Annotated in this window: 46 protein-coding genes (1 of these 46 running past the window's edge); 6 read left to right on the top strand and 40 right to left on the bottom strand. The window is 46.4% G+C overall.

Annotation, left to right across the window (positions count from 1 at the left end; translation table 11 throughout):
- Positions 1 to 163: 163 nt before the first annotated feature.
- The 21 genes from recO to MHH63_RS04310 form a co-directional block, all read right to left on the bottom strand.
- Positions 164 to 919, bottom strand: coding sequence for a DNA repair protein RecO (gene recO / locus MHH63_RS04410; protein ID WP_076304280.1), 756 nt, complete (start codon positions 917 to 919; stop codon positions 164 to 166).
- A gap of 36 nt (positions 920 to 955) precedes the next feature.
- Positions 956 to 1,099, bottom strand: a complete 144-nt coding sequence (locus MHH63_RS04405; RefSeq protein WP_076098533.1) for a YqzL family protein — start codon at positions 1,097 to 1,099, stop codon at positions 956 to 958.
- A 113-nt stretch (positions 1,100 to 1,212) separates the two neighbouring features.
- Positions 1,213 to 2,106, bottom strand: coding sequence for a GTPase Era (gene era, locus MHH63_RS04400; RefSeq protein ID WP_036683823.1), 894 nt, complete (start codon positions 2,104 to 2,106; stop codon positions 1,213 to 1,215).
- Between the two features lie 668 nt (positions 2,107 to 2,774).
- A complete protein-coding gene (locus MHH63_RS04395) occupies positions 2,775 to 3,194 on the bottom strand; it encodes a cytidine deaminase (protein ID WP_076129005.1) in 420 nt (139 codons plus the stop codon).
- A gap of 241 nt (positions 3,195 to 3,435) precedes the next feature.
- Positions 3,436 to 3,831 carry a diacylglycerol kinase family protein gene (locus tag MHH63_RS04390; protein WP_076185260.1) on the bottom strand — a complete coding sequence of 132 codons (396 nt, stop codon included), beginning with the start codon at positions 3,829 to 3,831 and terminating at the stop codon, positions 3,436 to 3,438.
- Positions 3,831 to 4,328 (bottom strand): rRNA maturation RNase YbeY, encoded by a 498-nt coding sequence (ybeY, locus tag MHH63_RS04385; protein ID WP_076185261.1) that lies wholly within the window; start codon positions 4,326 to 4,328, stop codon positions 3,831 to 3,833. The genes MHH63_RS04390 and ybeY overlap by 1 nt, the downstream gene beginning before the upstream one ends.
- A complete protein-coding gene (locus tag MHH63_RS04380; protein WP_036683831.1) occupies positions 4,325 to 6,580 on the bottom strand; it encodes an HD family phosphohydrolase in 2,256 nt (751 codons plus the stop codon). The genes ybeY and MHH63_RS04380 overlap by 4 nt, the downstream gene beginning before the upstream one ends.
- Before the next feature lie 14 nt (positions 6,581 to 6,594).
- On the bottom strand, positions 6,595 to 7,566 hold the full coding sequence (locus tag MHH63_RS04375) for a PhoH family protein (RefSeq protein WP_036683834.1): 972 nt from the start codon (positions 7,564 to 7,566) through the stop codon (positions 6,595 to 6,597).
- A 15-nt stretch (positions 7,567 to 7,581) separates the two neighbouring features.
- The gene (gene yqfD / locus MHH63_RS04370) at positions 7,582 to 8,763 is read right to left on the bottom strand and encodes a sporulation protein YqfD (protein WP_341171251.1); all 1,182 of its coding nucleotides are present in this window, start codon (positions 8,761 to 8,763) and stop codon (positions 7,582 to 7,584) included.
- Entirely contained in the window at positions 8,760 to 9,053 is a 294-nt protein-coding gene (yqfC, locus tag MHH63_RS04365; RefSeq protein WP_341171250.1) for a sporulation protein YqfC, read from the bottom strand. Before yqfC ends, yqfD begins: the two co-directional genes overlap by 4 nt.
- A gap of 172 nt (positions 9,054 to 9,225) precedes the next feature.
- Positions 9,226 to 9,804 carry a hypothetical protein gene (locus MHH63_RS04360; RefSeq protein ID WP_076304276.1) on the bottom strand — a complete coding sequence of 193 codons (579 nt, stop codon included), beginning with the start codon at positions 9,802 to 9,804 and terminating at the stop codon, positions 9,226 to 9,228.
- Positions 9,805 to 9,822: 18 nt separating this feature from the next.
- A complete protein-coding gene (gene floA, locus MHH63_RS04355; protein ID WP_036683849.1) occupies positions 9,823 to 10,827 on the bottom strand; it encodes a flotillin-like protein FloA in 1,005 nt (334 codons plus the stop codon).
- Positions 10,828 to 10,882: 55 nt separating this feature from the next.
- Positions 10,883 to 12,268 carry an NfeD family protein gene (locus MHH63_RS04350; RefSeq protein WP_341171249.1) on the bottom strand — a complete coding sequence of 462 codons (1,386 nt, stop codon included), beginning with the start codon at positions 12,266 to 12,268 and terminating at the stop codon, positions 10,883 to 10,885.
- Between the two features lie 118 nt (positions 12,269 to 12,386).
- Positions 12,387 to 12,830, bottom strand: coding sequence for a GatB/YqeY domain-containing protein (locus MHH63_RS04345; RefSeq protein ID WP_036683862.1), 444 nt, complete (start codon positions 12,828 to 12,830; stop codon positions 12,387 to 12,389).
- A 15-nt stretch (positions 12,831 to 12,845) separates the two neighbouring features.
- The gene (gene rpsU / locus MHH63_RS04340; protein ID WP_036657994.1) at positions 12,846 to 13,019 is read right to left on the bottom strand and encodes a 30S ribosomal protein S21; all 174 of its coding nucleotides are present in this window, start codon (positions 13,017 to 13,019) and stop codon (positions 12,846 to 12,848) included.
- A 139-nt stretch (positions 13,020 to 13,158) separates the two neighbouring features.
- Entirely contained in the window at positions 13,159 to 13,518 is a 360-nt protein-coding gene (locus MHH63_RS04335) for a histidine triad nucleotide-binding protein (protein WP_036683863.1), read from the bottom strand.
- 354 nt (positions 13,519 to 13,872) lie between these two features.
- The gene (locus MHH63_RS04330; RefSeq protein ID WP_341171248.1) at positions 13,873 to 17,289 is read right to left on the bottom strand and encodes an AAA family ATPase; all 3,417 of its coding nucleotides are present in this window, start codon (positions 17,287 to 17,289) and stop codon (positions 13,873 to 13,875) included.
- Between the two features lies 1 nt (position 17,290).
- Positions 17,291 to 18,472: an exonuclease SbcCD subunit D gene (locus MHH63_RS04325; RefSeq protein WP_076218330.1), complete on the bottom strand. Its 1,182-nt coding sequence runs from the start codon at positions 18,470 to 18,472 to the stop codon at positions 17,291 to 17,293.
- A 40-nt stretch (positions 18,473 to 18,512) separates the two neighbouring features.
- On the bottom strand, positions 18,513 to 22,556 hold the full coding sequence (gene addA, locus MHH63_RS04320; protein WP_341171992.1) for a helicase-exonuclease AddAB subunit AddA: 4,044 nt from the start codon (positions 22,554 to 22,556) through the stop codon (positions 18,513 to 18,515).
- Between the two features lie 2 nt (positions 22,557 to 22,558).
- Positions 22,559 to 26,071: a helicase-exonuclease AddAB subunit AddB gene (gene addB / locus MHH63_RS04315; protein WP_341171247.1), complete on the bottom strand. Its 3,513-nt coding sequence runs from the start codon at positions 26,069 to 26,071 to the stop codon at positions 22,559 to 22,561.
- 787 nt (positions 26,072 to 26,858) lie between these two features.
- Positions 26,859 to 28,283: a class I SAM-dependent rRNA methyltransferase gene (locus MHH63_RS04310; protein ID WP_076281218.1), complete on the bottom strand. Its 1,425-nt coding sequence runs from the start codon at positions 28,281 to 28,283 to the stop codon at positions 26,859 to 26,861.
- Between the two features lie 99 nt (positions 28,284 to 28,382).
- On the opposite strand from MHH63_RS04310, the gene MHH63_RS04305 reads away from it, so the two are divergent.
- Entirely contained in the window at positions 28,383 to 29,369 is a 987-nt protein-coding gene (locus MHH63_RS04305) for a Na/Pi cotransporter family protein (RefSeq protein WP_076218327.1), read from the top strand.
- A 54-nt stretch (positions 29,370 to 29,423) separates the two neighbouring features.
- On the opposite strand, the gene MHH63_RS04300 is transcribed toward MHH63_RS04305, so the two are convergent.
- The 4 genes from MHH63_RS04300 to MHH63_RS04285 all read right to left on the bottom strand — a co-directional run bounded on the left by MHH63_RS04300 (position 29,424) and on the right by MHH63_RS04285 (position 34,958).
- Entirely contained in the window at positions 29,424 to 30,254 is an 831-nt protein-coding gene (locus MHH63_RS04300) for an energy-coupling factor transporter transmembrane component T family protein (protein ID WP_076128979.1), read from the bottom strand.
- Positions 30,251 to 31,957, bottom strand: a complete 1,707-nt coding sequence (locus tag MHH63_RS04295) for an ABC transporter ATP-binding protein (protein ID WP_076278795.1) — start codon at positions 31,955 to 31,957, stop codon at positions 30,251 to 30,253. The genes MHH63_RS04300 and MHH63_RS04295 overlap by 4 nt, the downstream gene beginning before the upstream one ends.
- Positions 31,958 to 32,038: 81 nt before the next feature.
- On the bottom strand, positions 32,039 to 32,599 hold the full coding sequence (locus MHH63_RS04290) for an ECF-type riboflavin transporter substrate-binding protein (protein WP_076128974.1): 561 nt from the start codon (positions 32,597 to 32,599) through the stop codon (positions 32,039 to 32,041).
- Positions 32,600 to 32,750: 151 nt separating this feature from the next.
- Positions 32,751 to 34,958 carry an Ig-like domain-containing protein gene (locus tag MHH63_RS04285; protein WP_341171246.1) on the bottom strand — a complete coding sequence of 736 codons (2,208 nt, stop codon included), beginning with the start codon at positions 34,956 to 34,958 and terminating at the stop codon, positions 32,751 to 32,753.
- A gap of 227 nt (positions 34,959 to 35,185) precedes the next feature.
- On the opposite strand from MHH63_RS04285, the gene MHH63_RS04280 reads away from it, so the two are divergent.
- Both MHH63_RS04280 and MHH63_RS04275 read left to right on the top strand, forming a co-directional pair.
- A complete protein-coding gene (locus MHH63_RS04280; RefSeq protein ID WP_036683898.1) occupies positions 35,186 to 35,920 on the top strand; it encodes an AzlC family ABC transporter permease in 735 nt (244 codons plus the stop codon).
- Positions 35,911 to 36,237 carry an AzlD domain-containing protein gene (locus tag MHH63_RS04275; protein ID WP_341171245.1) on the top strand — a complete coding sequence of 109 codons (327 nt, stop codon included), beginning with the start codon at positions 35,911 to 35,913 and terminating at the stop codon, positions 36,235 to 36,237. Before MHH63_RS04280 ends, MHH63_RS04275 begins: the two co-directional genes overlap by 10 nt.
- A gap of 325 nt (positions 36,238 to 36,562) precedes the next feature.
- Here the strand turns inward: MHH63_RS04275 and mtaB are convergent, their stop codons facing one another.
- The 7 genes from mtaB to MHH63_RS04240 form a co-directional block, all read right to left on the bottom strand.
- A complete protein-coding gene (gene mtaB, locus MHH63_RS04270; protein WP_341171244.1) occupies positions 36,563 to 37,906 on the bottom strand; it encodes a tRNA (N(6)-L-threonylcarbamoyladenosine(37)-C(2))-methylthiotransferase MtaB in 1,344 nt (447 codons plus the stop codon).
- 3 nt (positions 37,907 to 37,909) lie between these two features.
- On the bottom strand, positions 37,910 to 38,674 hold the full coding sequence (locus MHH63_RS04265; RefSeq protein WP_341171243.1) for an RsmE family RNA methyltransferase: 765 nt from the start codon (positions 38,672 to 38,674) through the stop codon (positions 37,910 to 37,912).
- A gap of 179 nt (positions 38,675 to 38,853) precedes the next feature.
- A complete protein-coding gene (locus MHH63_RS04260; protein ID WP_076128966.1) occupies positions 38,854 to 39,537 on the bottom strand; it encodes a site-2 protease family protein in 684 nt (227 codons plus the stop codon).
- Between the two features lie 2 nt (positions 39,538 to 39,539).
- Entirely contained in the window at positions 39,540 to 40,592 is a 1,053-nt protein-coding gene (gene prmA / locus MHH63_RS04255; protein ID WP_341171242.1) for a 50S ribosomal protein L11 methyltransferase, read from the bottom strand.
- Positions 40,593 to 40,801: 209 nt separating this feature from the next.
- Positions 40,802 to 41,380, bottom strand: coding sequence for a DNA-3-methyladenine glycosylase I (locus tag MHH63_RS04250; RefSeq protein ID WP_341171241.1), 579 nt, complete (start codon positions 41,378 to 41,380; stop codon positions 40,802 to 40,804).
- A gap of 104 nt (positions 41,381 to 41,484) precedes the next feature.
- Positions 41,485 to 43,161: a DUF4179 domain-containing protein gene (locus MHH63_RS04245; RefSeq protein WP_341171240.1), complete on the bottom strand. Its 1,677-nt coding sequence runs from the start codon at positions 43,159 to 43,161 to the stop codon at positions 41,485 to 41,487.
- The gene (locus MHH63_RS04240) at positions 43,121 to 43,681 is read right to left on the bottom strand and encodes an RNA polymerase sigma factor (RefSeq protein ID WP_076128962.1); all 561 of its coding nucleotides are present in this window, start codon (positions 43,679 to 43,681) and stop codon (positions 43,121 to 43,123) included. The genes MHH63_RS04245 and MHH63_RS04240 overlap by 41 nt, the downstream gene beginning before the upstream one ends.
- A 154-nt stretch (positions 43,682 to 43,835) precedes the next feature.
- Here MHH63_RS04240 and MHH63_RS04235 point away from each other — a divergent pair, with 154 nt between their 5' ends.
- Positions 43,836 to 44,090, top strand: a complete 255-nt coding sequence (locus MHH63_RS04235) for a hypothetical protein (protein ID WP_340033529.1) — start codon at positions 43,836 to 43,838, stop codon at positions 44,088 to 44,090.
- A 98-nt stretch (positions 44,091 to 44,188) separates the two neighbouring features.
- A complete protein-coding gene (locus tag MHH63_RS04230) occupies positions 44,189 to 44,344 on the top strand; it encodes a hypothetical protein (protein ID WP_341171239.1) in 156 nt (51 codons plus the stop codon).
- 87 nt (positions 44,345 to 44,431) lie between these two features.
- Here the strand turns inward: MHH63_RS04230 and MHH63_RS04225 are convergent, their stop codons facing one another.
- The 4 genes from MHH63_RS04225 to MHH63_RS04210 all read right to left on the bottom strand — a co-directional run bounded on the left by MHH63_RS04225 (position 44,432) and on the right by MHH63_RS04210 (position 47,083).
- Positions 44,432 to 45,343, bottom strand: coding sequence for a methyl-accepting chemotaxis protein (locus MHH63_RS04225; protein WP_312151002.1), 912 nt, complete (start codon positions 45,341 to 45,343; stop codon positions 44,432 to 44,434).
- Positions 45,344 to 46,035: 692 nt separating this feature from the next.
- Positions 46,036 to 46,410: a hypothetical protein gene (locus tag MHH63_RS04220; RefSeq protein WP_341143443.1), complete on the bottom strand. Its 375-nt coding sequence runs from the start codon at positions 46,408 to 46,410 to the stop codon at positions 46,036 to 46,038.
- 97 nt (positions 46,411 to 46,507) lie between these two features.
- On the bottom strand, positions 46,508 to 46,687 hold the full coding sequence (locus MHH63_RS04215; protein ID WP_036683923.1) for a YfhD family protein: 180 nt from the start codon (positions 46,685 to 46,687) through the stop codon (positions 46,508 to 46,510).
- A 36-nt stretch (positions 46,688 to 46,723) separates the two neighbouring features.
- Positions 46,724 to 47,083 carry a hypothetical protein gene (locus MHH63_RS04210; protein WP_036683926.1) on the bottom strand — a complete coding sequence of 120 codons (360 nt, stop codon included), beginning with the start codon at positions 47,081 to 47,083 and terminating at the stop codon, positions 46,724 to 46,726.
- A gap of 284 nt (positions 47,084 to 47,367) precedes the next feature.
- On the opposite strand from MHH63_RS04210, the gene MHH63_RS04205 reads away from it, so the two are divergent.
- The gene (locus MHH63_RS04205; protein WP_341171238.1) at positions 47,368 to 51,942 is read left to right on the top strand and encodes a S8 family serine peptidase; all 4,575 of its coding nucleotides are present in this window, start codon (positions 47,368 to 47,370) and stop codon (positions 51,940 to 51,942) included.
- A gap of 1,630 nt (positions 51,943 to 53,572) precedes the next feature.
- Here the strand turns inward: MHH63_RS04205 and dnaJ are convergent.
- The 4 genes from dnaJ to hrcA all read right to left on the bottom strand — a co-directional run.
- Complete coding sequence (gene dnaJ / locus MHH63_RS04200) at positions 53,573 to 54,697, bottom strand: molecular chaperone DnaJ (RefSeq protein WP_036677487.1); 1,125 nt, start codon at positions 54,695 to 54,697, stop codon at positions 53,573 to 53,575.
- A gap of 253 nt (positions 54,698 to 54,950) precedes the next feature.
- Positions 54,951 to 56,798, bottom strand: a complete 1,848-nt coding sequence (dnaK, locus tag MHH63_RS04195; protein WP_036677488.1) for a molecular chaperone DnaK — start codon at positions 56,796 to 56,798, stop codon at positions 54,951 to 54,953.
- 175 nt (positions 56,799 to 56,973) lie between these two features.
- Positions 56,974 to 57,555: a nucleotide exchange factor GrpE gene (grpE, locus tag MHH63_RS04190; protein ID WP_036677491.1), complete on the bottom strand. Its 582-nt coding sequence runs from the start codon at positions 57,553 to 57,555 to the stop codon at positions 56,974 to 56,976.
- Between the two features lie 48 nt (positions 57,556 to 57,603).
- Positions 57,604 to 57,671, bottom strand: partial view of a heat-inducible transcriptional repressor HrcA gene (gene hrcA / locus MHH63_RS04185; RefSeq protein WP_036677493.1) — the 3' end only. The gene runs 964 nt beyond the window's last position; 68 of the gene's 1,032 nt are visible here — the last part of the coding sequence; the start codon falls outside the window, past its right edge; its stop codon occupies positions 57,604 to 57,606.

Genomic DNA, 57,671 nt, shown 5'->3' with positions numbered 1-57,671 from the left:
TGTTCATGAACGTTGTCCCGCTAGGCTTCCACTGCCCCCAGCTCGCTGAATAACGACAATACAGTCCACTACTTTCCCGATCAATGCACGCCTCTCCCCATTTGGAGCATAACGACGATCATATAATAAACTGATCCTATAGTAACGGAAAAATCAGCTTTCGTCAAATCTTGTACTTGTCGAGCTGGTCTAGGAAACTTTGTGACTTCAGCTTTAATCCGAGTTGCACATCCATAAAGGCGCGCATAATTTTTTTCAGCTCATCCCGGCTGCTTTCCTTTACATCCACATTGCCTAGTCTAGTTAGGTCAAGTCTGGCGAATAATCGCAGCAGCTTCAACGCACGAGCAGAGACCTCCATGGCTGGAGGGTCATTATGTTTACAACTGCGGCACAGTGCTCCACCAAGGCGCGGGCTGATCAGCAGTTGATCATCCGGCTTCTCGGCACCACAAATTACACAAGAATCGAATTCAGGACCATAACCGGCTGCCTGTAAGATTTTCATTTCAAAGACATTTATGATAACGCCAGGTTCCTTGTCCTCTTCAAGTGCATTAAGACAGGCCGTAAGCTGGCGAAACCAAAAGCTTCCCGTTTCCTCATCATGCAGAACACGATCAAGCAGTTCACACGCATAAGACGCATAAGCAGCTTTGATCAAATCCTCACGCAGCGGATGGTGCGACTTCGTAATTTCGCCAGAATTCAGTGTCCCAAGTCCTCCATTATTTCTAAAAAAAACAAATTCCCCAACGGTGAACAGTTGGATCAATGCAGCATGGCGGCTTTTGACCTTCTTTGCGCCACGCACCAGAACCCCTACTTTTCCCGCGTTCTCGGTGCAAAGCGTAATAATTGCGTTCCCCTCGCCGTAGTCCATGCTGCGGATGACGATCCCTTCCACCCTGTGTAGCATGCCTCTTCCCCCAACCATTCGGCAAGCAACCAGTCCTTATTGCGCTTCTTCATCACAGGCCTTCTCTTCCTCCACTAGCTGTAATCCACTATCTTCAAGCGGATGGCCAGCTTCCTTATACAGCAGGTAAGCATCGACGTCTCCTGTCATTGCAAAATACTTCCACGAAAAGTTTCGCATTCGTATTCATCCTTTCTTGGGAAAGACGATGTCTCTTATCAAGAATTAGGATGGTGCGATGGAGCAGGTTCTATCCTTGCAATTCCTACCAAACGAGGAATAACGGAATTAACTTAAAGGTCTTTATGGAAGCCCAAATCCCGCAGAACGCGGTCCTGATTGCGCCAATCTTTTTTCACTTTTACCCATAGCTCCAGAAAAATCTTCGAACCCAGCAGGTTCTCAATATCTGTCCGAGCCCGTCTGCCGACCTCTTTCAGCATTGCCCCTTGCTTGCCGATAATAATTCCCTTTTGCGAATCACGCTCAACAAAAATAACAGCTGAAACATGCACCACTCCATTAGGCTCAACCTTCATATCTTCGATGGCTACAGCAATAGAGTGCGGCACTTCTTCACGAGTCAAATGCAGAATTTTCTCCCGGATTAATTCCGCGCAGACAAATTGCTCGGGGTGATCCGTGATTTGATCTTCCGGATAATACTGAGGGCCTTCCGGCAAGTACTTGGCAACCTGCTCTAACAGCGTGTTAACATTGCTGCCCATCTTCGCAGAAATCGGAATAATTTCGGCAAAATCATGCAGCTTGTTATATTGAGCCATAAGCGGGAGCAGAGCTTCCGGCTCTATTTTATCGATCTTGTTGAGCACTAGAATCACCGGTGTCTTCAGACCATTTAATTGCTCGGCAATGTAACGGTCTCCACCGCCCAAGCCCTCTGACGCATCCACAAGGAATAACACAGCTTCTACTTCACCCAGTGTACTCATTGCAGTCTGGTTCATGTAGTCGCCTAGCTTGGACTGTCTTTTATGAATCCCCGGTGTATCCAGGAATACGATTTGTGAAGTGTTTGTTGTGTAAACACCATGGATTTTGTTTCTGGTTGTCTGTGGCTTATCCGACATAATGGCAATCTTCTGGCCAATGACCTGGTTCATGAGTGTTGATTTACCTACGTTTGGTCTGCCGATAATTGCGACAAAGCCTGATTTGAATTTCATATTATCTTCCTTCCATACTTACCTTCTAAATTTGCGTTTGAAAATCTTTTAAGATCTTTTTCGATCCCCCTAAATCCCCCTTAGCCAAGGGGGACCCCAAGGGCCCCGGCCCTCTGGACACCCGGAAATGGGCGTAACTGCAACGTTAGGCTGGATTAGAGGGACTATGGTGCATGAGCGCTTTCCTCCCCTATCGGGGACACGCTTCACTGTCGCTTATTCACACGGTTCGCATTGCCCTCACCATGAATAAAGATTACTGAGATGATTGGCTTTAGGCTGTGTTACAAGTAACCTTACGTAATTAGAATCGCTGACGGCTTTTGCCGTGGCGCTTACCTCGTAATGTTACTCTAAAAACACATAGTTTGCACCAGTTTAGCCTAACTTGGTAGAACTAGAACACTTTTAATTGTACTTTGTACAACTAATTTTAGGTTGAGTTTATGTTTTTGGTGTTTTAGTTGTATTTTGTGCAATTAAATCCTGTCTTAAGAGCCAAATATGGGCTTTATCATAAATTTAATTGTACTATCTGCAACTAAATTCATTTTTGTCGCGAAAGAGTAGCAATTTAACTGTACATTGTGCAATTAAAGTAGCAACCTTCGTCTAACTATGCCTGATTTGCCCTTAAACAGGCACAGGCATTAAATCAAATCCTCATTTTATTCTGGAGCTTGTCCTTGCTTCAGATCTACGGGACCAAAAGCGCCTGGAAGCAATTCTCCCACCGTAGTCTCAACGATATCACCCTTCATGTTCCCAAGAATAACCTTCATATCCGGCGAACACAACTCAATCATTACTTGCCGGCACACACCGCAAGGTGAAACGGGGCCGTCAGAGTCAGCTACTACGGCAATTGCTTTAAAAGAACCAACAGCGTGTCCATCCGCAATCGCACGGAATAGTGCTGTCCGTTCCGCACAGTTGGTTGGTCCAAAAGCAGCATTTTCCACATTACAGCCGTGGTGAATATGACCATCCTGATCAAGAAGGGCAGCTCCCACTCCGAATCGGGAATATGGAATGTAAGCTTTTGCTCGTGCTTTAATCGCCTCTTGCATAAGAAGAGTAGAATCCATATTTTGTCCTCCTAAAGTTTTGTGAGTATTGACTTCATTGATTTTTCTTCGCACAAAACTCACTTCGTAAACATCTAATTAGTTTCGTTTATCGTTATTTTCTCAGCGTGCACTAAATTTTATCAGCGTACTTCATGAGATATATTCGGGTACATAACTCACTTCAAATTATTCAGTAACGAAAGAGGCGGAATCGCAAAACGCGGGTCCGCCTCTCCCCTGAATTGATTTTGTATCCTGATTATGACATAAGTCCGCTAATCCAGTCCATCACAGGGTGATAAAAAACATAGATCCCGACTAAGACAGCAAACACCGCCGTGAGAAGCACAGCTCCTGCGGCGGTATCTTTTGCTCTCTTAGCCAGTGGATGAATCTCTGGCGAGATCAGATCAACCGTCGCTTCAATTGCCGTATTGAGCAGTTCGGCAGTTAGGACAAGCGTGATCGAGAACAGCAGCAACATCCAACTGGCCAGCGGAAGTCTGAACACGGCAGCGGCTACTAGCACAACCACCGCTAAACAGCAATGCACCTTCATGTTAAGCTCGGATTTGAATGCCGACACTAAGCCTTGCGATGCAAACCGAAAAGAGTGCCAGAACTTCTTGTGCCCTACCGCCGTGTTCTTCACCATTAGCGCGTCAACCCAACCTGAGATAGTACTTGTTCTTGCTTGGACATCATCTCTGCTTCTGAGGCTTCATCCTGATGATCATATCCTAACAAATGCAGAAATCCGTGAACGAAAAGAAAACCAAGCTCTCGTTCCAGTGAATGGCCATATTCCAGCGCCTGCTCCTGCGCACGAGTTACGGAAATGATTATATCCCCAAGTACGTCTGGAACATCTTCCAGCGCCTCGCCTTCCTCTATCTCGTATATAATGTCCAGCTCGTCCTCTCCGCTTTCATTCATAGCAAAAGAAAGCACGTCCGTCGGACGGTCAATTCCCCGATATTCCAAATTCAACTCATGTATACGAACGTTATCGACAAAAGTAAGAGCTACCTCGCCCCGATCGATCCCTTCCGCTTCACCTGCTTTTTGCAAAATGCTCTCCAGCAGCGTAATGAGATCGTCCTTTATCTCGTATTCTTCCTGCTCGTTATCCCAAACGATCTCCAAACTCATGGGTTAGGTGCCCCTTCCTCTTTTTTCGGCTTACGCACATCTTCTGGGTATTCGATCCGTGAATGGAAAATTCCCATAACCGTCTCCTTCAGAGTCCGTGCAATAATATCCAATTCTTTAATCGTCAAATCACATTCGTCAAACTGATGATCATCCAGTCGACTTTTAATAATCTTCTCAATCATCGTTTCCACCTGCAGAACAGTTGGCTTACGCAATGATCTCACTGCAGCCTCGACACTGTCGGCAATTCCCACAACGGCTGCTTCCTTCGACTGGGCTTTCGGTCCAGGATAACGGAAATCTTCCTCGGTAAAATCAGCCTCGACACCTTTTTCTTCCGCCAGCTTCAGTGCCTTATGGTAAAAATAATGCAGGAACGTTGTTCCATGATGCTGCTCCGCAATGTCACGGATTGGCTTTGGCAGCTTATATTCTCGTTGCATTTCCACCCCGTCACGGGCGTGGGCAACGATGATAGATTTACTAAGCTTCGGTTCAATAGAGTCATGTGGATTTTCCATATTATTCTGATTCTCGATAAAATAAAACGGACGTTTTGTTTTGCCAATATCATGATAATACGATCCAACCCGGCACAATAGCCCATCTGCTCCAATCGCTTCCGCGGCAGCTTCTGACAGGTTACCTACCATTACACTATGGTGATAGGTTCCCGGCGTTTCGGTAAGCAGTTTGCGCAGCAGCGGGTGGTTTGGATTAGACAATTCTACCAGCTTCAATGCCGATAGAATACCAAAGGTTGCCTCGAAAAAAGGCATTAGCCCAATCACAAGCACTGCCGTCAATAGTCCCCCTGCAAAAGCAAAACCAACCGAATACAAGGTACCTACCTCTTTCCATGCTCCTCCACCTAACAGTATTTGCATAAAGACTGTCAGACAGCCAAAAAGCGATACCATAATCCCGCCTTTAAGGAGCGTGGAGCGTTGACCCGCACGGTGAGTCGCAAAGATAGCCACGTACGAAACCACGATAGCAAAGAAACCAAAGTTAAAATCAAAGATTGAGTTCTGCTGCACATTCAAAATAACACTCGCCAGTACACTGAATAGAATGGAGCAGAAATAGGCCAAAGGCATGTCCAGAAGCATTGCAATTAACATTGCGCCAATCGCCACCGGTGCCAGGAATCCGATATAAGATCGGACATCGGTCTGCAAAACAGCGGCCAGCCGCATAGAGATAATAGTTATAACAAATACAAGCACCAGCATCAATAGCTGAGAATTGTTGTACTTAAAGCCTGAGGTGCCGCCTGAATAACGAATGAACGCAAGCAAACCGACGGAGAGCATCGCAGAGAGAATCAATAGGCCTAACTGTGGCCAGTAATTCACCTCATTGCTTAGTAGTCCATTCTCATCCAAAAGAGTGTAGAGCTCTGGAGTAATTAGCTGCCCCTTAGCAACAAGCGTGTCCCCTTGCTCAATGAATACATCAGGTGTGTTCTCCCGGGCTTGTACCTTTGCTTCCTTGGTAGCATCCTCATCGTAGAACTTGTTACTTGTGATCACAAGACGTACAAGCTCCTGAACAACCTCACGCGCTGTACGCTGGCTTAGAGAACTAATACTGACCTGTTCCGCTACCTTGGCGCGAGCGGTCTGCGCATCCGTAATCTGATCATTCATCAGCCTAGTTACAATATCTCGGGCGACAGGCTTCATCTCGATAATGTCCTGAGAGGTCAGGCGCGGAATCTTAATGTAAGTCTCTTCCGGAATGACATAGGTCTGCTCTTTGATGACAGATTGCATTTCATCCAAGAGGTGATCTGAATATGTAGCGCTGCCCCGATTGGAAGCTACGAAATTCAAGATGAAATCGCTGGCTCTCTGCGGGATTTCATCACGATAAATCCCCGTCTTATCGCTTTGCGAGATCAGATCATCCTGATTGAGGCGATCTATCCGGTCCAGCAGTGAGGTCACTAGGTTGTCTGCCCTCATCGGGATAATTTTGTACTTGGGAGATACGCTTTCGGCCGCTTCCTCAGCCGCTTTTAACGTAGCTTTGGTGTCCTTAATTTGCTTCGGTGCCGTTATTTCCTTTGCACTGTAAGTATTCTCTTTAATATCATATTTCTTAGGTAGCAATTCTGGCGACAAGCTGAAGTAGAACACTAGTCCGAGTAACAGGAAAAGAGCATAGCGTGTCACTGCGCTATACTTCCATCCGTTGTTCGTATATACAAATCCGCTTAATTTAGATGGTTGCTTTGAAGCCATGAAGACAATCCCCTTTATTGGAGGTTTTCGGCAGAGCGGTCATAGGCAACGATAATTTTCTGCACCAGGGAATGCCGTACTACATCCTGTTCCGCGAAGTAGACAAAGCCAAGTTCTTCTATGCCGGATAAAATCGCTTTGGCTTCAATCAAACCGGATTTCTTGCCGCGGGGCAGGTCAATCTGGGTAACGTCACCTGTAATCACCATTTTGGACCCGAAGCCGAGTCGAGTCAGGAACATTTTCATTTGCTCAGGTGTTGTATTCTGCGCTTCATCCAAGATGATAAATGAATCATCCAATGTACGTCCGCGCATATAAGCCAGCGGAGCAATCTCAATCAATCCCCGTTCAAGTGCCTTAGCCACCTGGTCGGGCCCCATAACGTCGTATAATGCATCATAAAGCGGACGCAGATATGGATCTACCTTTTCTTGCAAATCCCCTGGAAGGAATCCTAGACTCTCTCCTGCTTCTACTGCGGGACGCGTAAGAACAATACGCTTAACCGAACCTTCTTTCAGTGCCGTAACTGCAAGCACCACTGCCAAGTAGGTCTTCCCCGTTCCTGCAGGACCGATTCCGAATACAATATCACGCTTCTTGATCGTTGTCACATAATGCTTCTGGCCGACCGTTTTGACACGGATAGGCTTTCCGCGAAAAGTTGTAGTAATTTCTCCTTTGAACAAATCGAGCAATTGATCAGCACGAAAATCTTTCGCCAGTTCCACAGCGTACTGCACATCACGTTCAGTAAGTATGTAACCGCTCCGAATGAGGGACAGTAGCACATTAAACAATTGCCCCAGCATGTCTACTTCCCGCTCAGCTCCACGAATCGTTAGCTCTGCTTCACGCGAATCAATAATGGCGGGAATTTCACTCTCGATGATTTTTAAGAATCCATCCTGCGGGCCAAACAGCGATTGCGCTTCTCCCGCATTTTGCAAAGATATACGAATGCTTGCAGTCTGTTCTGACAAGTAGCCTCATTCTCCTCAATTGTTTACTATTGGCAGTTCTTCGGAAATTTTTTCTTCTACTTCAAAGATCACTTTCATATAAACTTTACCATTCTCTTTCTTCTCATGCAAAACTTTTTGACTTTTGATGACGCTATCAACACCATATCGAGCTAAAATATCATTCTTCGCCCGCTCAATTCCCCTCGCAACTCCAGCTTCTGGAGTTATCGTATCCTTTGTTTCATTGATCTCCATTTCTTTCTCAGTCATCAGGCCCAGCGGCAGCTCAATAGAGCGCCAAGACAGCGGATCATGCTCTGTGAGCGTCTTTGAATTCTCAAAGGAGGATTTGCCATAACCCCACAGCTGAATAGCCCATTTCCCCAACACGAGATAGGTGCGATCCTTACGCTCCCCAGTGTAGGTGCTATTGGTTGTTTCAAGCGGAACCTCGATATTGTATTCATGCCAAACCAACCCCTTAACCTCACCCTTGGCTACCACATACTCTACATTTTCTTCGTCTCCAAGAGCACCGGAAATCAGGATATCCCCTTTTTTCACACGCGAATTACGCGCTACTACCGGTCTGCCCTGCTCCGCATATATTTCTGTTACCACCGCATCTGTTCGGCTAATTAAATGCCGTTGGCTAAGCAAAGGTTTGATATCGGGCTGTTTAGCCTCTACAACCTGAATTTTGATGCTCGTCCCCGTCCGTTGCAGCCCTATCCAAGAAACACCCGGTAAATGGGCCAGCAGCCCCTTAGAGAGCTTGTCCGGCTCCTCCAGACGCCATATCCACTGAAAAGGGTACACACCCTCCTGGCGAGCGGCAGCCAATATATCCTCAGAAGCAATTTTTTCATTCCCTTCGACTCTAATACTCCATACCATCGTAGATAACATAAAAAGTGTAATTCCAAACATCAAAATACCTATGCCAAAAAATTTCCTTTTCCACAGCCGCGCCATAAGAAATGGAAGTCCGCTTCTACCGGTTACGTGCATACGACAGCCTGTCTTTTTTAAAATCGGCCGGAGGACATAAAAATCATCCAGAAGCAGCTTAAGGGAAGCGCCGCCCTCAGCGGGCCTCACATCCCAAATCATGATTCCTGCTTCAGAAATGAAATTAATAAATCGCTCCACCTGAGGTCCCGTCACAAGCAGTGTAACGAACCCCCGCAGTGATGACAGAGGTGGCTCCTTCATGATCTCTCCTCGCTTTCGTTATATCTGATCTCCCCGATAACGCCTTCTACAGCCAATTCCTGGCCTAGAATATTTCGGATGACAAGTCCCTCGCCTGTGATTTCAAGCGATCCTTTAGCTAACGCGAGCTTAAGCTGACCAGAGGAAAAATGCAGCACGCCGCGATGATTCTCAATATGCAGTTCCTTATTGCCGATCAGGGTGATCCGGGGCATTTCCTGTAATAAGTCCTGTGGTAGATCCAGTACCCCGTTTGTCCATCCCCGCAGCCTGTAGCCAATACGGGTCATAAGTAGACGTTCCCCCTTCCTGCCTTCTGTACACCTTATGCGGCAACGCTTTTTTTTATGAGAAGAAGTAACAAAGGAGGACCCTTCTAGTGTGAAAAAAGCAAAAAAAGCCCCGGCAACCTATCGTAAAGATAGGAAACCGAGGCTTTATTGTTACTATGATCCGTAAATATTATCTTCGGGTGGAATGCGGCTGACGAGAACGCGGTGGTCCCAGAATCTCTGCCCAGACTACACCATTGCGCAGGTCGTCACGACTCCCTGTTCCATGTGTCTGGTCTCCCGCAGAGGGTGAGTTTGTGTTCTTAGTCTTATTTGATCTTTTGGTATCTGCACCCGCTATCCCGTCAAAAGCAGATTGAAGGCGCCGTACCTCTTCTTGCATTCTTTGTGTGCGTAATTCAACTCCGTCATCGGCATGCTCCAAAGACATTCCTTCTCCAGTAGAATAATCTGGAGTTGGTATATACGCGGGTTCTGGAAAGGCAGGAGAGGCATCATACTCCCGGTTATCCTCTGACCTCGACTGCCGGGAAGAGGTGCTAACAGGAGCAGGAAATCCACTGCCAGACTCCGCTTGGCGCCCTCCATCGATATCCGGGCGTTTTACCCGGCGGAGCGGAGAATCCTCTCCGCCCCCAAAAGTGGGCATTCCCCCGCGAGGAGCTCCTTTGGGCTTGTTTTTAGTTGCTTTATTCACATTGGATACGATCGCGAATATAATAACCGCAATAATATAGATCCAGCTCATGGAGATTCACATCCCCTTTTATTTATTATTGTTAGGACGGTTATTGTCGTCCTGATCATTCATTTTGCCGAGAGAGCCCCGCATTTGGGTATCTGCCTCGATGTTTTTGATATTCATATAATCCATCACGCCGATTTGGCCATTTCTGAGCGCCTCAGCCATTGCCATAGGCACCTGAGATTCAGCTTCCACAACAAGCGCCTTCATCTCTACTACGCGCGCCTTCATCTCTTGCTCGTGAGCGACAGCCATCGCTCTGCGTTCTTCCGCTTTGGCTTGGGCAATGCGTTTATCTGCTTCTGCTTGCTCGGTTTGTAGATAAGCACCGATGTTCTTGCCTACATCGATATCCGCAATATCAATGGAGAGGATCTCAAAAGCAGTACCTGAGTCAAGCCCTTTGGACAATACCGTCCGCGAAATCAAATCCGGGTTCTCAAGGACATCTTTATGGGAATCACTCGAACCTACTGTCGTTACAATCCCTTCACCAACACGGGCAATAATCGTTTCTTCACCCGCACCACCCACGAGGCGGTCGATATTGGCACGAACAGTTACGCGCGCTTTTACCTTAACTTCAATCCCGTTCTTAGCAACAGCCGCAACAACCGGTGTCTCAATTACACGAGGGTTAACGCTCATTTGCACAGCCTGCAGCACATCACGTCCTGCAAGATCAATGGCTGCTGCGCGAGTAAATTCCAAAGGAATATCTGCACGTTGTGCTGCAATAAGCGCATTAACAACACGGTCTACGTTACCACCTGCGAGATAGTGACTCTCCAGTTGATTAATGTTCAGTCCAAGACCTGCCTTAGTCGCTTTAATCATTGGGTTAACGATACGACTTGGGGTTACACGACGCAGTCTCATCGCCACCAGCGTAATAATACTGATTCTAACGCCCGATGCTAATGCTGAAATCCAGAGCATAACCGGGAAGAAACTTAAAAACACGCTCAATACAATAATCACCACTACCGCGATGAACAGAATAGGAATCAAAGATGCTTCACCCATACTATATAACCTCCGTAAATTTGTTGTAGAACTATTATTGGTTCCAGTGTTTACCTTATTCCTTGATTTCTTTCACAACAATCCGTCCGCCCTCTACTTTAATAACAGAGACCGGTGCATTAGCACTAATAAAACTACCTTCTGTAACAACATCCACACGTTCGCCGCCTATCATAGCCGTTCCTGAGGGACGAAGTGGAGTAATACTGGTTCCTGTAGCGCCTAATAAGCTAAGCTTCTCTTCTACAGGCACAAATCCCTGATCTTTAGTAAGGCTTTCCTTCAAAATAAATCTGTTCCATATCCCTCGTTCTTTAAAAATGACCGCAACAATTACTACAACTATAGTCGCAGCTACGAAAGAGATACCTAGACTGAGCAGTGCATGCTTATAGCTGTAAGCAGCTCGTACAACACCCGCTACAAGGCTGACAGAGCCTAGGAGCCCCAATATTCCGAAGCTAGGCACAAAGAGCTCCAGCACAAGCATGACAAGCCCAATGATAAACAAGAGCCAAGTTTCCGCTCCGGCGAATCCTGCAACATAGTTGCCGAAGAAATATAACACAAAAGCCAACGTCCCGATAATTCCTGGCGCACCAAAGCCTGGAACAATCAGTTCAATGACAACGCCTGTAATCCCAATGAACAGCAGAATCGTCATAATAATTGGATTGGTCAGAAATTGCGACATTTTTTCCGCACCGGTATGCTCTACGCGAAAGATGTCGTCTGTAGTATATCCAAGCCACTGAATTGCTTCTTCAGGGGTATCTGTAATTTGATCAGCGTAACCAGCTTTTAAAGCTTCTTCACTAGACAAGGCAATGATTTCTCCCTGTGTCTTAGTCACTCCAAGCTCTGGCTTATCCACGACCAAATTACTATCCACCATTCCAGCAGCAATGTCTGGATCACGATCATTCAGAGCAGCAGCGCCGATCATTTTAGATCTCCAGTAGGATATCATTTTGGCATCATCGACTTTTCGACCATTCATGTCTACCAAGGAAGCGGAGCCGATCATACTGCCCGGCTTCATGATTATTGCACCTGCATTAAGTGCTATGTAACTGCCTGCAGAAGCGGCATCACCTTTAATATAGGCAGCTGTTGGTATTTCACTCTCTCTTACCATCGTCCCAATCTCTTCTGCCGATTTCACCAGCCCTCCAGGTGTATCGACCTCTAGTAGAATAAGGACTGCTCCATAATTAGCGGCTTCTTCAAATCCTCTTTCCAAAAAGCTTTGCAAACCCCGTTCAATCTTTTGATCTACCGGAATAATAAACACGGGACCTTTTTTCAGCTCACTGTTCGTAACCCCCGGTGTTTTCGGGGCTGCCCCGTCAGCGCTTACATTCGTTGCAAAGGGTGTCAGGAGGAGTAACAGCAGGACCACAGGAATGCTAGCTAACAGTATTTTCCGTAATCTTCTCAATGATTTTACCTCCCTTCTTTAGCTTGACCCAGAACTCATAACCCTTAATACGCTGAAATTGGATTTACGTTTCATAACATAGAAAAGCACCCCTTTTGCAAGGGGTGCTAGTGCTATATTATTGCAGAAATTGCAGAACCGCCTGGTTCACGAGTTTACCATCAGCGCGACCTTTGACCTTAGGCATCAGTGCGCTCATGACCTTCCCCATTTCGCTCTTCGAAGAAGCACCGGTTTCCTGGATGGTCTGCTGTACAATTACTTTAATTTCTTCTTCGGAAAGTTGCTCGGGAAGATATTTAATAATAATCTCGATTTCTGCTTTTGTACTCGCGGCAAGCTCGTCGCGACCCGCTGATTCAAATTCTTGGAGGGCATCTTTGCGCTGTTTGATTTCACGACTAAGGATATCAAGCACTTCGTTGTCGTCCAATGTTCTCTTCAGATCTATTTCAAGATACTTTATTGTAGAACGAACCATTCGAATCGTGGAGAGCGTGAACTTGTCCTTACTCTTCATCGCTTGCTTCATATCTTCGTTCAATCTCTCGCTAAGATTCATGCGTGGGTAATCCTCCTAAAACTTTCTCTTACGAGCAGCCTCAGACTTCAGCTTTTTCTTAACGCTCGGCTTTTCGTAATGTTTGCGTTTCTTCACCTCAGCCAAGACACCATCTTTTGCGATGGAACGTTTAAAGCGACGAAGTGCAGCATCAATTGTCTCGTTTTTGCGAACTTTCGTTTCAGACACAGGTTTCCCCTCCCTCCGACCATACCGTCCAAGAGCATAACACGGTTTATCAAACTCCATTATAGGTCAAACGGAAATAACGTGTCAACCTTCGTGCTATTCTTTTTTCTGGCAAGTTCTTCAACATTAAATGATTATGCTATGCGTGCGAAGCTGAGTTTCCAGTGAGCGCACCCAGCTTGGCTCCACCCAGCAGGTGATAATGAAGATGAGGCACAGCTTGTCCACTATCAGGTCCGCAATTATTGATTAAACGATAACCAGACTCAGCAATTCCAAGGTCTTTGGCGATCTGTTGGGCTACACTGTGGATTTCAGCAATAAGCGGAAGATCCTCAGGTGTAACATCATTCATTGAAGCAATGAACTTCTTGGGAATGATCAACACATGTACCGGTGCAGCCGGCTCGATGTCGTAAAATGCAAGAATACGTTCATTCTCAAATACTTTTTTGGAAGGAATAGTACCCTCAATAATTTTGCTAAACACGGTCTCCATAGAGTGCTTGCCTCCTAAAAATTGGTGAAATTCCACTTCATCATAAGATAATCATACAGGATAATCATCAATTACGAAAGCAGCAAGCAAACTCAGCATAATCTGCCCTAAACTGTATCTGTTACAGAATGAACCATTAAATAAATATATCAACACCGTTAGGCCTAAAAAAGACAAAAAAAAGAGAAACACCCTTCACAGCTTATAAAGCTGATTCGGCGGCGGACGTATGAAAAGGAGTTCATTCCCTGCCATACGTCCGCCGAGGTGTTTCTAAAGTAATGTCGGCTTAGCTGTATTATAACAGCGCGTTGATACTGTATCTGTGATAAGAATCACACACATTATAGATCTTCACATTTTTTCCAAAAGGATCCGAGATCCCCCTCCACCCTGCTCAGCAGGTACTACTACCAGCTTGCGTGGCAATCGTGCCCGAAGCTCTGGAACATGGCTGATAATGCCGACAGACAGTTGGTCGTTATGCAGTCTTTCCAGTGAGGTGATTACCGTATCGAGCAATTCCGGATCCAGCGTACCAAAGCCTTCGTCCAAAAAGAAAAATTGCAATGGATACTGCCCCCGCAGCTGAATCTGTGCCGAAAGTGCAAGTGCAAGTGACAAGGAAGTTAAGAACGTCTCTCCGCCGGAAAGCGTGGAGACCGGTCTTCTTACACCACCGTTTCCATCATCACGGATTACAAAGCCACCACCCGAATCAACCTCCAGCGCATAACGCTGTTTGCTCAGGAAACGAAGCCGCTGGGAAGCAGACTGGCATACCTGCATCAATTGTTCCTCCGCAATATACTCAACAAAAGCATTTCCACGTAAAACCGTCTGCAATTTGGACAAATGATCCTGTAGAGAAGCATGTTCTAGCCGCTGGGCTTCGAGCTCCATCCAGCGAATATGCCGATGCCGCAGATCCTCCAGATCTCGCTCTGCGCGCGCTCTTGCTTGCAGCGACATTTCATCCTCTGACTTACACACGCTTAAGCTCTCCTGGCTAACTTGCCACTCCTCTTCACTTAAGCTGGCTCCGTCAAGCTTCTCTTCAATATTGCGCAGCTGCAATGAGACTTCAGCTTCTTCCGCACGATGGGCATGTACCCGAGAAGAAGAAATTTCCCGCTCTTCAGGTGCGAGAGCTGCTCCTTCAACCTCAGCGGCGGAACTAAAAGGTGAAGAGGTTAAGCTTTGCTCCCACAGATGGCTTGAAGTCACATAATGCTCTCGAGCAGATTCTGCAGCCTGGCGGGTAATCGCTGCCTCCTTGATCTCATGCTGCGCTTTTTCCGCTGCCGTGAGATGTAATCGTTGGCTGGTCTCCACAGCTGCTAACAATTCCTGCAGACGACGCTCACACTCTGCTAGAAGAGGGGCAGCAGCGCGGCCATTAGTCCACTCTAAAAGACGCCGTTCTTTTTCACGCTGCAATTCTTCTTTGCCTTCCATCTGTGTATTCCACTGAGTAAGCTCTTTATCGAGTCCGGTGATGGTCTCCTGAAGATTCTGCACCGAAGCGCTTTTCTCATCCAGAAACTTGACACTGATTTCCAGTCGGGATCTAATTTCCTCAGCTTGAGCATCCTTGGCTAACAGCTCACGATAAGCTTTTTCTACCTCTTCCGGTGCCAAATCAGGGAACTGCTGTACCCAGTTCTGCCGCAAAGCGGTTAGTTGGCCACTCAGTTCCTCGGCTTTGGCGGTTAGGCCTTCTACCCAGCTTCGCTCACCTTCGGCACCCGCTGCTTCTTTGAGACATAGCTGCTGAACTTCCTGCATCGATTGCTGCCACTGTATCGCTGTACGGCGCAGTTCTCCAGACTGGCTTTTTAATGCTAAAAATGCAGCATCAAGTTCTGCCAAAGCTTTTTCATCTGGGATGGACATATCGGTAGAGGAAACCTCGGCAGTGCTGACTTCTGAGCCTGCCGCTGCAGGATGATTTACCGTATCAAAAGCTCCATCACCAAACACCTGCTCCAGCCAAACCAGGTCCTGCTCCCGCAGACCACGGAACATATGGCGTGCTTCCAAAGCACGTCTGGACAACACCCGAGCCTGTTGAAGCTTTATCTCCAGTTCCTGTTGCTCTACGTTATCCTGCAATACAGCAGGTGCCGGGTGGTGTTCGCTGCCACATACTGGGCAAGGTTGTCCTGCTTCCAATTCTTTAGCCAATCCAAGCGAGAGTCTGTGCAACTCATGCCCCTTGAGGGCTGCTTCCAAAGAACTGATATGTTGCTCCAGACTTTCTGCTGCGGTGCACGCAGCTTCTTCTGTCGCCAGCAGCTTCTCTTGATGCAGCGCCGCCTCGCGGATCAGCTGCCCGCGAGAAGCTTCCTGCTGCCCGCGACGGCCCTCGGCCTCCGCGAGGCGCGCCTGCGCAGCCGCGAGTGCAGTGGCACGCTCGCGGCGCTCCTTCTCCGCCTTATCCCACTGGGATTCGGCGGAGTGCAGCCCTTGCAGTCTCTGCATCGCTTCTTGCAGAGACTGCCGCTCCTGGGAGCGGACACCGAGCGGCTGCAAGCTCTGCTGCAGCTCTTGCTGGCGCTTTTGGCCCTTGGCCAAAAGCTCACGCTCCCGGGCCATGCCCTCCCGCAGCTCCGCCAGCTTGCGGGAGGCCTCTTCGCGGCGCTCGCGCAGAGCCGCGAGTTCGCGCCGCAGGGCGCCGAGCTCGGACTCGAGCTCGAGCGCGCGGCGGTAGGTGTCGGCCCCCTGCCGGAGGGCCGGCTCTTCCGCCGCAAGCGCGGCCTGCGCAGCAGCCGCGGCCGCAGAGGCACGCGCCGCCTCCTGCTCGGCAGCGGCGGCCAGCACCTCTTGACCCTCCGCGCGGGTCAATCGGCTCTTGAAGGCGTCTTCCGCGCTTCGCCATGCTTTCAGCGCGGGAAGCCTAGCCTCGGCCTCGTCAGCTTGGCCGAGCTTCCGTTCAAGGAGGAGAATCTCATCCTCCTTGGAGAGCAGTCCCTGCCGCTGCAATTCGCGGCGGGTCCGTTCCTCTTGCAGCTCGCGAATGCGCGTGAAACGCTCCGCGACCTGCAGCGCCGCCTCCAGCTTGCGGCGGCATTCCGCAGCATGCTGGGCTGCTTGTTCGAGGCGCTCCGCCGCTGCCTTTACATCCTCTTTGCCTGCGCTGCCAAGCCCCTGCTGCTCCGCTTCGAGCGCGCGGAGCGCAGCCTCATTCTCCTTCACCCGTCGGCTAAGCTTCAACGCAAGCTGATCGCCATACTGTTCCAAATGGAACAGGCGCTGCAGCATTTGTCGGCGGTCTACGCCCCGAAGCGATAAGAATTCGGCGAATTTCCCCTGCGGCAATACAACTGCTCGCGTGAAGTCATCCATCTTGAGCCCAATATGCTCTTCCACACAACTTGTAACATCTGCGAGTTTATCCGCCATAACGTTATCCCCGTCAGGTGTAACTTCAATGAAACGGCTAATGGTGTTACTGACTGTTTGCTCACCTGTCCGCTTGAACTTACGTTCAACGCGATAACGATGTGCCCCAGCGGAAGAAGTGAGCTCAAAGGTAAACGCCACGCTGAGTGAATCCTCAGAGTGATTCATAATCCCCTGTGTTCCATTAACGGCGCGCTCCACTTTGCCGTACATCGCCAAAGTAATAGCATCCAGCAAACTGGACTTGCCGCTGCCCGTAGGTCCAAAAATCCCAAACAGCCCGGTCTCACACAGACTTTCAAAATCTATTTCCTGCATTTCTCTATAACTCTGCAATCCTGCAACTTTTAATAAAATAGGCTTCACCTTAGTTCTCCTCTCCTTCCTCCGGCTGCTGCCGTTCTTCTTCGGTTAGCTGTAAGAACAGCTCAATCAAACGATCCTCCGGCTCCGCCCCGCCCGTCTGGCGCTGATAGAATTTACGGAACAATTCTTGTACAGGCATACGTGAACGGGAAATCTGTTCGAGCTCCAGCTCCATTTGCGGATAAATCGGACGAATATGAATGATCCCCTCACGTGATTTACGCAGGCGCTGAATATCATTCATCGACATAGCTTCACTGAGCCGAATCTCCAAATCTATAAAAGCGGAAGCATCTCTACCTTCATCCAACCAGTTATATACCTCTTGCAATCCCCCCGTAGAGCTCCATCTTACAAGTGGACGCCCACAGCGAAGATAGATTTCTTCGAAGGTCGGCTCACCGCCCGGCGCAACATCAATCAGCGTCACCGACTTGGCTTGTCCTGCTTCCGAAAAGCTATATGCCAGCGGGGATCCGCTATAACGGATCATCCCTTCCCCTTTTACACGCTGAGCGCGATGAAGATGGCCTAGTGCAGTATATTGCGCTCCACAGGATAAAGCAGAAGGGTCTACAGTGTAAGCCCCGCCCACCTGAATCGGGCGTTCCGAATCACTCTCTACACCTCCAAGCACATAAATATGGCTCATCGCCAAATTCACGGTTTGTGGCGTAAATTCCCGTCCCAACAGTTGCATAAGTTTGCCTACCCGTGCGCTGTAAGCTAGTCGAAGCTCCTCTTCCCCGCTGTCCCCAGCAAGCAACTCACCGAGACGTGCCTCAGAGGGATAGGGAAGGGCTGCGATTTTGGCAATCTCACCTGTCCGCGCAGCATGAACTGTCACTGGCTCTGAGGTTGGAAGTCCTACCAAGGTAATCCCCTGCCTTAATACAAGCGGGGAGACTGAAGATACGCGCTCCGGTTGGTCATGATTGCCGGCAATCACCACAAGGGGCCTGCCCCCTGAAGTCAGCCTGGCAGCAGCCTCATAGAATAATTGCTCCGAAGCCGCTGGCGGATTAACGGAATCGTACACATCTCCCGCCATCATAATCAAATCCGCCTTATGAAAATCGGCGATCTCCACCAATTCATCTATGAACTGCTCTTGCTCCTTCTGGCGGCTTCTTCCCTCCAGCGTACGGCCCAAGTGCCAATCCCCCGTATGCAATATCCGCATCTTCGTCCTCTTTCCCCGCTCCTATGCGGCAATGAATAATTTATAATTTCACAGCATGATCGCCGTCAAAAAAGTACAGCCAAATCTCGCTGATCGGTTCTCCCAAAATATCATGTAATGCCTTGCTGTATAACTCTAGCTGAAAACGATATTTTTCCTTAAGTGCCTCTAAGCCGCCCTGATGTTCTAATACAGAGTCCGTCTTATAGTCTAGCAGAATAATCCGGTCCTCTTCACGGAACAGGCAGTCAATGACCCCTTGAATTAGCACAGCCTCACTAAAGCCTTCCTTATTGTTCTCAGGGGAAAGCTCCGAGACGGCTTCATTCATATAATCGAGCCCTCGATAAGCCTCACCTGCGGGAACCATATAACTGAACGGCATTTCTCTAAGCTTCCAAGAAGAAGCTATTAATCTACGTCCCAGTTCATTAGTATAAAAAGCTTCTATCTGACCGGGAGCTACAGCCTCCACCTGCTCAGCAGTTAGAATAGCCACTCTCTGAAGTCGGGCTAAGGTTTCTTCCACAACCCTAGGATCAACTGAACCCTCCAGCGGAATATGCTGCATGACTGTATGGTATGCTGTCCCGCGTTCCGCTGGGGTTAGACTGCGTTTTTCCATAAATTTCGGACGCCGCAAATGAAGACTGTCCGCACCTGCAACACTTGGACGTTTATCGGTTTCTATTGAGGTTGTAGAATTGCCTTCTTCCAGCAGATCAAAAGAGGGCTGCTCCTGCAACGACAACAACGCTTTTAACTCCGTAACAGAAGTTTTAGCCGGAATACCTGAGGCTGCCGCATACGGATAATTCCATTCCAGTCTTCTAGCAATTTCATCGCTAGTCTCTGTTTCATATATATTTACAGCTTCACCCTTATGCAGTGCTTCGAGTACAGCTTGCCGTTCCTCTACCTTCTCCTCAGTCTGATCCGTTGGCAGGAACGCCCCAGAATTAAGTTCGGAAGCATTTTGCACACTGATGCTCCAGTTGGAGACATCGTTGTGCAGCACCGTGGAGACGGTACCTTCTGAACCGCCCAGCTTACGAAGAATCGCCGCCGCAGGGTGCCGGATCAATGCCGGTCCAACCCAGTCCAAATAGCTGCGCCCTCGGGCCAGCAGATGATCTGCAAGCAGCAGCTCATCCCGGTTCTGTACGCTGCTCCAGCTAGCGATTTTGCGCGGCAAATCTCTTACAGTGCCTACTAGAATCATTTTATCTCTCGGACGAGTTAACGCTACATATAATACACGCATCTCCTCCGCTAATAATTCAAGCCGTGTACGCCGGTTAATAGCCAGATAAGGAAGTGTTGGGTAGCTAACTCGCGTTTCCCGTTCCACAAAACGCGGCCCAAAGCCAAGCTCTTTGTGCATAAGAAATGGCGAATGCAAATCTTGTCGATTGAACTGTTTTGCCATCCCGGCTACAAAAACAACAGGGAACTCCAGCCCTTTGGATTTATGGATGGTCATGATTCTGACGCCATTGCCTTCTTCACCGCCACCGCCAGCTACACCCAGATCTCCGCCGTTCTCACGAAGCCGTGAAATGAATACCAGAAAACGGAACAATCCACGCGCTGCGGTGTCATTCTCAAATTGCACAGCCCGATCATACAAAGCTTTAAGATTGTTCTGGCGCTGCGAGCCTCCAGGCAGTCCTCCAACCCATTCCAGATAGCCGCTCTCCCCATAGATACGCCAGATCAGCTCACTGAGACTACCTTGTCTAGCCGCATTTCTCCAGCTTTCCAGCTGTTCTAGGAAATGTCTAAGCTTGCGCTTCAGTTCTGGACTGATCTGCGGCAGATCTTTATCAGGTAAAACATTATTCTCGACGGTGCTTGCGGATTCAATCACATGAGCCGAGAAGAGGTCATACTCTTCTTCAGCCTCTTTTGCATATTGCATATCCACCGCCATCTGTACTGCTTGAAAATAAAGACCCTGACTACACATACGCACCGTAGCCAATTCTTCTTCCGTTAATCCGACCACAGGTGAACGAAGTACGCCAGCCAGCGGAATGTCCTGCTGAGGATTATCAACTATTTTTAAGAGGGAGAGTGCAATTTCCACTTCTGTAGCTTCAAAATAACCTTTATTCAGATCACCATAAGCAGGGATTCCTTCCATCCGAAGCTCTTCGATGATCAGAGGGGTCCAGATTCTTGCCGAGCGAAGCAGGATTACGATATCACCGTAAATAACCGGGCGCATAATCTTGAGTCCCTTATCGTAGATAAGCAGCGGCGATCCACCGGTCATCCCCGTCATTTGTGAAATACGCCGGGCAATTGCCCGTGCTTCCAGCTGCGCCGTCTCGCTCTCAATGGCTTCACTCTCCTGAAGTGGCGCCTCACCGTCTTCAGAAGTCTCTTCTGACTTCCCTGCTGTTGAACCACGATCTATCAATAATAACTCCGGTGCAAAAAAGGTATCAGGGCCCTTCTCTGCTGCACCTGGGAAATTCGCTCCGTAAACAAGCTCAGCGCGTTCGTCATAATTAATCTCCGCTACCGTCTCATTCATAATCTGCCGGAAGATCATATTAACGGCATTCACAACCTCCATGCGACTGCGAAAATTACGGGCCAGATCGATAACCGAACCGCTAGACGATTCATTAGTAATTTCAGATGGATCATCGATTGGGTGTGAGCCAAAGCTGCGGTATTTATCCAGGAATAGCCCCGGCTCCGCCAGACGGAATCGATAGATACTTTGCTTCATATCTCCGACCATAAACCGGTTACCGGGTGTTTCACGGGATATTAGCCGCACAATCTCCTCTTGCACACTATTCGTATCCTGATACTCATCCAGCAGAACCTCATCGAATTGAGCACGGTATTCCATAGCTGCATCAGAAGGCAGGGAATGACCGGGCGTAGAGTCCGGATGGCGTAGAATTTGCAGACAATAATGCTCCAAATCACTGAAGTCGACTAGACCTCTTCCTGCTTTTTCAATTCTATAACGTTCACCGAATGCTATCACTGTCTCTGCAAGCTCTGCCATCAGTGGAGCCGCTTCGTTCAGCTCTTTCAAAAAAACCTCAGGCGGACGGCCAAACAATGCTTTCTGAAGATCTAAAATACTCTTCTTCACACTGTCGCGCAGTTCCTTCACCATCTCCTGCAGTCCAGGATCTGTCGAATCCTTCTTACAAGCCTTTAATTTTCCAAAATATACTTCCATAAAAATATCATATAATTCTGCCCAAGGTCGTTCGTTAACGGCATCCTGCAGTGCATTTACCATCTCAAGATCAGTGGTTAAATTCTCAGCATAGGGTGCCGGACCACCCGGTTGTAGTGCAATCTCCCGGCCTTGCATCAGCTGACTGGCTGCACCCGCAAGTGTCAGCTTCGCTTCTTCAAGAATGCTCAGTACCCATGGCGTTCCACCCAGACTTTCGGTGTCTGGCAATGAGAAATCAGCTGCAGTATCACGGAGCCATTGCGCTGGCCAAGGATGGCTGCGGGCGTAATCATGCAATCGCTGTATGAGCGCATGCACTGCATCATCACTGCGTTCACCACTGAACCAATCAGCGAGCTGCACAAATATGCTATCCTCGCCATCCGCACCTACCTCACCGTACTTTTCCTCCAGCAACTCTTCGAGCAGCTCCTGCCGCATCATCTCCGCTTCATGCTCATTTAATATGCGGAAACCCGGATCAATCGGAATCATTTGATAATAACGCCGGATCACTTCCAGACAGAAGGAGTGCAACGTTGTAATCGAAGCTTTGCCCAGCAGGGATAGCTGACGGCGCAAATGGTCATTCTCCCCGTTCTCCTCCAGCTCCCGATCAAGGGCTTCCCTGATCCGCTGCCGCATTTCGGCAGCCGCAGCTTTGGTAAACGTGGCTACTAGTAGCCTGTCTACACTGAAGCCGTTCTCTTCCTTACTGATCTTTCGAATAATCCGTTCTACCAGCACCGCCGTCTTGCCGGAACCTGCTGCCGCAGCAACGAGGATGTCATCACCGCTCTCCGCAATGGCCCGCCACTGGTCATCACTCCATATACTTCCTTCCGGTTTCGCTTCTATTTCAGCCTTCATACTCAAGGTGTAGTTCCTCCTTTGCGGGACAGCAGATCCCATATAACGTCCTTCCCTGGCTTACCCAGATTGTTATAGCTGTTACCTTCCACAGCTTCATCGAACTGGCAGACAGGTCTAAAGGAACAGAATGTGCAGGCGGTCTCCTGCCCAATTCGGTACGGCTCAATCGCCACATCACCCTCTGTAATCCGTGTCCCGATATCCGAGATCGTCCCTCTAACGGAGGATAATAGATGGCTCCACTGCTCTGGTGTAGCTACTGAAGCACTGCTATAAAAGCTGCCGTCAGCTTTTACTGCTACAGGCACGATAGAAGAATACCCTTTGTCTAAAGTGGTATCCATCAGGGAGACAACCTCACGATCAGCTGTAAGCAGTCCTTTCATCTTGAAGCGTCTCAACAGCTCTTGCTCAGCCTGTTCCTTGTTCATCCCGTTGGATGAAGTTAACAACGGATCATGCACATGGAAATAAAGTGTGCCTGCTGGAAGTGCCGGCTGCCCCAGCCATTGCTCCGAATATGTCAGCAGCACATCCAAATAAGTCAGCATTTGCAGCGACAATCCATAATACACCTCATGCAGCTTGAGATCCTTTTGGCTCGATTTATAATCAATTACCCGCAGAAGAATTCCGTTCTCTCCACGAGCCATGTCTACACGGTCAATCCGGCCAACGACCTCCATCACACAGCCATTCGGCAGCGTAATTCTTAAAGGCGGCAACTCCTTATCCGGTCCAAAATCCAGCTCCAGCCCTACTGGCTCAAAGCTGCCCCGGCGGGCGTGCTCGCCCAGAATCACAGAAGCACGTCCAACAATATTCTTAAGCTTACGGGAGATGTACCCGTAACGTTTGGAGCTCATTAGAATTTCACCCTGCAACATCGGAGATAGCCGTTCTACTGTCTCACTGGCCTCACGCCGACATTCATCCGGAGATAAGCTGCCCCAGCCCCGTCCCTCTTGTTTCAGTCTTATCGCCATATCACTTAGCGCAGCATGGAACAGCTGTCCAATATCAGGTGCTTGCAGCTTATATAACTGGCGCTCTTTCAGTCTTAGTCCGTAGGACGCAAAATGGGAAAATGAGCACGCAACAAATTTCTCCATCCGGGACACACTGCCCCGCAGTGTTGAGCCACCATACAATCTGAGGCTTGTGCCACGCTTTAGCTTCGTTCCCTCATTACGATAGAACAGTGAACTTAGCAAACGTTCCAGTTGAAATTTACGATCTTCGTTCTTAGTAAACCAGTTATACACATCCCACCATAGCTCCGGAATTTCTGTTCCTTGGCGCCACTGCCGCAGCTGCATAATCAATGCGCGAAGACTCTGTTCTGGTTGACCAATGAAACCGAGATGGATAGGATTTCCGACTTCTATAGGTAGTCCCGAAGGGGGAAGTGCTGACAAGCTGTGCTCTTGAACCCTTGGGAACATTCTATGCAAATGCCGGATAACCTCAGAGGGAAGGAGAGCTTTGCCCTCATCATCCGCTGTAGCGTAGCTAATCCAGAGCTTTCGGCTTCCTGTCGTTAGTGCATTATAGATCAGAAACCGCTCGTCCAGCAGTTTACGAGAAGCGCCGGGAGCAAGCTCCATTCCAGCATTCTCTAGTACGGAGCGTTCACCTTCCGAGAGAATTCCATCTTCCTTAAACTGCGCAGGCACAACACCTTCATTAAATCCAAGCAAAAAAGCGTATTTAACCCCCGTTGGGCGAGTCCGATCCATATTGCCGACCAATACTTGATCCAGTGCGGGCGGAACTAGTCCCATTTTAAGTTCAGCAAGACCTGTCTCTAGAACTCCAGTGAACACTTCAAACTCAAGTCTTTCATTGCCCATCATTTCTACTATCTGATCTAACAGATCAAGTACCGCACCCCACAACTGGCTATGTTCCCTAGCCTTCTCGGGTTGGCCCTTCTCCATAGACTTAACACTGAGTTTCTCCAGCTTTCGTGCAACATCCGTCTCTTCAAGCAGCTTGTACATTGCCGTACATAGTTCAAGGCCGCTTCGGCTTTTCTGGATTCGTTTCTCAAAAGCAAATAATGGACCTGTTATACTAGCACGGCATCGTTCCATAGTAGCAAGCAGTTCATCATCCATCTGTCTGCCGCCTTCCAGCGACAAGCTAGGAATACCTTTCCAGGAGCGGCCATCTGTCCAGCGGAACCCCTGAATCCCACAAGCCAGCACATAGTTTTCTAAAGCATCCATATCTTCACGCGTAATACTACCGTCTAGCGGAAGCAGAAGCTCCGTCTTTACGCAACGGAATACATCCTCATAACGCCAGCGACGACGCACTACATCCAATGCGGAACGTATAAACTCCACTAGCGGATGATGCAGCTCATTCACCTTCTGGTCCAGAAAAAATGGCACTCCATAATCTTGGAACAACGGCTGAACCAGCTGCTCGTAATCGCCAATATTGCGCATCAATACGGCCATTTCGCCATATTTTGCACCTTCATCCCGCGCCAGTCTATTCATTTCGCGCAGGGCTCCCTCAACCTCTGCTCTGTGCGAAACTGCGGCGCCTATGGATATAGCCTCTCTTGCCAGTTCATCCGCACCTATCCAAGCCTTCCGGCGATCATATCCCCGTTCAAGGTGAGCAAGTACTGGACTTTCCTCAAAACGCGGAAGAACCGTTGGCTCCAACAGCTCGTCCCATACATCAATGCCCAGCTCTTCAGCAATTCCTCGCAGTTTAATGTAAGTAACCGCAGTTGGGTGAAACAATTCAAGCTCATTCAACTGATCTCCATAGGGGTAAGGACGATCAATTGTAAGCGAAACCGTCAGCCTCGAAGCTTGCTGCATCAATTCTCGAAGCACTACGAATTCCTGCGGAGTAAATCCATGGAACCCATCTACCCAAATCTCTGCCCCGCGAATGTAGGAGGAATCTGGAATATGCTCAGCCAGTTCTGCTAAACGATCCTCTTCATCGATATAAAGACGGGACATTTCCTTCTCTAAATCGCTAAATACCAGCTGCAAATCTTCCAGCTTACCCTCAAGAATAGGACTTCTTGCAATAGCTCCTCGCATAGCGGACAGCTGTTCCTCTAAATCAGTGGAACCCAAACAGCAACGTTTCATCTCCGTGTGCAGTTGGTTCAGACGTTCCACAAAACCCGGTCTGTCTGCTGAGGCACCGAATAATTTCAGTTCCTCTTTGCGGCGACTGATGATTTTGTAAATTAACATTTTCTTACCTTCTTCACTGATTGGCAGACTTGCACTGCCACCAGTTTCCTGCTTCACACGATAGGCAAGCCGCGAAAAACTCAGTGTCTGCGCCCGAAGGCTTCCCTTCACATTCCCTACGGTCAGAAGCCCCCGTTCTGCTCCAAAAGAACCTTGCTCTGGCACAAGAATAATAATCGGCGCACCAAGCGGTTCCTTTTCTAAGGAAGAAGAGATAGATTCCCATATTTTTGTTGTCTTGCCACTGCCCGAGCGGCCTAGTAAAAAGGTTACCGGCATAAATGATAGACTCCTTCCGTAGCGGAGAAAATATATAGAATACAGGGTGAAATATCCACCCATTGATTACACTCCAATTAAAAAAGTTCAGTGATTCCTCGTCCCCTCAGTATATCATAACCACACTAATCGGAACATGTGTTTGCTAGTATTTTCTAATGTTTTACAAAGGATAAACAGCTATGAGTACAAATAAAAAAAGCAAACCTCCGGATTTTGGCGGCTTGCTTTTTAGAGTGTTTAGTTTGTTTTTAATGCCAGTTGTGCAACGTTAGATAGGAGCTGCCAATGTCGGAGCATAGGGTCAATGTTAGACTGTTCAGCGTTCGGCATTCAGCACCCAGCGTTCAATACTCAACACCCCGCACTCAACATTAGCACTCTACGCCGATCGTTTTGTAATCCGCATTCCGCATATCATAATTCAATAAGCATCATTCGTTGTTTACTATTTAGTATTCCGAATTTAACACTCAACATTTCGGCTAGGCTTGTTTCATTAATTACTTAGGGACCCAGGAGCCGTTATTCGTGGATTCAGTGCTGTTATGGCAACTTTTCGGACCCCACTGACGCTATTCTTCGAAAATGTGCTGCATTCCGGGTGTTATTGGGGCAATAGCGCCTTTAGGGTCCGTAAGAATTCAATAATGGGCTGTTTACGCTAAATAGAGTCATCTGAGTCCGTTGGCAACTCCTTGCCTTACAGTCGACTCACGGCCACCCTACGACCAGCCCTTTTATCTTATTTGTTACTTGGCACTGTAAACCTTTTTGACCTTCAGGCTTATTTTTTACTCCGCACTTCAAAAATCGCAAACTTCAGATAGTGTCCTTCGTTAACGCCAAGTATTTGTGGATGGTCTTTGCCTGCGGCCCGCCATTCTACAAGTCTCAACACCTTGCCAGCATCTTTAGCTGCATCGGCAATCGTTTCGAGGAACAGATCTGGCTGCATATGGTAAGAACAGCTTGCGGTAACCAAATAGCCGCCTTCGTTCACCAGCTTCATCCCGTGCAGATTGATATCCTTGTAACCACGGCAAGCGCCAGCTACTGCACTTTTGGTTTTGGCAAACGCCGGAGGGTCCAAGATGACTACATCCCAAGTTCTTCCTCCACCTGCCGTCATCGGCTTGGATGTGTCGGTTTTGGCTGTTTTGCCTCCGGATTTAGGATTTGTAGCAGCTGCTGCCGTATCTGTTCCACTGGCAACTGTCGCCCGTTCAGAACGTTCCTCTAGTCCTTTAACCTGATTCCGTAGATATGCAAAAGCATCATCCACTACGAATTCAACACGATCGCTAAAGCCGTTCAGCTCCACATTCACTTTGGCACTCTCAATGGCGTGTGCTGAAACGTCAAGGCAGGTTACTTTTTTCGCGCCATACTTGCAGGCATGCAGCGTGAAGCTGCCCGTATGCGAGAAGCATTCCAGCACTGTCGCACCGTCCCAATAAGGGAACGTTACATGTTTGCCGCTCTTATTAACTGGTAAGGTCTGTAGTGAACCATCCTCAGTTTCAATTTCCTGTAGCGTAATGCCGCTTCGTCCTCCCCAGCCTTTCATGAGCGGAGCAATGGAAGCTCTATTCTCACGTTGGTCAAAGAAGTAACCTGTCTTCTGGCCCTCTTCAATATCAACGACCAGCTTCAGGCCATTCTCGCTCACGGTTACATGCCTTGGACATTCCCCGTACAGCACACCCGTTGTCTGCTCCATACCTTCAAGCTCGCGCACACTAACATCACTGCGCTCATAGATTCCGCGCGGTGCCATAACCTGCACCAATGCTTCGACGATTTCTGCACGCCGCTTGTCCATTCCGAGGGTAAGCAGCTGCACAACCAAAATATCTCCGAATCGATCTACAATAAGCCCCGGCAAAAAGTCCGCTTCACCATAAACCAAGCGATAAGCATCCGCACCCGGAAGGAACCGGTTTCTGTGTTGCAGACAATTCGCAAAACGTTCTGCAAAAAAGGCTGTATCCATGATCGCAAGGGGTCCCTGCGATACAATTCTTACCCGAATTTGTGACGCTGGATTGTAATATCCTACGGCCAAAAATCGGCCCTGATGATTAAGGACATCTACTAATCCCCCCGCTTCCGGATTTCCTTCTACCGATGCGACTTCACCTGCATAGACCCACGGATGGCCCTGTTCCAGTCTTTTTTTGCGATTGCGTTCTAAAATAACCGATGGCAATGACTTCAACTCCCTGTTTTTCTAAAAATGTTTTTATACATGTCCCATGCAATACATTCATATATTGGTGTACAACCCTCGTCCAAAGGAGTATGCCCTATGTTCAGTGATTTGCTGTTCCCTATCATATATGGTCTTGTTATCTTTCTAGCCGGCATGAAGCTGATGGAAACGGCGTTGTCCAAGCTAGCAGGCCCTCTATTAACTACAAGCCTAAATAGAGCTACCTCAACCCCTATTAAAGGAATGATTGCCAGCAGCCTGTTGTCCGCCTTACTCCAGAGCAGTACTGCTGTAACGGTGTTGACTATCGGCATGGTCAATGCCGGCCTGCTTACCTATGCCCGCACACTTGGCATTATCTTGGGCAGCAACATCGGCACCACATTAACTACAGAATTGATCGGACTTCAGATCAATACCATGGCCACGCCCTTGCTGGCAGCCTCGCTCAGTCTGTGGGCAGCGGCAGTTATTGCAGGCGAACTGCCGCCTACATCACGAGTGGCAGAGCTCTGCCACAAAATATCCCCGCCGCTGCAATTTATCAGTCTGGCTGTATCAGGCTTCGCCCTCGTCCTATGGGGCATCGCTGTCATGCAGTCTATCGGCGGAATACTTCAGGAAAGTGGCTTATTCCTCTGGTTCCTAAACCATGCCGCTACTAGTGCCTTATGGGGGCTCGCCGCTGGAGCGTGCCTAACAGCCATGCTCCATAGCAGCGCTGCTGTCATAGCTATGGCTATGAGCATTGCCGCCTCGGGTGCCATGCCGCCTGAGCTAGGTATAGCCATTGTGCTGGGCGCCAACGTGGGCACCTGTGTTACAGCGGTCATCGCTTCCATCGGCGGCACGCCATCCGGCGTCTTCGTCGCTTGGTCCCATGTTGCGCTTAATGTAGGTGGTGCACTATTATTCTTGCCCATGATCGGGCTGCTACAAGCAAGTGCTGCATGGATTGGTGGAGGCCCTGCTTCACAAATCGCCCACGCCCAGACCATTTTCAACGTAGTCTGCTCACTTCTAGCACTGCCATTATGCTACCTGCCTATATGGTCAAAACTGGAGAAACGTCTTCAGTCTTAACAAAAAGGTGCCGTTTATTATAATCCCAGTTTTCCACAACTGTACTATTATACTTCAATCGAAAATATTATAAAACCGCGAACCGTCGTAAAAAGTGATCACCGTCGAGAAAATTCCAATCAGCGCAAACAAAGCCAATGCAAAATAATCGTCTCTCGTGAACGGGCGACGGCTATACCAAGTTCGTTTGGTCTCAGTGCCAAAGCCGCGCAGCTCCATAGCGGTACTGATATTTTCAATCCGCTCGATACTAGTCAGAATTAGGGGCATCAGAATCGAAATGATATTTTTTAGCCGCTTAGGCAGCTTTTCTTTTCTAGAAATATCTATTCCCCTTGCTTGAGCAGAGAACGATATATTCTCATAATCTCGTTGAATATCCGGAATGTACCGCAGTGCCAGCGATACAGAATATGCAATTTTATAGTTCACTCCAACTCTATTTAAGGATGCTGCAAATTCACTGGGATTGGTCGTTAGAAGAAATAATAATGCCATAGGAATGACCACCGCATATTTCAGGGCAATATTGAATTGATAAAATAGCTGCTCCCAAGTTACCGTATACCGGCCTGCAATATGCATAATATCATGACGTGTCCCGTAAACACGTACGCCCTCCAAAGGAGAAAAGATAAAGATAGCTATATGATTAAGCAAAAAGAAAATCAAGATGAAATATAATACGAAAGCATAATCCTGAAATTGAACTTTGGAAATTCTAAAGGCAAGCAAACTAAATAACAGCATCACAATTAGACATCTTGTATCATATGTAATCATCCCCGTCACAGACCACACTACAAATAAAATCAACTTCGTAGCGCCGGTAAGACGGTGAATAGGTGAATCCTGCTTCGTAAAAGTTAACATTTTAGCCTTCATCCGCCTCGGCTCCTCCTATCATACGCAATGAACCTTCTTACGAACTCCTCCGGTTGTTTCAATCCAGCTTTTATAGCTAGGGCAAAAAGCGAGGTTTCTTTCAAGTTCGCTTTTTTCACCACATCAGTATTCGTTAATATTCGCTCAGGGCTATCATCCGCAAGCTTCACGCCATCAGCTAACACTATAGCTCTATCGGCATATTCCAGCATCAAGTGCATATCATGCGTAATCATAATGACCGTCATCCCCTGCCCCCGCAGCGTCAAGAGAAACTCCATCATTTCGTTATAATGCCTGTAATCCTGAGCAGCAGTCGGTTCATCCAAAATGATCACTTCCGGCTCCAGTACCAGAATGGCGGCAATCGTGACCCGTTTCTTCTGGCCGTAACTGAGCGCCGAGATCGGCCAGCTGCGAAAAAAATAAAGTCCGCACACCTTCAAGACTTGATGGACGCGTTCACGAACGAGCTCCTCAGGGCAATCTCGGAGTCTTAGTCCTAGGGCAACCTCATCATATAAAAGTGTCTTAGAAATCATATGATTGGGATTTTGCATAACAAAACCAATCCGCTCTGCCCGCTCCTTAATCGTGTCCTGAGCAATATCACGCCCATGCATCCGTATCGATCCGGAAGAAGGCTTATAGAAGCCACAAATGAGCTTAGAAACTGTAGATTTCCCAGCCCCATTTCGCCCCGCTATACAGACCATCTCTCCTTTATGAATACAGAGATTGAGCTTATCCAGCACCTGCTGATTTTTTTCGTATCCAAAAGAAATATCTCTTAGCTCAAGGATGGGTGGGTTCTCCAGCTTATCCTGGCGTGACTGATTGCACTCATACCAGATCTTAAGTTTATTAGAACACGCCTCCAACTGAATATCGTTCACATGCTGCGGATTCATATTTGCTGTAATCGAACATCCGGCATACTTCAAAGCCGTTAAATAGAGAGGTTCCCGAATGCCAACTTCTGAAAGCAACGTTGTGCTCAACAGTTCTGCAGCCGGCATATCCGCCGCAATACGTCCTTCATGGATCACAATAATACGATCCACCGCCCGATGCAGCACCTCTTCAAGACGATGCTCGATCATAATAACGGTTTTACCTGTCTCTTTATGCACTCGATCAATAAGCTCAATCGCTTTTGTACCTGTATAAGGATCTAAGCTTGCCAGCGGTTCATCAAAGAGCAGGATGTCCACATCACCTACCAGAACACCTGCCAAGGACGTTTTTTGCTTTTGTCCACCCGATAACTCCTGAGGAGAAGAGGCCAGAAAGTCGTGGATATCCACCGCTCTTGCGGCAGCCGCCACTTTGCTCTTCATTTCTGTCTGCTGAACCACATGGTTCTCTAGACTGAAGGCGATATCCTCACCAACCGTTAATCCTACAAATTGTCCATCCGGGTCCTGCAATACGGTACCTACCTGATTGGACAGCTCTGCGATACTCAGATCCTTCTGCTCCTGGCCTATAACCCGTAATGAACCTGATATTTCCCCTCTGTAAGCAAAAGGGATGAGACCATTAATGCAATGAGCCAGTGTACTTTTCCCAGAACCTGAGGGTCCCACGATAAGCACCTTCTCCCCTTCAACAATCGTTAAGTTAATCCCCTGTAGTGTGGGTTCCTGCTGGGCCCGATATTGAAAGCTGAAATCCTTAAATTCAATCATTACTTTTTTCATCTGAGACCTTCCTCTGGGTTAATGTGAAGAGAAAAAAGCCGGTGATTTCCACCGGCTTTTTAGCTTGGATATGTATTCCACTCAAGCTTCTCTAGTCAAGCTGCCCTGTTTCGTTCTTGTCTTAGCATACGCAATGGCTAGTAAAGATCCGATCACTGCCACCGAAGCTATATTTAATGCACCTGCGGTCAGTCCTTGCGTAAATACTTTATTAGCGGGTTCTGCATAGATCAGAATATCCAACACTGGGGCTACAAGGAACCAAGCTACAGCATTCGCTGCAATCTGAGCCAAATTAAAGCGTATTATTTCCTTCCGTCCGAATTCCCCGTCATGAATAGCGATTCTAGCTACTAACAAGCCAATAACCAGCCCTACAATTCCTGATGATATGACCCAACTGAACCATGGCGATCCATAAGATATCGTATCCTTCAGGGTATGCCCGATCAGGCCTATAAATAATCCGGCAAACGGGCCGTACAATAGGGAGAACAATGCCAGTAATGCGTATGTAGTCTCGATGTTAGTGTTTGGAATACCCGAAGGAATCGAGCCGAATCTCCCCAATATAACGAATAAAGCAGAACCAATACCAATCGCTACAATCGTCTTGATCGACAACACCTTTTGTTTTGCCATGTTTTCATCTCCCCCAACGCATCTATTATGTTTTAAGTGATTATACATCGGAATAGTCGGAATTACTATAGAATCTAAATAAAAAAATCTGCAAAGCAACATAATGTTGGCTTTGCAGATTCATAGTTGATAATTCAGATCCTATTCTCTATTACTTCACTGTCACTGATACTGTAACTGTTTTGCCGCCTAGCTTTCCTTTAATGGATGTCGTTCCTTTACTCACAGCTACAATCTGACCACTTGCAGATACTCTCGCTACAGAAGGCTTGGAGCTAGTCCATACCGCACTTCCAGTAACAACAGCAGTCTTACCAGTATCATACTGTGCAGTCACAACTACATTCTGAACGGCTCCCGGAGCCATTTTCAGTCTGCTCTCATTAACGGTCAGCTTTGTTAATTTAGGAACTACAGTAATTTTGACACTAGCAGCAATCCCTTGGTAAGATCCTGTCAACGTAGCAGTACCTTCTGTTACTGCTTTAACGGTTGTAGCTTTAACCGTAGCAACCGCCTCGTTTGAGGACTCCCAATTCATACTGCTGGAGACATTCCCTGTCTTACCATTAGAATAATAAGCCGTTACCTTTATCGCTTTAGAGCCTTTAATGTTCATTTCGATAGCAGTAGGTTCTACAACTAGCTTAGTAACCTTTTGTTCAATGGTAACTGGGATACTGATGGTTTTATTAGCGTAAGTTCCCTTTAAAGTAGCAGAACCCTTCACCAGTCCTTTGATTACCTTACCGGAAGTTGTTGTCTTGATAATCGCATTCGTACCGGTAAGCTCCCATTCCATAGTTGCAGTAGCATCAAGTTCACTGCCGTTTTCCATCACAGCTTTTACTTCAGGAACAGCCTTCTCTTCACCAGTAACAATCACCAGGTTTTCTTCTGGTCCAAGCAAGACAAGGACTTTATCTTTCGCTGTAACCTTTACTTCAACACTTTTTTCTCTTACAGCAGTTTTTGAAGTCGTTGGGTTTTCTGATTTTATTTTACCGATAACCTTCACAATACCTGCCGATTCAGCTACAATCTTGCCGTCTTTAATGGTGGCAATCTCATCATCCGCAGAGGTCCACTCAATATCACTACTAAGATCTAGCTTTGTTCCGTCAAGCTTTGTACCATTTACTTTTGGAAGGCTTACGGTGTCATCTGTGTAAAGCTCCAATTCCGTCTTGTCGGCTGCCAGTTCTGTGATCGTAGGATACACTGTCAGCTTAAAGCTTTTATTAATTCCTCTGTACTCTGCTTTAATAACCGAAGTTCCCACTGCTTTAGCAGTCACTGCCGCAGTATCGCTACCAGGCGTAACGGTTGCCGCCAATTGGTTATCCGAAGTCCATACTGCGCTGCCTGAAATGTTCGGAGTAGAATTCGCAGCATCGCGAACCTCAGCTTTAACGTTCAGGGTTTCGCCCATAAACAGGAATTGATCTCCTGTAGGAGTAAGTAGTAGCGCTTCATAAGGAGCACGTACATATACGTCTACTGTTTGTGTAATCCCTAGATAGGATACTGTAATTACAGCTTTACCAGCAGACAACACTTTGATCTCGCCTTTGTCTACTGTAGCTACACTAGCACTAGAAGAGGACCATTCTGCTTTCTCTGAAATATCATTTGCGCTGGATTTTGTAGTTTCTTTAGTCTCTGCAACCAACTTCAAAGGTGCATCTCCGACTAGCATCTCTAGTTCTTTAACGATTTTGTCGTCATGTTTAAGCTCAATTTCAGAATAAGGCAATTTCACTACAGCCTTAAAGGTTGCTGTTAAGGTCTTGTATTTGGCAGTGATCGTTGCTGTACCTTCACCAGCCAAAGTGATCTTACCTTCTGCAATGGTCAACACGCTTGTGTTGGAGCTGCTCCAAGTAGTATCAGCCGTTACATCCTTAGCAGAAGTCGCTGTTTCTCCACCAATCGCATTGGCTTTGACCAGCAGTTTATCCTCATCATCACCCAATTTGTAGTTCCCTTCAGAACTATATTCGAGCTTCAGTTCTTTAACAGGATGGGCTACCTCAACTTCAATGGTAGCAAGTGCATGATTATAAGTCGCTGTAATAATAGCTTTTCCACTGTCAATCGGAGTCAATAGGCCATTTACTACCTTTACAGCGTTTGTGTTAGAAGAATTCCATACAACTGCACCTGTCACATCTTTTTTAGATGAGGACCCTTCCACATTCGCATATACCTTAAGTTGCTTTGGCGTTTGTCCAACCGTAAGCTCTACTTTAGCGGAGCTTTCGAATTCAATCGAGTTGATATCACCGGTCGCTGCAAAGACACTTACCGGAAAAACCGCAGTAGCTAACAATATCATGATGAGGAGCATTTTCGTCATTTTCCTGTACACAGTCATTTGTTCTCTCCCTTAGGCTATAATGTCGTTCGGTGGTTTATCCCCACACTCTTTTACTTATATCGACAATTGTACCCTAAGTGTTTACCCCCTGGCTCTATAAAGCGAAATTCGGGACTTTCAGACTAGATAATACGGTAAAGGTTGATCAAAATATTAGGAAGTAATATGCTAACTACTAAATTCTTTCTTGAAACAAGGGGGCTACGATGAGTGCAGAGAACGTCCAACTAGAAGCAATCCCGTCTCCTAAACAGGAAGATAGCTTCCTTAAAGGGGTAAAAGATTGTATTCCCACACTACTAGGCTACTTAAGCATCGGACTTGCAGCAGGTGTTGTTCAAAAGACAGCCGGGCTCAGCATTGCTGAGATTGCCTTAATCAGCTTGATTCTTTACGCGGGCTCAGCTCAGTTTATAGCTGCTGGAATGATAGCTGTTAGCAGCTCGCCTGCGGCCATTATTATTACGATATTTATCGTGAATCTTCGCCATATTTTGCTTAGTGCAGCTCTTTCACCTTATTTCCGCCATCTTTCCCCACTGAGAAATATGCTGGTTGGTTCTTTATTGACTGATGAGACCTTTGGAGTTGCCATCAATCAAGCTTTGAATAAGCAGCAAATCAGTGAAAAATGGATGCACGGTCTAAATCTCACCGCTTATTTAAATTGGTTTCTTGCGAATGTAGCGGGAGCTTTTTTAGCTCAGTGGATCTCAGACCCTGATCAATTCGGTTTACAGTTTGCCTTACCTGCGATGTTTATTGGCATTCTTGTAATTTCCATGATTGACCGTAATAAAATCAAACTAGATTTGGTTGTCGCAATCCTTGCCGTGATCATAGCAGTAGGAAGCTCCTTCCTATTCTCCAGCAGTGTTGGAGTGATTATCGCTACAGTCATTGCTTCAACGATAGGGATGGTGTTTGAAAAATGGAAGTAAGATGGGATGTCTTTCTGATCATTCTAGGAGCAGCTTTTGTGACCTTTATTCCCAGGGTGGCTCCGCTCATGATCCTTAGCCGGTTTGAATTGCCAGAATGGGGAATGCGCTGGTTAAACTATGTTCCTATCTCTGTTATGGCAGCATTAATAGGTCAGGAGATTTTTTTGAATGATGGGAAATTTTCGTCTTTAGCTAATAACATTGAGCTTTTTGCGGCATTGCCTACTTTTTTGATTGCGATAAAAACCCGGAGCTTGCTAGGCACTGTACTGGCGGGGATTTTTTCAATCATGATTCTACGGATGTTTTTTTGATCCACTTCTACGCGTATGAAGTCACTATCGGACACAGCTGACCTTATTCGCAGCATTATCCCACTTTTGGAACACTAACGGACACCATAGTCGCTATAGTCATGAAAAACACCTATTATGAACTACTTTCTGAGGAATAGCTGCACTGGAGTCCGAAACTAAGCATAAAAGGCAAAAAAAATACAAATAACGCCAGCTGGGTCCGAAAGCATCATGAGATTGTTATGAATTGGTGGTCTAGACAGCAACAACTTAAAAACAGAGCAGCCCTTCCCCGCTAACGGGAAAATGGCTGCTCTGTTGTCTTTTCACTACTATCTATTGCTTAACGGACAGCCTGCTGAAGCCCAGTCTGACTAACCCCGACCAACTCACCGCGGCATTCGTTCACGCCAGCTTCCGTTATCTTCACCTGACAAAGTTCTCCTTGGAGTGAATCTTCTCCATTGAAGAACACCTGCAGATAGTTGTCGCTAAATCCATGCTGGATATTGCGCCCCGGCGCCCCTTTAGCAGCTCTTTCCGGAATAACACTTAATGTCTGGCCTACAAATTTGCGAGCATAAGCTATTTGCATTTCTTCCGAAAGATCAATCAGTTCCTGCACGCGTACATTTTTGATTTCTTCGTCGATCTGATTCTCCATCCGCGCTGCCGGAGTGCCCGTCCGCTTGGAGTAAGGGAATACGTGCATCTCGGAGTAATTAATAGCCTTCATGAAGTCGTAGCCGGCACGGAACATTTCATCGGTCTCCCCCGGGAACCCAACGATAACATCCGTAGTAATCCCGACATCTGGCATCGCCTGACGGATCAGCTGCATTTTGGCGTAATATTCTTCTGTCGTATATTTACGGCGCATCGCTTTCAGCACATCATTATGTCCGGCTTGCAGCGGGATATGCAGATGACGGCACATTTTAGAGGAACGGTTCAGCACCTCCAGCAGCTTCTCATCGATCTGGCTTGCTTCGATAGAACTGATACGTACCCGCTCCAGTCCATCCACCTTATCTAGATCCCACAGCAAATCGGCTAGACGGTAATTATCAAGATCGTCACCGTAACCACCGGTATGAATACCCGTGAGAACAAATTCCTTATACCCTGCTTCTACTAATTGATGTGCCTGGGTTACGATACTTTTGGGATCACGGCTGCGGGAAAGTCCACGCGACCATGGAATGATGCAGAATGTGCAGAAGTTGTTGCAGCCATCCTGAATCTTCATAAAAGCACGCGTCCGATCCGCAAAGCCAGGTACATCCAACTCTTCGAATTCACGTGTCTTCATAATATTACGAACAGCGTTGACCGGCTGACGTGAGGCTTCAATGTTCTTTACATGCGTCATGATCTGATCGCGGTCCTGGTTACCAATAACAAGATCGACACCAGGAATATCAAGAATCTCACCAGGAGAGGTCTGCGCATAGCAGCCAGTAACCGCCACGATAGCTTCCGGATTGCGGCGAACGGCACGACGAATCATTTGACGGCTTTTTTTGTCACCTGTATTAGTTACAGTACAAGTATTAATCAGATATACATCGGCGGGTCCCTCGAAATCGACCTGCTCGTAACCTTCATTTTTGAATAGCTGCCAGATGGCTTCGGTGTCATAAAAATTCACTTTACAACCTAAAGTATAAAATGCTACGGATGGCATCTCTTAAGCTCCTCCCATTTCTCCCGATTCATATAAAATACAAGCAGCGGCAACCATGCCCGCTGTCTCACAGCGCAGAATACGCCGTCCTAGTCCTACGGAAACCGCACCAGCTTCTTCTGCGTTTTTGCATTCCTCTGGTGTAAAACCCCCTTCAGGACCTACTACAATCAGTACCTTCCCAGCAGCCTGTGGTGAAAGCGAGGATAACCAAGGGGCAACACTGCTGCGAAGCTGCAAGCCTTCTTCTTTTTCATAACAGAAATAAACAGCATCATACTCACTAAAAGTCTGTAGCAGCTGCTTCCAGGATAACGGTGAGCCTACAGCCGGAACGATGTTCCGGTGTGCCTGCTCGGCAGCTTCTTTACAAATTTTACGCCAGCGGTCCAGCCGCTTACTTTCCTTGCGTTCATCGTATTGTACAATCGTGCGCTCCGACAGAAAAGGAATAAAACCAACGGCTCCAATTTCTGTACACTTTTGAATGACAGTTTCCATCTTATCGGCCTTGGGTAAGCTCTGAGCCACTGTGATTTTTATCCGCGGTTCATGCGTCATCTCCAGGGTTTCCAGGATGTTCACTGTCACTTCCCCTATTTCGATCTGAGCAATCTCCACTAACGCTTCACGGGAGACGCCATCGCTGACAATAAGCTTGTCCCCAACCTTACCGCGCATGACTTTGGCAATATGCCTTGCATCTTCCCCATCAATTCTAACGTTATCTGCACCAAACTGCTCTGGTGTAACAAAATATCGCTGCATCTCTTCATCATCCTGTTCATGAATTCAGTAAGAAGAAACGGTAAAGACGCCTTAATAAAGACGTCACCCGTTTCTTAGAGAAATATAACTATGGATCAGGCGAAATTTAACTATCCTATTTTTCAACAAATTACATAATACAATGTTTAAGCAGGGTTGACCAGACTTCAGTCCCTACCTTAGCTGCCAAACATTCTTAGGAATAGCTGCACAAATGTTCTCGACATTTCACTAGCCCAGTGGCCAAGAGGATCGATGGTATAGGTTCGTAACCCTGGAATAAATAGAATTAATAAAAAGATAAATACAGCCCATTGCTCAAATTGCTGTAATCTGCCCCGAATGGAGCGAGGAGCAATATCCTCCACAATCCGGTAGCCATCCAGCGGAGGCAATGGAATCAGATTGAACAAGAATAAAAAGAAGTTCCATTGAATAAAGGTGCCAAAGAACAGATAGACTGCCTCTAAAACGCGATCATTGGAGATCGACTCTAATACACCGGTTGCCGCAAGCACCCCATATATTAAAGCACCAATAATCCCTAGTAACAGGTTACTGATTGGGCCCGCAGCAGACACAATGACTCCCATCAGACGGGGGCGGCTAAAGTTATCACGGTTTACAGGAACTGGACGTGCCCACCCGAAACCAGCAACCAGCAGCAGTAAAATACCAAAAAAATCGAAGTGTACAGCAGGGTTAAGCGTCATGCGTCCTAATAATCTAGCGGTAGGGTCACCGAACTTATTTGCGAAATAAGCATGACTGAATTCATGTACTGTAAAAGCAATTAAAATCGTAATGAGCAGAAAAGGAAGCTGATCCAGATCTACACGTATTATACTTTGCAATATATCCATTTTTACCTCTTTCCGGCTGTAAATGCCACCCAATCTTCTTCACGGGATACTTCCATAATCTCAAAGCCGGACCCTTGTAGTGCGTTAGCCACAAGCCCTTCTTTATCCTTGTAAATACCAGAGGTAATATACAAGCCTCCTGGCTGAAGTGCACGATACACATCATCCGTAAACAATACGATGATTTCTGCCAAAATATTCGCAACTACAATCTTCACCGGGAGTGTAACGCCGAGGCTATCCTCTGTTACTTGCTCCGCAGGTGTTCCCTCAAGAGTGTGACCCGGTCTAGCGGATGGCCACATTTCTCCAGCAGCCGTGTCAGCTACACCTTCACCGCCTAGCAAGGAGAGCAGGTCGCTTTCTTTTACCGTAATGAACTTTTCAAGTTTATTCAGTGCTACATTCTCCCGCGCACTTTCAACAGCTACAGGGTCCAAATCTAACGCCAGCACGGATTTCGCACCGAGCAGCATTGCACCTACAGCCAATATTCCTGAACCCGTACCAACATCGATTACTTCTTCGCCGCCGCTAATATTCTTCTCAAGCGCACGCAGGCACAAAGCTGTTGTAGGGTGAGTCCCTGTACCAAATGCCATACCAGGGTCCAGCTCAATGATTGCTTCATCTGGGCTCTCAGGTGTATATTCCTCCCAAGTTGGTTTAATCGTGAGACGCTCCGATACCCTGAGCGGTTTAAAATATTGCTTCCAAGCATGCGCCCATTCGTCTTCATCTACGATTTTCCAAGAAATCAGCGATTTGCCCGGATCAATGCCGTACTCACGCAATTCTGCTACCCGTGGAGTCAGTTCTTCTATAACAGCATCCATATCCGTGGAATCGGCATAATAACCTTTGATTACCGCTTCCCCTTCTGGGATATCATTCAAGGGTTGGTCGTATAATTCACCGTAACGCGTATTCCGTTCTTTACTGAGTGTTCCGGATTCTTCAATAGAAACCCCACCCGCTCCTGCTTCATATAAAAAATTCGAAATCATTTCTTGTGCATCTTCTGTTGTATGTATCGTCACTTCATGCCATAACATCTTTATGTGATCCTCCTAAAGTTTTGTGAGCGTTAGCTTCATTGATTGACTTCGTGCAAAACTTACTTCGAAAGCATAGGCTTAGTTTTGTGAGCGTTAGCTTCATTGATTAACTTCGTGCAAAACTGGCTTCGTAAGCATAGACTTAGTTTTGTGAGCATTCGCTTCATAGTATAACATTTCTTCTTGGGGTAACGCCAAACTACAGATCAACGCTCTGCCATGCCCGGGCTGCTCCTGCAAATGCAATCGAGCGAATGATCATCTACCATCCCCGATGCCTGCATAAAAGCATAACATATGGTAGAGCCGACAAACTTCATGCCTCGCTTTTTTAATGCTTTACTCATTGCGTCAGACTGAGCCGTTAAAGCAGGGACATCCGCACGTGTCTTCCAATGGTTAAGCGTAGGCGCGCCCCCCACAAAGCTCCAGAGATAATCTGAAAAGCTGCCTGTTTCCGCACTAATTTGCAAATATACGCTTGCATTACGAATGATAGAATCAATCTTTAAGCGATTTCTAATAATCCCGGGATCGTTCATCAGCTCAGCAATTTTCGGCTCATCATAATGCACAATTTTTTCCGGATCAAATCCATCAAATACCTCTCTGTAATGTGCCCGTTTTTTTAAGACGGTGTACCAGCTTAACCCTGCCTGCATGCCTTCGAGCATAAGTAATTCAAACAGCTTCCGGTCATCATACAGAGGTTTGCCCCACTCTTCATCATGGTATGCGATATATAAAGGATCCTCATTAACCCAAGCACAGCGAGTGATTTCCATCCTTTTCTCTCCTTTACGCTAATCCTTGCTGAGTCCACTCAGCATCTACTCACTGTAAACGAAAAAAAGGGAAGAACACAAGGTTCCTCCCTAAAAAAAATTTTCTATGGCCGCAGCTGTACTCTTGTTTCTTTATCCGGATCGTCAGTCGTATAGAAGAATATATAAATAGAAGCTTCTGTACCTTTGAAACCCTTGTAAACATCAATGGCCTTATTGTTTCCATCCCCCGTGAAATTAACGGTCAGAGGTTTACCTAAAATACGCTCTTTCCCCAGTCCGATATGGGTCTGGTTAATTCCACCGAAGCGAGCATCTTCACTTTCAGTCTCTACATAAAGATCGGCACCCTGCATATAGTACGTCCATTTTACCGGGTATCCGCTAAGCTGCTGGATAAGCGTCTGTTTCTTTTCAGATATATTCGTCAACAGAAGTGGTGTTTTTTCGTCCTTGTTAATTTTATAGCTGCCGTGCTGAGTCACCTTGTATTTAGCAACAAAGGTAATTGGCGTCTCTTCTGTGATTTCAAGGTCAACTGGCCGCTCAAAACGAAGCACTGTTAATTCCGGCTCACCTTCTGGAGATCTCCAGAAATTGCCCTCCAGCGTCTTGCCTGCTACTTCAAGAGTAGACTTTTGATACGGGAAATTATTGCCTTTCTCTTTACTTCTAATAGCGATTCGAATTTGAGTAGGCGTCACTACCATTTTCTCCAGCGTGTAATTAGGTTCGCCCTCTTCTAGCGGCAGATTCAATGAGGTATTTATGGTCCCGCTCTCCATCTGCTTTTTGCTTAGTTGAAGATCAAAAGCTAGGGGCCCCTCAACCTTTTTCTCTTGTTTCATGTACTGCAGCTTGTAATTCACTTCTCCGCTGGAAATATCAGCCGCCTTAAAATATTGCTGGGACGTATATTCCCCGTTTTCTCCCGGTGTACCGAAAGCACCTCCAGCCAGCGAATTTATGAGCGTTCCGTTTTTGTAAGCGACTATATTTGGAAAGGCCCATTCTTTTGTTTCTGGCTGATCAAAAATGATCGCTGAAGAGAATAATATTTTTTCTTGTCCTTGGGTAAAAGGTTTCACCTCTATGCTGCGCATTCCTTCCTGTCCAATAGGAAACTTTTGTGTCTCCTGCGATTGGATATCCAGCGGTAAATCTAACTCCTGTGTACTAAAGGCTTGCAGATTATCTGCAACTAGTTGCACATTCACAGTATCCTTTTTCGGTGTCCAATCACTCTCGAAATATCCGTTGTAATGTTGATTTTTCTCATCCCATAACACATAACTGAACTCACTAGGACCATTCGCCCCATCTGCGCCCTTCAAAGTCATTCCATTAACATTCCAATTTTCATTTTCCAAGCGTTTTCCTACATCCAAAGTGAATAAGATAACCGTCCGATTCTCATCCACAATCGCTGTATGTAGCTTCAGAGTTACTCCATCCTGCGTCACTGACTGGTTCAGTTGTTGTCCGAGATTTTGGGCCAGCGCTGCTTGAACGCCTCCTCTTCCATGGAGCAAATTATCCCAATCATAATGCACTGCTGCATATACGGGTGCCGCTGCAATAAGTACTGAAAATGAAGCCACCACAGCTATTTTACTCCAGTTTCTCCCTCTGTTCCCGCTACCATTCGCCATACGAAGTTGTAGGGGAGTCATTGTACTGTTTTCTTGCTCTAAACGTCCCCACATGCGTTCAAAATCTGGATAAGGCACGCCTTTATCTTCATTTAAACGATGCTCCAGCATATTTTCTAACTTTTTCAAAAGCTTCGCCCTCCTTTAGTTCAAGTTGAACCCCAGCCTCCTGCAGGATTCTCCTCATTACCGTTAGCCCTTTATGCAGCCTAGATTTGGTCGTTCCAAGTGGAATGGACAGCAGATCCGAAATTTCAGCCAGACTGAAATCATGCATATACCTAAGTGTGAGCACCATCCTAAGTTTGATAGGGACCTGGCTCATATATTGCGCCCACTCGACCTCCGTCTCACGCTGCTCAATCTGCTGCTCCACAGCTGTTTCTGCCGTTTTATTAAAGAAATGAAGGTTGTCCGTAATCTTCTGTTGTAAAGTCCGTTTTCGTTTCAAATGATTGAGGCAATGGTTGACCGTTATTTTCATAATCCAAGCCTTGATATGCTCCACGTGCTCACGATTACTGCGAAATACGGTAATAAAGACATCCTGAGTCAAATCCTCTGCATCCGCCGCGTCATGCACCATATAGTAGCAAGTCCGGTATACATCTTTATTGTAGGTTTCAAATAACTCCCGGTTACTCTCCAAATTTTACGCCCTCCTTTCTTGACTGAGATATCTATATGACAACCAATCCTTGGAAAAGGTTCGTTTTTCTGAGCATAAACTATCGCTACTCTTAAAGACATAGAGAAAATCAAACAGGCTTAATAATCTGAATGAAGCAAATGGAGGAAGGACAATGACTCTTTTAACTACTGGTCCGATAGAAAACAATGTTAACTCAGAAGACAACACAAGACTTACACAACAGGTCACTGTCAAAATTGCTAATGGTAGCGGTCAGATTGCTTCCACAGTTCTGATCGAAGGCTACTACATAAATGAAGAAAGAATTCAATATGTAGGCGATCTGCTAGATGTGATGCCAAATCAGGTAATAACTAAAATTATTTTGCGGATTTTGATACCTTCGAATTTTTTTCACAACTGCTAGTTTGCCAGACCATCCAATCCAAATCTCATTTTGGGGTAAAGACAGTGCAGAGAAATTAGTAACCCAGCATCGATTAGCTACAGCAGAATTACTCGGATATGGGGCAACTGGGGGGACGGGGGGCTAAAGGTGGGACTGGCTCTGATGGGGCGATTGGGGACACCGGAGTTACTAAGGTTAGTGTTACTGTAGACGGAGTCATCACAAATAATAGATATATGATTCCTACCTTGATTGTTAACAAAATCGGATAATACCAACAATAAAAGGGTCCATCTCTTTTAAGTAGGAGACCGACCCTTTTTTGCTGATATTCAATCTATCAACATACATATTAACAATTAAAGGATATCCATAACCTCGCGCGCTTGTGTGTCGAGATTTTGTGCAGAAGAAGCAATCTTCGAAAAATCCTCCAACGCTACCAGAACCTGCTGCTGACTATCTTCTATATTTTCTTGCACTTGATTTGTTCCTATAGAGATCTTTCCAATTTCCAGCGTGATCGCATCCACACTATCCCGTACCTTTATGATCGAATCTTGTACCATGGAAGATAATTTTCTTACTTCTTTTGCCACTACGTCAAAACCTCGCCCATACTCCCCCGCATGAGCTGCTTCAATAGCTGCATTTAGGGCTAATAATTGCGTTTGCGAAGCAATATCGCGAATCGTTTGCACGATGCTATGAATCGATACAGCTTGCTTTTCAAGATTAGCTAGAGTATGTGTATTTTCTATCGATACTTCGGCGATTTTGTTGATGCTTCGTAATAATTCTTGACTGCGCTCAATACCTAAATCTGCTCTTTGATTCAAGCTGTCTGCCATCTCTTGCATCCGTTGCACAACATTACTCATGTTACTTTGTCTTTGGGTAATATTAGTTGCTATTTTAGATACTCCGATGACTTGTTCATTGCTTTCATCAAACACTGGCATGTAGGTAGCTTCAAGCCAAACCGCATTTCCTTTCGAATCCATTCGTTCGATCTTATCCTGAAAACTCTTCCCTGTAAAAAGATCCTGCCAAAACCGTTCGTAACCTGGGCTATCTGCGAAATGTGGAAAACAGAACTCTTTATGATGCATTCCGTACATTTCATCTTTTTTATATCCCATGGAATTTGCAAAAACTTCATTCACATAAGCTACCCGGCGATCAAGGTCAAACCGGATAATAGCTAAATTTCTTTCTAAAGATCTAACAACAAGCTCATCAGTAACTCCTTGAGAGTGTACCAGCCCCATTCTAATTCCCCCTGAAAAAATTCAATAGTTGATTGGTCGTAGCTAGTATATTCGAACAATTATACATCCTTAATCTGTAGTGTGATATTAGCTATATTACTTAAAATATTTATAACATCTGCAGACGTTAATATACTTGAAAGTGATGATAATTAGGGTAAACATCCCTAATGATGTGCAAGATTCGAAGGTTGATCTATCATTTAGGGAAATACTCCCCAAAAACTCATGAAATCAGGCCTTTTTCTATCTTTTCGAGCGTTTTTTAGGGATGTTTTCCCTGAAAACTCATTTTTTCGAGCATTTAGAGAAAAATAGAGGGAGGTTTTCCCTAATTTCATTTTCCAACAGAAAAGTATCTACAGCTACGTCGACTATGAGACCCCAAAATTCTTCTTAGCATTAGCCTTACTTATAAGCTAAAAGCTTGCCCTAACTTAGTTCGTTTTTACTGATCCATTACCAAAAACCCCAGCTGCAAATATCAGCTAGGGTTCAAACTCTCAATTTCATTTTCAAATTCCTATCATTCTCAATCCCATGTAGCAAAGTATGGAAGTTCCTCCGATTCAAATGCACTCCAGCCAGACTGCGGCGCAGCAAGCCACGCCTACCCTCGCCTTCATGCAACAGTTGTCTGCGACCTGTACGAATATTTTCCTTCTCCCATTGTACACACATTCAAAATTATCTTACTTATTGGATTTATAATCTTTTATTTTAATCCCCAAAACCATATCCTTCTGATATGCGTCAGCTTGCTTCAAACCAATAATCCTTGGGTCTGAAGGGTAGTGACGTTCAAGATATAACAAAAATGCGTGATGAAACCTAATTTCAGCATCCAATTTATTCAGTTCGTTCGGATGATTCTCTAGTTCGGTTAATTCTGCTTCCCATCGATACAAATCGCTCGCCTCAGAGCGCTCCATACGAACCTTCTCTGTCAGCTCCCCCAACTCACGATAGGCCCGTTTTACTTTTGGAGAGTACAACTGCTTCTGGTTCAAATAGGTTAATAATGCGATCAATAAGGCTAATCCTGTCCACAAAATAACGTTATCCATCTTTTCCCCCCACACTTAAGCTCTTCGCCCTAATTATACATGCCCAAACGCAAAAATACCCCACAAAGTGAGGTATCCGCCTTAGCTTTTTTAGCTGCTATTCTTTCTTCATAATCTCATTCAGCTGACGTTTGTCCGCTTCTTGTGCGCGATCCTGAGCTTCAATATCATCAAGATCGGCTTCCGCCGCCGAGAATTCTACATCCTCCGCTTTAGCTTCGTATAACATTTTCAATTTCTCCGTCTTGGAGAAGATTTGTGAGTTCTCTCTATCCATTATTTGTCTCCTTCATTCTTATTAATGAGTGCCTGATCAGACCATCCCGCCTGCTTCTTCAATTAAGCGCAGAGCCTGATCGTAGGACTCCGTATGCACAATAACCGTAAGCAAAATATCTCTCCCCGTTGGACCACCGTTACCACCATGACTCATCCCGCTAGAGCTGGTGTCCGCAGCTGCAAGTATGCCTGTGTGTGCATGCTCAGCAGTCATGGAGTCCATTCTGGCCACATTGCCTGTCACCGGATTTACCCCTGAGCTAAAGCTGGTACCTCCATATCTACTGAAGCGATCAATGGAAACTTCAATGGCCCGAAGTGCACGAAGCTTGCGCGCGACCCCTTCGGCTTCCTCTGGACTTTTAAAATATGCCAAAATATATCTTTCCGACATCTTATCCCCGCTCTCGCTTGAAATTCAGACATCTGTTGCATTCATTTATATTGTCTTAATTTCACTTGTTTTATGCTCTGATTTTCTTATATTCCACTTATCTACTGGGAATTCGACATTTTCCTCAACGCTTCGCTGCAATATGGTACTAAAGTTGTATATTCGATTTGAAGTTATAGCTGTAGAATAAATTTAATTTTCATAATTTTTTACATTTTATTTTGAGGAGGAGAACCACAGACACATTGCAATACAAAAAAATTCATTTGGGAGGATGAACTTATTTGAAACGTACCTTTAAACACTCTATTCAAAGATTTGGTATTGGAGCGGCAAGCTTCGGACTGGCTGTGTCTGTTCTTTTTCCATCAGCTGCATTTGCGAACTCATCCCTTGAATCTTCAACCCTGGTTACTGATGTACAATCTCAAAGTGTGACCCCTCATAACTATGCTGGAGTACTCAAAGGTTCAGCACCAGTTTCAGTAATTGTGGAATTGACTAATAAACCAGTCAGTGTGTATGTAAATGAGGCAAAAACTTATTCTTTACGATCCTCAGTCTCCTCACAACGCAGTAAAATTATCACAGAGCATAAAAGCTTTATTTCCTCAACACAGAAAATCGATGCCGATATCGGTTTTGAATACAGTGAGATTTTTAACGGGTATTCCATTACGCTGCCAGCCAATCAAGTAAACAAGCTGTTAGAGCTTCCAGGCGTTGCGGCTATCTATCCAAATGAAGAAGTACATGCACTAGCAGACAGTGTTGAAGTGGCGACATTACCTGTTACACGTTCCTATTCAGACAGCGGTAAGCTAATAGGCGCGGACAAACTACATGATTTAGGTTACACAGGCAAAGATATACAGGTAGCTGTTGTCGATACTGGTATTGATAAGAATCACCCTTTGTTAAAAGATAATTATAAAGGCGGCTATGATGTATATGATCAGGATGACGATCCGGCTGAAACAGCCCCTGATGCTAACTTCCCTCCAAGAGCAGGTACTCCTTACGAAACCTCGCATGGTACACACGTTGCCGGGACAATTTTAGATGTGGCACCTGAGGTAGAATTGTATGCGTATCGCGTACTTGGTCCCTATGGATCTGGTTCCACAGCGGATGTAATTGCGGGTATTGAGAAAGCGGTCGATGACGGAGCAGATGTTATTAACCTATCTCTAGGCTCTAGTGTCAACCAAAGCTATTCCGCGAGTTCAATCGCGATAGACAATACCGTAAAATCGGGCGTGAACGTTATTATTGCCGCCGGTAACGCTGGACCGGATGCAGGAACACTGGGCGAGCCCGCTGGTGCCCAACTCGCGCTTAGTGTTGGAGCTTCTACTACTCCGATAAATACCCCTTTCTTTGATATTGGTGATGTTAAAAAGATTCCCGGGACATTAGCCAGTTACTCCCCAGATTTAATCGATAATATTGCTGGCAGTAAGATCGTTTTCGCTGGTCTTGGGAGTCCTTCCGATTACAAAAATCTGGATGTCAAAGATAAGGTAGTGCTTGTTGATCGGGGCTCGCTGAGCTTCTCAGACAAATCTCTTAATGCCAAAGCTGCTGGTGCGAAGCTTTTGCTGATTGCCAATAATGAGCCTGGTGAAATCAGCCCCACCCTTGGTGCGCCTGGGGATTACATTCCTACCTACGGAATCAGTCAAGCCGATGGCAAAAAAATAAAAACTCAGATGGCTGCTGCTAAAGATATAATCAGTTACTATATAGCGCTTGAAGTAAATCAGTTAGCAAACTTCAGTTCTATGGGTCCAGGGATGCCCGATTATCTAATAAAACCTGATGTTGTAGCGCCCGGAGTCAATATCAACTCGACGATCCCTAGCTGGGATGGGAACTATGACCATGCTTTCGGCTTAAAAAATGGCACTAGCATGGCAACCCCACATGTTGTAGGAGCTGTGGCTTTGTTACTGAGTAAAAACTCTGATCTGAAGCCAAATGAAATTAAAGCTCTGCTGATGAACAATGCTGATCCTATTTTTAACCGTGATGGGAATTCTTACTCCTTGTACCAACAAGGTGCAGGTTTAATTAATCTGGAGAAGTCGATAAACGCTAAATCCATTGCTAAAGTCGGTGAGATCCTTAACAGCGGTCTTCCGGGTACTGTTGAAATTCCTTATTACACAGGTTCCTTATCCTTCGGCTTACAGCCAAAGGGTGTTACTGTAACGAAAGCTGTCTATGTAGAGGACTTTAAAGGGAATGGAGAAACATACACCCTGTCAACCAAATGGCTGACAGAAGCTCCTACTGATATTAGTATTGATTTTGCACCAAACAGCGTTACCTCAGGGGCAGATCAATATGCACAATTTACACTCAATGTATCTAAAACAGCAAAAGAGGGCGCATATGAAGGCATCCTGTTACTTACCTCTGGTACAGAAATCCTTCGTCTGCCATTTAACGTTGTTGTAGGTGACCAATTTAATGTAGCACCTATTAATCAGCTCTCTTTTGAAAGTCCACAAATTTCACCTAATGGTGATGGTCGCTCAGACGACACCACCTTTTCCTTTTCTGTCAATGAAGAGCTGGAAGGCATAAGTTTCGTTGCCTCTTCAAAAGATGCTCCTGCAACAGTTTTAGGTGAAGTTTATGCGATCGATGAGAAGATCTATCGTGGTGTATACGAAGTTCCAAATTGGGATGGAACATTAACAGACCTGGAGACCTCCGCCAAGTCTACTTTAGCAGATGGTCACTACTACATCATTCCTGTGCTTCCCAATGGGCAACTGCTCGAGAAACAAAAGGCCGAGTTCACAATTGATACCGAGAAGCCGCTAGTTTCCGGCATCACCATTGAGGAGTATGAACGCGAAGCGCCAACCGATCCTGGCGTGGCACAAATTAGTGGCTTCATTGATGATGACCTAATGGCCTATTATATTTCTAATACAAACCCTATTGGAAACTGGTTTACCGTATATGCCGAAGGCAAACATTATGATGGGAATGCTTATAAATTTGGCGGTGTGATTGCAAATAACGGTGCCTTTACCATTGATGTTCCTGTTAACGAGGGGCTAAATGAGTACAAAGTCCATGTGGTCGATAAAGTAGGCAATGGTGCAGACGACGATGATTACGTACAGCGGCTGCTTTATAGCACAGGGGACGGTACTTTCACAGTAACTCCGGCTCTTTCTGCATCCACCATTGAAGTAGGACAATCTGTGACCGTTGATTTAGATTATTCCGTGACAGACGAGGTTTATGGCGTCTATGGGGCTTCATTCGGTGTCATATACGATGATTCCCTTGAAACACCGGTAATCCAGCCAAGCGTACAACTGGTTACGTATCAAGAGGAGCATTTCTCTAGTGTTCCACTTACAGAATATTCACAAACGTATGATCTTGGAGACGGCCACAAACTGACACAATATAGTGTCAATCTGTCAGGAGGTGCTTATCACGGCTCTGGCTCACTAGCCCAAATAACCTTCGAACCAGCAACAGCAGGAGATTATTCCTTTGAGCTATATGATGTCCAGATTTGGAATGATGCCACAACATCAACTATCCCATCTGGTTTGAGAACAGTAAGTGTAACTGTAAACACACCTGAAAAACCTACACCAACGCCGACACCGACACCGACACCGACACCAACGCCAACGCCAACGCCAACACCATCAGCAACGCCAGATCCAACAGAAACACCAACACCGACACCAACACCATCGCCTACATCGCCTCCATCTTCTGAGTCGTATGTACCTACAGCAACCAGCACTCCCACTCCTGGACCTTCTTCGAAATCCGGGAAGCTAGTAGAGACAGCCGATCCAGCTGGTGGTAAAGCTTCAGCGGTGTTTAATATCTTAGATACTGCATTAACAAATTCGATTCAGAATGCAAAAGATAAGACTTCTGTACTTGATCTTAGCGATGTGAATTTCAATAAGTATAGCCAAGTCGTTATTACGCTTACCCCGGCGCAAGCTGAACAGTTGAAGAAATCGGAGAATGCACTCAGCCTTAACGGTAATGGATTCAATGTTCTTATTCCAGCGGCAACCCTTCCGGATTTCATTAGCAGCAGTGGTTTGTTGCTTACGATAAGTCTGGCTGATGCTAGTGATGCAGCAGTGTTATCAGGAAGCTCAGCTGCGATCAATATTGGTTCTTCCATTCTTACCATCAAAAATGGTTGGACAACCGGAAAGCCGGTTACCCTTCAGCTTAATCTAAAAGACAGCAGTCTACGTGATGCTCGAAAAACTGCCGCCTATGCAGAAACAAAGGATCATAAATGGTCCTATCTGCAACCTGGATCTTTCTCTAAAGAAGGTATTCTACAGTTTACAGTTACTGGCGACGGCTCTTATAGCGTGGCATCCCGTAATGTAAGCTTCAAGGATATCGGCACACACTGGGCTAAAGGCGATATCGAAGTTCTTGCTGCTCATGGCATCATTGCCGGCAAAGGAACCGATGGCAGCTTCAAACCTGCTGACACCTTAAATCAAGCGGAACTGTTAACGCTCTTCGACCGTCTACTCGGAAAAGGTGACACATGGAATACTCGTATCAAACAAAGTGGTTCACGCGATGTGCTGACTCGCGAAGAAGCAGCCCTTATCATAGCTGAGGCCCTAGGCGCTGATCTTACAGTAGCTAAGACTCCTTTGAGCTTTAAGGATGCCGACAACATCGCTGCAGAAGCACGTAACGCCGTAGCCTATGCTGTAAGCAAAGGTTATCTCAAGGGCGTTGGTGCGGACAACTTCAATCCACAAGGCACTCTGACTCGTGCACAAGCAGCAACGATTCTGAGCCGTGTGTTTGAGGACCTACGTTCTTAAACAGTATCTAGTTGAACTCTCAAAGAAAGCCCCAGCAGCCATTTGGCTGCTGGGGCTTTCTCGTCTTAAGGTCACATCTGGGCGCATACGAGGCAACTATCGGACACAGTTGCACTTAAACACTGGATTATGCGCTATTTGCCATGCCAACGGACCCCATAGTCGCTATTAGCACGAAAGACACCAAATATGAGCGTGTTACTAGGCAATAGCTGCACTGGAGTCCGAAACTTCGCTCAAAAGGAGAAAAATTTGCAAATAGCGTCAGCTGGGTCCGTATGCCTCCAGCGTCAGCTGGGTCCGTATGCCTCCAGCGTCTTCTGGGTCCTATCCACTCAGATGATTATTCTCAGCGCTATCGGACACAGTTGCACTTACACGCTGAATTATGCGACTTTTGCCATGCCAACGGACCCCATAGTCGCTATTAGCACGAAAAACACCAATCATGAGCACTTTTCTAGGCAATAGCTGCACTGAAGTCCGAAACTTCGCTCAAAAGGCGATAAATTTGCAAATAGCGTCATCTGGGTCCGTATGCCTCCAGCGTCTTCCGGGTCCTATCCACGCAGAAGATTATGCTCGGCACTATCGGACACCGTTGCACTTAAACGCTGATTTATGCGACTTTTGCCATGCCAACGGACCCCATAGTCGCTATTAGCACGAAAGACACCAAATATGAGCACTTTTCTGAGCAATAGCTGCACTGGAGTCCGAAACTTCGCTCAAAAGGCGATAAATTTGCAAATAGCGTCATCTGGGTCCGTATGCCTCCAGCCTCTTCTGGGTCCTATCCACGCAGAAGATTATGCTCGGCACTATCGGACACCGTTGCACTTAAACGCTGATTTATGCGACTTTTGCCATGCCAACGGACCCCATAGTCGTTATTAGCACGTAAAACACCAAATATGAGCACTTTTCTGGGCAATAGCTGCACTGAAGTCCGAAACTTCGCTCAAAAGGCGATAAATTTGCAAATAGCGTCAACTGGGTCCGTATGCCTCCAGCGTCTTTTGGGTCCTATCCACTCGGATGATTATTCTCAGCGCTATCGGACACAGTTGCACTTAAACACTGAATTATGCGACATTTTCCATGCCAACGGACCCCATAGTCGCTATTAGCACGAAAAACACCAATCATGAGCACTTTTCTGAGCAATAGCTGCACTGGAGTCCGAAACTTCGCTCAAAAGGCGATAAATTTGCAAATAGCGTCTTCTGGGTCCGCAAGCCCACGTAGATAATTCAAAGCATTTAGTGTGTTTAAAAAAGCTGGAGACCAGTCGGGGGTTCCAAGGTTAAGGGTTCGGGGTTCGCGGTTCGCGGTTCGCGGTTCGCGGTTCGCGGTTCGCGGTTCGCGGTTGCCGGGCTTGTCGGGGTCACCGGGGTCACCGGGGTTACCAGGTTTACGGAGGTTACGGGATTGGCCGAGTTAGCCAAACACGCAGAATTTCGCAGGTTCAAGCATCACAGCTCCTCCAAAGATTTGCATGAGGTTAGTTAACTGGCCCTGCCCTAATCTCATGCCTGGACAAAAACGCAGAGCAGCGATCCCCCAATAACGGGAGGTCGCTGCTCTGCTGTCTTTTTCTATTCATTTACTGAATGAATGAGTTAGGATATCAGTCCCCGCGAAACGCACGTTTCACACGATCAAAGAAGGACTGCTCGTGCTCATGTGTGTTTTCTCCGTTCAGAGAAGCGAACTGGCGTAGCAATTCTTTTTGCTCTTCATTGAGCTTGCTAGGTGTCACAACAATTACCCGTACATGCTGATCACCTTGGCCAGATCCACGCAGACGTGGAACACCTTTACCTTTGAGGCGGAAGAAAGTGCCTGTTTGCGTTCCGGCAGGAATCTTCAGCTTCACTTTTTCGGTTAAGGTTGGAATTTCAATCTCATCACCAAGTGCTGCCTGTGCAAACGTAAGCGGAACCTCGCACATAATATCATCGTTCTCACGCACGAAGAAATCATGCGATTTGACACGGATAACAATATACAAGTCTCCAGCAGGACCGCCGCGTAAGCCGCCTTCGCCTTCGCCAGTCATGCGCAGCTGTGCACCGTCATCAACACCGGCCGGGATACGCACATGGATCTTGCGTTGCTTTTTAACCTTACCCTGTCCGGCGCAAGTCGTACATTTTTCCTTAATAATCTTACCTGTACCACTGCAATGTGAACAAGGACGACGATTACGCATCTGTCCAAGCGGTGTATTCTGTACGAATTCCTGTTGTCCACTACCATGACATACGGAACAAGTCTCTGGTTTAGTGCCCGGTTTAGCCCCGGAGCCGTAGCAGGTATCGCAAGTTTCTGTACGTGGAATAGTAATATCGGTTTCTTTGCCGAATACCGCTTCCTTGAATTCAATGGTCATGGTATACTGCAAATCCCCACCGCGCTGCGGTGCGTTAGGATCACGGCGTCCGCCGCCTCCAAAGAACATATCAAAGATATCGCCAAGTCCTCCGAAGTCGCCACCACCGCCGCCTCCGAAGCCGCCCATACCTTGGTTAGGGTCAATATGACCATATTGGTCATATCTAGCTCGCTGCTGTCCATCACTAAGAACATCATAAGCTTCTTTTACTTCCTTAAACTTAGCTTCAGCGTCATCTGCTTTATTCACGTCTGGGTGATATTGGCGCGCCAATTTCCGGTACGCTTTTTTCACCTCATCGTCTGAAGCATCTCTACTAAGGCCAAGCACTTCATAATAATCGCGTTTATCTGCCACTGCTTTCACCTCCGTGCATACATACTCAAATTCCTTATTACCTGTCAAACAAACCATTATACGATAAAACCTCAGGATCTGACCATCCAGATTCAGCGATGTTTATTCTTACAATATCAGAAGGCGCATTCGCAAAGAGTGTGCAATCTGATATTACAAAAGGAAAGTCAAAACACGGGATGACCCGGTTTTGACCTTCCCTTCTTAACTATATAAGAATTTATCAGTTTCCTATTACACTTATCGTATAAGGTTACCCTTGATTCTTATCTTCGTCAACAACCTCATAGTCAGCGTCAACTACATTATCTTTTTTAGGAGCGCCTTCAGCGGCTCCAGCGCCACCTTCAGCACCTTGCTCAGCTTGAGCAGCTTGTTCGTACAGCTTCATGGACAACTGTTGTACAATCTCAGTCAATGCTTCTGTAGCTGCATTGATTTCTTCAAGATTGTCAGTTTCAAGTGCTGCTTTAACTTTATCTTTAGCTTCATTTGCTTTTTCAACATCAGAAGCATCAGCTTTATCGCCAAGGTCTTTAATTACTTTTTCAGTAGAATACACGAGTTGGTCAGCACCGTTCTTCGCTTCCACCAGTTCTTTACGCTTACGGTCTTCCTCAGCGTGAAGCTCGGCATCCTTCATCATTTGTTCTACTTCTGCGTCGCTCAGGCCGCTGGAAGAAGTGATAGTGATTTTTTGGCTCTTGTTCGTGCCTTTATCTGTTGCAGATACATTTACGATACCGTTGGCATCAATATCGAAAGAAACTTCGATTTGTGGCACGCCACGTGGTGCTGGTGGAATCTCGTTCAGCATGAAGCGTCCCAGTGTCTTGTTGCCATTTGCCATTTGACGCTCACCTTGCAGCACGTGAATCTCTACGCTAGGTTGGTTGTCAGCAAAGGTTGAGAATACTTGGGATTTGCTTGTAGGAATCGTAGTATTACGCTCGATCATCTTCGTGAACACGCCACCTGCAGTTTCAATACCCAGGGAAAGCGGAGTTACATCAAGCAATACAACGTCTTTAACATCACCAGTCAATACACCCGCTTGAACAGCAGCACCAAGAGCTACTACTTCATCCGGATTCACACCTTTGTGTGGTTCTTTGCCAGTAAGCTTTTTGATAGCATCTTGTACAGCTGGGATACGTGTAGAACCACCAACCAGAACGATTCTAGTAAGGTCTGCAGGGGTCATGCCAGCATCAGACAATGCTTGACGAGTTGGTCCCAAAGTACGTTCTACCAGACCAGCAGTCAGTTCATCAAATTTCGCACGAGTCAAGTTGATCTCTAAGTGCTGAGGTACGCCGTCAACCACAGTGATGAACGGAAGCGATACAGTTGTTGTCAGTACGCCTGACAATTCTTTTTTCGCTTTTTCAGCTGCATCTTTCAAACGTTGTACAGCAGATTTATCTTTGCTCAGATCAATGCCTTGCTCTTTTTTGAATTCGGATACCAGGTAATCCATAACCACTTGGTCAAAGTCGTCGCCACCCAGCTTGTTGTCGCCGCTTGTAGCTTTTACTTCGAAGAAGCCATCACCAAGTTCAAGGATGGATACGTCAAAAGTACCGCCACCAAGGTCATAGACTAGAATGGTTTGATCTTCGGATTTCTCCAGACCATATGCCAAAGCTGCTGCTGTTGGCTCGTTCACAATACGCAGAACTTCCAAACCTGCAATTTTACCTGCATCTTTGGTAGCTTGACGTTGGCTGTCATTAAAATAAGCAGGAACAGTGATAACTGCTTGAGTAACAGTTTGGCCAAGATAAGCCTCTGCATCGGATTTCAGCTTTTGCAGAATCATTGCCGAAATTTCTTGTGGGGAGTAGTCTTTACCATCAATGCTTTCTTTGTGGTTAGTACCCATGTGACGTTTAACAGAGCTGATCGTACGATCAGGGTTAGTAATCGCTTGGCGTTTAGCCGTTTCACCGACGATACGCTCGCCGTCTTTCTTAAAGCCTACAACCGAAGGGGTTGTACGCGCGCCTTCTGGGTTTGGAATTACTACGGCTTCGCCGCCTTCCATAACGGCAACGCAAGAGTTCGTGGTTCCTAAGTCAATACCGATAACTTTACTCACAATAATTTGCCTCCTCTAAAGTTATATGGAGCCTAAGCTCAATAAATTTATAAAAATATCAAAAAAATTCGATTGATAATAAACTATCCGGGCAACAGCCTGCAATCGGATAAATAGTAGGCAAAAGCACTGCTGCTTTATGGCGAGCAGAAACTGCCCGTCCTATATAGACAGACTACATGCTGACTTTGACCATGGCCGGACGAAGAACTCTATCTTTCAGAAGATATCCCTTTTGAACCTCTTCTGTAACGATACCCTCTTCGTACTCCTCGCTCTCAACCTGCATAATAGCCTGATGGTATTCAGGATTAAAAGGCTGTCCTACTGTTTCCATAGCTGTAAGCCCCTCAGCCTTCAATACCCCATCCAGCTGACGGAAAATCATATTAACGCCCTTCGCGAAAGCTTCGGATTCAGGATTAGCTGGAGTAGTGACTAACGCACGCTCGAAATTGTCCAGCACGGAAAGCAATTCCGTCAGGAGCTTGGAGGTAGCATATTGAGCCAACTCTTCTTTTTCCTTCTGGGTACGACGACGGAAGTTATCAAAATCAGCTTGTGCACGCAGTGCACGACCTTGATATTCATCAGCAAGATCCTGTAGGCGTTTCACCTCAGCACCTGTATCTGAAGCACCTTCACTAACGTTTTCAGCTGTAAATGAGTCGGCATCTGAGACTACTTCAGCTACAGGCTCCTCATTGATCAATTCCTCTTTGAATTCATTAGAATCTTGAACTTGTTCCTTTTTCAAGTTGTCTTCACCTCCTTAAAATCATTCACGAAATCATGTTGACTCTGTTCACTTATACCAGTGCGCCAGCATCGCTGTCAAATCTCGGGATAAAATGCCCAAGATCCCCATCACTC

Origin of the sequence: Paenibacillus sp. FSL H3-0310, from assembly GCF_038002785.1 — a bacterium.
Classification (GTDB): domain Bacteria; phylum Bacillota; class Bacilli; order Paenibacillales; family Paenibacillaceae; genus Paenibacillus_AQ; species Paenibacillus_AQ odorifer.
Note: the sequence above shows the minus strand (reverse complement) of the source record. Positions and strands in the feature narration are given on the sequence as shown.

Bases quoted from the DNA above. Each gene is read 5' to 3' on its own strand.
- recO (WP_076304280.1), bottom strand. From the start codon at position 919: ATGCTACACAGGGTGGAAGGGATCGTCATCCGCAGCATGGACTACGGC.
- MHH63_RS04405 (WP_076098533.1), bottom strand. From the start codon at position 1,099: ATGCGAAACTTTTCGTGGAAGTATTTTGCAATGACAGGAGACGTCGAT.
- era (WP_036683823.1), bottom strand. From the start codon at position 2,106: ATGAAATTCAAATCAGGCTTTGTCGCAATTATCGGCAGACCAAACGTA.
- MHH63_RS04395 (WP_076129005.1), bottom strand. From the start codon at position 3,194: ATGGATTCTACTCTTCTTATGCAAGAGGCGATTAAAGCACGAGCAAAA.
- MHH63_RS04390 (WP_076185260.1), bottom strand. From the start codon at position 3,831: ATGGTGAAGAACACGGCGGTAGGGCACAAGAAGTTCTGGCACTCTTTT.
- ybeY (WP_076185261.1), bottom strand. From the start codon at position 4,328: ATGAGTTTGGAGATCGTTTGGGATAACGAGCAGGAAGAATACGAGATA.
- MHH63_RS04380 (WP_036683831.1), bottom strand. From the start codon at position 6,580: ATGGCTTCAAAGCAACCATCTAAATTAAGCGGATTTGTATATACGAAC.
- yqfD (WP_341171251.1), bottom strand. From the start codon at position 8,763: ATGAAGGAGCCACCTCTGTCATCACTGCGGGGGTTCGTTACACTGCTT.
- yqfC (WP_341171250.1), bottom strand. From the start codon at position 9,053: ATGACCCGTATTGGCTACAGGCTGCGGGGATGGACAAACGGGGTACTG.
- MHH63_RS04360 (WP_076304276.1), bottom strand. From the start codon at position 9,804: ATGAGCTGGATCTATATTATTGCGGTTATTATATTCGCGATCGTATCC.
- floA (WP_036683849.1), bottom strand. From the start codon at position 10,827: ATGGGTGAAGCATCTTTGATTCCTATTCTGTTCATCGCGGTAGTGGTG.
- MHH63_RS04345 (WP_036683862.1), bottom strand. From the start codon at position 12,830: ATGAATCTTAGCGAGAGATTGAACGAAGATATGAAGCAAGCGATGAAG.
- MHH63_RS04335 (WP_036683863.1), bottom strand. From the start codon at position 13,518: ATGGAGACCGTGTTTAGCAAAATTATTGAGGGTACTATTCCTTCCAAA.
- MHH63_RS04325 (WP_076218330.1), bottom strand. From the start codon at position 18,472: ATGCGGATATTGCATACGGGGGATTGGCACTTGGGCCGTACGCTGGAG.
- addA (WP_341171992.1), bottom strand. From the start codon at position 22,556: ATGAAGGCTGAAATAGAAGCGAAACCGGAAGGAAGTATATGGAGTGAT.
- addB (WP_341171247.1), bottom strand. From the start codon at position 26,071: ATGCCGGTAACCTTTTTACTAGGCCGCTCGGGCAGTGGCAAGACAACA.
- MHH63_RS04305 (WP_076218327.1), top strand. From the start codon at position 28,383: ATGTTCAGTGATTTGCTGTTCCCTATCATATATGGTCTTGTTATCTTT.
- MHH63_RS04300 (WP_076128979.1), bottom strand. From the start codon at position 30,254: ATGAAGGCTAAAATGTTAACTTTTACGAAGCAGGATTCACCTATTCAC.
- MHH63_RS04295 (WP_076278795.1), bottom strand. From the start codon at position 31,957: ATGAAAAAAGTAATGATTGAATTTAAGGATTTCAGCTTTCAATATCGG.
- MHH63_RS04290 (WP_076128974.1), bottom strand. From the start codon at position 32,599: ATGGCAAAACAAAAGGTGTTGTCGATCAAGACGATTGTAGCGATTGGT.
- MHH63_RS04285 (WP_341171246.1), bottom strand. From the start codon at position 34,958: ATGACGAAAATGCTCCTCATCATGATATTGTTAGCTACTGCGGTTTTT.
- MHH63_RS04280 (WP_036683898.1), top strand. From the start codon at position 35,186: ATGAGTGCAGAGAACGTCCAACTAGAAGCAATCCCGTCTCCTAAACAG.
- MHH63_RS04275 (WP_341171245.1), top strand. From the start codon at position 35,911: ATGGAAGTAAGATGGGATGTCTTTCTGATCATTCTAGGAGCAGCTTTT.
- mtaB (WP_341171244.1), bottom strand. From the start codon at position 37,906: ATGCCATCCGTAGCATTTTATACTTTAGGTTGTAAAGTGAATTTTTAT.
- MHH63_RS04265 (WP_341171243.1), bottom strand. From the start codon at position 38,674: ATGCAGCGATATTTTGTTACACCAGAGCAGTTTGGTGCAGATAACGTT.
- MHH63_RS04260 (WP_076128966.1), bottom strand. From the start codon at position 39,537: ATGGATATATTGCAAAGTATAATACGTGTAGATCTGGATCAGCTTCCT.
- prmA (WP_341171242.1), bottom strand. From the start codon at position 40,592: ATGTTATGGCATGAAGTGACGATACATACAACAGAAGATGCACAAGAA.
- MHH63_RS04250 (WP_341171241.1), bottom strand. From the start codon at position 41,380: ATGGAAATCACTCGCTGTGCTTGGGTTAATGAGGATCCTTTATATATC.
- MHH63_RS04235 (WP_340033529.1), top strand. From the start codon at position 43,836: ATGACTCTTTTAACTACTGGTCCGATAGAAAACAATGTTAACTCAGAA.
- MHH63_RS04230 (WP_341171239.1), top strand. From the start codon at position 44,189: ATGGGGCAACTGGGGGGACGGGGGGCTAAAGGTGGGACTGGCTCTGAT.
- MHH63_RS04225 (WP_312151002.1), bottom strand. From the start codon at position 45,343: ATGGGGCTGGTACACTCTCAAGGAGTTACTGATGAGCTTGTTGTTAGA.
- MHH63_RS04220 (WP_341143443.1), bottom strand. From the start codon at position 46,410: ATGGATAACGTTATTTTGTGGACAGGATTAGCCTTATTGATCGCATTA.
- MHH63_RS04215 (WP_036683923.1), bottom strand. From the start codon at position 46,687: ATGGATAGAGAGAACTCACAAATCTTCTCCAAGACGGAGAAATTGAAA.
- MHH63_RS04210 (WP_036683926.1), bottom strand. From the start codon at position 47,083: ATGTCGGAAAGATATATTTTGGCATATTTTAAAAGTCCAGAGGAAGCC.